This is a genomic window from Roseibium sp. LAB1 (genome assembly GCF_054658235.1).
Genome location: NZ_BAAGIB010000004.1, coordinates 1 through 57,671 on the forward strand (window position 1 = coordinate 1; position 57,671 = coordinate 57,671).

At 57.2% G+C, this 57,671-nt stretch carries 48 protein-coding genes (1 of these 48 running past the window's edge); 16 read left to right on the plus strand and 32 right to left on the minus strand.

Annotation, left to right across the window (positions count from 1 at the left end; all coding sequences use genetic code 11):
* Positions 1-4,613 (plus strand): beta strand repeat-containing protein (locus ACYQ54_RS21495; protein WP_460086126.1); only part of this gene is annotated, 4,613 nt, incomplete at its 5' end.
* Between the two features lie 112 nt (positions 4,614-4,725).
* Here ACYQ54_RS21495 and ACYQ54_RS21500 read toward each other — a convergent pair.
* The gene (locus tag ACYQ54_RS21500) at positions 4,726-6,045 is read right to left on the minus strand and encodes an HlyD family type I secretion periplasmic adaptor subunit (RefSeq protein ID WP_460086128.1); all 1,320 of its coding nucleotides are present in this window, start codon (positions 6,043-6,045) and stop codon (positions 4,726-4,728) included.
* A 256-nt stretch (positions 6,046-6,301) separates the two neighbouring features.
* Between ACYQ54_RS21500 and paaG the strand changes: the two genes are divergently transcribed.
* From paaG to paaK, 3 genes are read left to right on the plus strand one after another with little or no spacing between them, the layout of a single operon-like run.
* Positions 6,302-7,096 (plus strand): 2-(1,2-epoxy-1,2-dihydrophenyl)acetyl-CoA isomerase PaaG, encoded by a 795-nt coding sequence (gene paaG / locus ACYQ54_RS21505; protein WP_460086129.1) that lies wholly within the window; start codon positions 6,302-6,304, stop codon positions 7,094-7,096.
* Between the two features lie 14 nt (positions 7,097-7,110).
* Positions 7,111-7,536, plus strand: a complete 426-nt coding sequence (paaI, locus tag ACYQ54_RS21510; RefSeq protein WP_460086131.1) for a hydroxyphenylacetyl-CoA thioesterase PaaI — start codon at positions 7,111-7,113, stop codon at positions 7,534-7,536.
* A 38-nt stretch (positions 7,537-7,574) separates the two neighbouring features.
* Positions 7,575-8,885: a phenylacetate--CoA ligase PaaK gene (gene paaK / locus ACYQ54_RS21515; protein ID WP_460086132.1), complete on the plus strand. Its 1,311-nt coding sequence runs from the start codon at positions 7,575-7,577 to the stop codon at positions 8,883-8,885.
* A 203-nt stretch (positions 8,886-9,088) separates the two neighbouring features.
* On the opposite strand, the gene paaZ is transcribed toward paaK, so the two are convergent.
* The 8 genes from paaZ to ACYQ54_RS21555 all read right to left on the minus strand — a co-directional run bounded on the left by paaZ (position 9,089) and on the right by ACYQ54_RS21555 (position 16,440).
* Positions 9,089-11,137 carry a phenylacetic acid degradation bifunctional protein PaaZ gene (paaZ, locus tag ACYQ54_RS21520; protein WP_460086134.1) on the minus strand — a complete coding sequence of 683 codons (2,049 nt, stop codon included), beginning with the start codon at positions 11,135-11,137 and terminating at the stop codon, positions 9,089-9,091.
* 31 nt (positions 11,138-11,168) lie between these two features.
* On the minus strand, positions 11,169-12,242 hold the full coding sequence (gene paaE / locus ACYQ54_RS21525; protein ID WP_460086136.1) for a 1,2-phenylacetyl-CoA epoxidase subunit PaaE: 1,074 nt from the start codon (positions 12,240-12,242) through the stop codon (positions 11,169-11,171).
* A 133-nt stretch (positions 12,243-12,375) separates the two neighbouring features.
* Positions 12,376-12,888 (minus strand): 1,2-phenylacetyl-CoA epoxidase subunit PaaD, encoded by a 513-nt coding sequence (paaD, locus tag ACYQ54_RS21530; protein ID WP_460086137.1) that lies wholly within the window; start codon positions 12,886-12,888, stop codon positions 12,376-12,378.
* Between the two features lie 4 nt (positions 12,889-12,892).
* Positions 12,893-13,669, minus strand: a complete 777-nt coding sequence (gene paaC, locus ACYQ54_RS21535) for a 1,2-phenylacetyl-CoA epoxidase subunit PaaC (RefSeq protein WP_460086139.1) — start codon at positions 13,667-13,669, stop codon at positions 12,893-12,895.
* Complete coding sequence (paaB, locus tag ACYQ54_RS21540; protein WP_460086140.1) at positions 13,669-13,953, minus strand: 1,2-phenylacetyl-CoA epoxidase subunit PaaB; 285 nt, start codon at positions 13,951-13,953, stop codon at positions 13,669-13,671. Before paaB ends, paaC begins: the two co-directional genes overlap by 1 nt.
* 16 nt (positions 13,954-13,969) lie before the next feature.
* Positions 13,970-14,452, minus strand: a complete 483-nt coding sequence (locus ACYQ54_RS21545) for a DUF3291 domain-containing protein (RefSeq protein WP_460086142.1) — start codon at positions 14,450-14,452, stop codon at positions 13,970-13,972.
* Positions 14,453-14,457: 5 nt separating this feature from the next.
* Positions 14,458-15,450, minus strand: coding sequence for a 1,2-phenylacetyl-CoA epoxidase subunit PaaA (gene paaA / locus ACYQ54_RS21550; protein WP_460086143.1), 993 nt, complete (start codon positions 15,448-15,450; stop codon positions 14,458-14,460).
* Between the two features lie 129 nt (positions 15,451-15,579).
* Positions 15,580-16,440: a PaaX family transcriptional regulator gene (locus ACYQ54_RS21555; protein WP_460086145.1), complete on the minus strand. Its 861-nt coding sequence runs from the start codon at positions 16,438-16,440 to the stop codon at positions 15,580-15,582.
* Positions 16,441-16,613: 173 nt separating this feature from the next.
* On the opposite strand from ACYQ54_RS21555, the gene ACYQ54_RS21560 reads away from it, so the two are divergent.
* Positions 16,614-17,714: a zinc ABC transporter substrate-binding protein gene (locus ACYQ54_RS21560; protein ID WP_460086146.1), complete on the plus strand. Its 1,101-nt coding sequence runs from the start codon at positions 16,614-16,616 to the stop codon at positions 17,712-17,714.
* 74 nt (positions 17,715-17,788) lie between these two features.
* On the opposite strand, the gene ACYQ54_RS21565 is transcribed toward ACYQ54_RS21560, so the two are convergent.
* The gene (locus ACYQ54_RS21565) at positions 17,789-19,750 is read right to left on the minus strand and encodes a L,D-transpeptidase family protein (RefSeq protein ID WP_460086148.1); all 1,962 of its coding nucleotides are present in this window, start codon (positions 19,748-19,750) and stop codon (positions 17,789-17,791) included.
* 458 nt (positions 19,751-20,208) lie between these two features.
* Between ACYQ54_RS21565 and ACYQ54_RS21570 the strand changes: the two genes are divergently transcribed.
* Positions 20,209-20,685, plus strand: a complete 477-nt coding sequence (locus ACYQ54_RS21570; RefSeq protein WP_460086149.1) for a hypothetical protein — start codon at positions 20,209-20,211, stop codon at positions 20,683-20,685.
* A gap of 61 nt (positions 20,686-20,746) precedes the next feature.
* On the opposite strand, the gene ACYQ54_RS21575 is transcribed toward ACYQ54_RS21570, so the two are convergent.
* Positions 20,747-21,304, minus strand: coding sequence for a single-stranded DNA-binding protein (locus tag ACYQ54_RS21575; protein WP_460086151.1), 558 nt, complete (start codon positions 21,302-21,304; stop codon positions 20,747-20,749).
* A 584-nt stretch (positions 21,305-21,888) separates the two neighbouring features.
* Between ACYQ54_RS21575 and uvrA the strand changes: the two genes are divergently transcribed.
* The 4 genes from uvrA to trmFO all read left to right on the plus strand — a co-directional run bounded on the left by uvrA (position 21,889) and on the right by trmFO (position 27,922).
* A complete protein-coding gene (uvrA, locus tag ACYQ54_RS21580; protein WP_460086153.1) occupies positions 21,889-24,819 on the plus strand; it encodes an excinuclease ABC subunit UvrA in 2,931 nt (976 codons plus the stop codon).
* Between the two features lie 244 nt (positions 24,820-25,063).
* Positions 25,064-25,213 carry a DUF1127 domain-containing protein gene (locus ACYQ54_RS21585; RefSeq protein ID WP_460086154.1) on the plus strand — a complete coding sequence of 50 codons (150 nt, stop codon included), beginning with the start codon at positions 25,064-25,066 and terminating at the stop codon, positions 25,211-25,213.
* A gap of 848 nt (positions 25,214-26,061) precedes the next feature.
* A complete protein-coding gene (locus ACYQ54_RS21590; protein WP_006933293.1) occupies positions 26,062-26,211 on the plus strand; it encodes a DUF1127 domain-containing protein in 150 nt (49 codons plus the stop codon).
* Positions 26,212-26,503: 292 nt separating this feature from the next.
* The gene (gene trmFO / locus ACYQ54_RS21595) at positions 26,504-27,922 is read left to right on the plus strand and encodes a methylenetetrahydrofolate--tRNA-(uracil(54)-C(5))-methyltransferase (FADH(2)-oxidizing) TrmFO (protein ID WP_460086155.1); all 1,419 of its coding nucleotides are present in this window, start codon (positions 26,504-26,506) and stop codon (positions 27,920-27,922) included.
* A 120-nt stretch (positions 27,923-28,042) separates the two neighbouring features.
* Here trmFO and ACYQ54_RS21600 read toward each other — a convergent pair whose 3' ends face one another.
* The 5 genes from ACYQ54_RS21600 to yajC all read right to left on the minus strand — a co-directional run bounded on the left by ACYQ54_RS21600 (position 28,043) and on the right by yajC (position 32,293).
* Positions 28,043-28,894 carry a phytoene/squalene synthase family protein gene (locus ACYQ54_RS21600; RefSeq protein WP_460086157.1) on the minus strand — a complete coding sequence of 284 codons (852 nt, stop codon included), beginning with the start codon at positions 28,892-28,894 and terminating at the stop codon, positions 28,043-28,045.
* A 25-nt stretch (positions 28,895-28,919) separates the two neighbouring features.
* Positions 28,920-29,297, minus strand: coding sequence for an Mth938-like domain-containing protein (locus ACYQ54_RS21605; protein WP_460086158.1), 378 nt, complete (start codon positions 29,295-29,297; stop codon positions 28,920-28,922).
* A gap of 10 nt (positions 29,298-29,307) precedes the next feature.
* Positions 29,308-30,258, minus strand: a complete 951-nt coding sequence (gene secF / locus ACYQ54_RS21610) for a protein translocase subunit SecF (RefSeq protein WP_460086160.1) — start codon at positions 30,256-30,258, stop codon at positions 29,308-29,310.
* A gap of 16 nt (positions 30,259-30,274) precedes the next feature.
* A complete protein-coding gene (gene secD / locus ACYQ54_RS21615) occupies positions 30,275-31,885 on the minus strand; it encodes a protein translocase subunit SecD (protein ID WP_460086161.1) in 1,611 nt (536 codons plus the stop codon).
* Positions 31,886-31,957: 72 nt separating this feature from the next.
* Positions 31,958-32,293, minus strand: coding sequence for a preprotein translocase subunit YajC (yajC, locus tag ACYQ54_RS21620; protein WP_460086163.1), 336 nt, complete (start codon positions 32,291-32,293; stop codon positions 31,958-31,960).
* Positions 32,294-32,536: 243 nt separating this feature from the next.
* On the opposite strand from yajC, the gene ACYQ54_RS21625 reads away from it, so the two are divergent.
* Entirely contained in the window at positions 32,537-33,409 is an 873-nt protein-coding gene (locus ACYQ54_RS21625) for an ATP-binding protein (RefSeq protein ID WP_460086164.1), read from the plus strand.
* A 115-nt stretch (positions 33,410-33,524) separates the two neighbouring features.
* Here the strand turns inward: ACYQ54_RS21625 and ACYQ54_RS21630 are convergent, their stop codons facing one another.
* The 11 genes from ACYQ54_RS21630 to nagZ all read right to left on the minus strand — a co-directional run bounded on the left by ACYQ54_RS21630 (position 33,525) and on the right by nagZ (position 43,518).
* On the minus strand, positions 33,525-34,955 hold the full coding sequence (locus ACYQ54_RS21630) for a peptidoglycan DD-metalloendopeptidase family protein (RefSeq protein WP_460086166.1): 1,431 nt from the start codon (positions 34,953-34,955) through the stop codon (positions 33,525-33,527).
* A 227-nt stretch (positions 34,956-35,182) separates the two neighbouring features.
* The gene (locus tag ACYQ54_RS21635) at positions 35,183-35,875 is read right to left on the minus strand and encodes a protein-L-isoaspartate(D-aspartate) O-methyltransferase (protein WP_460086167.1); all 693 of its coding nucleotides are present in this window, start codon (positions 35,873-35,875) and stop codon (positions 35,183-35,185) included.
* Between the two features lie 19 nt (positions 35,876-35,894).
* Entirely contained in the window at positions 35,895-36,653 is a 759-nt protein-coding gene (gene surE / locus ACYQ54_RS21640; RefSeq protein ID WP_460086169.1) for a 5'/3'-nucleotidase SurE, read from the minus strand.
* A gap of 188 nt (positions 36,654-36,841) precedes the next feature.
* A complete protein-coding gene (serS, locus tag ACYQ54_RS21645) occupies positions 36,842-38,122 on the minus strand; it encodes a serine--tRNA ligase (RefSeq protein ID WP_460086170.1) in 1,281 nt (426 codons plus the stop codon).
* Between the two features lie 71 nt (positions 38,123-38,193).
* Positions 38,194-38,994 carry a twin-arginine translocase subunit TatC gene (gene tatC / locus ACYQ54_RS21650; protein WP_460086171.1) on the minus strand — a complete coding sequence of 267 codons (801 nt, stop codon included), beginning with the start codon at positions 38,992-38,994 and terminating at the stop codon, positions 38,194-38,196.
* The gene (gene tatB, locus ACYQ54_RS21655) at positions 38,991-39,419 is read right to left on the minus strand and encodes a Sec-independent protein translocase protein TatB (RefSeq protein ID WP_460086173.1); all 429 of its coding nucleotides are present in this window, start codon (positions 39,417-39,419) and stop codon (positions 38,991-38,993) included. The genes tatC and tatB overlap by 4 nt, the downstream gene beginning before the upstream one ends.
* 41 nt (positions 39,420-39,460) lie before the next feature.
* The gene (locus ACYQ54_RS21660) at positions 39,461-39,685 is read right to left on the minus strand and encodes a twin-arginine translocase TatA/TatE family subunit (protein ID WP_330561858.1); all 225 of its coding nucleotides are present in this window, start codon (positions 39,683-39,685) and stop codon (positions 39,461-39,463) included.
* Positions 39,686-39,811: 126 nt separating this feature from the next.
* Positions 39,812-40,951 carry an ABC transporter ATP-binding protein gene (locus ACYQ54_RS21665; protein WP_460086175.1) on the minus strand — a complete coding sequence of 380 codons (1,140 nt, stop codon included), beginning with the start codon at positions 40,949-40,951 and terminating at the stop codon, positions 39,812-39,814.
* Complete coding sequence (gene scpB, locus ACYQ54_RS21670; RefSeq protein WP_460086176.1) at positions 40,951-41,658, minus strand: SMC-Scp complex subunit ScpB; 708 nt, start codon at positions 41,656-41,658, stop codon at positions 40,951-40,953. The genes ACYQ54_RS21665 and scpB overlap by 1 nt, the downstream gene beginning before the upstream one ends.
* Positions 41,648-42,487, minus strand: coding sequence for a segregation and condensation protein A (locus tag ACYQ54_RS21675; protein ID WP_460086177.1), 840 nt, complete (start codon positions 42,485-42,487; stop codon positions 41,648-41,650). Before ACYQ54_RS21675 ends, scpB begins: the two co-directional genes overlap by 11 nt.
* Positions 42,488-42,498: 11 nt before the next feature.
* Positions 42,499-43,518: a beta-N-acetylhexosaminidase gene (gene nagZ / locus ACYQ54_RS21680; protein ID WP_460086179.1), complete on the minus strand. Its 1,020-nt coding sequence runs from the start codon at positions 43,516-43,518 to the stop codon at positions 42,499-42,501.
* A 117-nt stretch (positions 43,519-43,635) separates the two neighbouring features.
* Between nagZ and ACYQ54_RS21685 the strand changes: the two genes are divergently transcribed.
* Positions 43,636-44,649 (plus strand): alpha/beta hydrolase, encoded by a 1,014-nt coding sequence (locus ACYQ54_RS21685; protein ID WP_460086180.1) that lies wholly within the window; start codon positions 43,636-43,638, stop codon positions 44,647-44,649.
* 18 nt (positions 44,650-44,667) lie between these two features.
* On the opposite strand, the gene ACYQ54_RS21690 is transcribed toward ACYQ54_RS21685, so the two are convergent.
* Positions 44,668-45,591 carry a DMT family transporter gene (locus ACYQ54_RS21690; RefSeq protein WP_460086182.1) on the minus strand — a complete coding sequence of 308 codons (924 nt, stop codon included), beginning with the start codon at positions 45,589-45,591 and terminating at the stop codon, positions 44,668-44,670.
* A 132-nt stretch (positions 45,592-45,723) separates the two neighbouring features.
* Here ACYQ54_RS21690 and ACYQ54_RS21695 point away from each other — a divergent pair, with 132 nt between their 5' ends.
* Complete coding sequence (locus ACYQ54_RS21695; RefSeq protein WP_460086184.1) at positions 45,724-46,641, plus strand: LysR family transcriptional regulator; 918 nt, start codon at positions 45,724-45,726, stop codon at positions 46,639-46,641.
* A 61-nt stretch (positions 46,642-46,702) separates the two neighbouring features.
* Here the strand turns inward: ACYQ54_RS21695 and ACYQ54_RS21700 are convergent, their stop codons facing one another.
* The 3 genes from ACYQ54_RS21700 to ACYQ54_RS21710 all read right to left on the minus strand — a co-directional run bounded on the left by ACYQ54_RS21700 (position 46,703) and on the right by ACYQ54_RS21710 (position 52,382).
* Complete coding sequence (locus tag ACYQ54_RS21700; protein ID WP_460086186.1) at positions 46,703-49,225, minus strand: SPOR domain-containing protein; 2,523 nt, start codon at positions 49,223-49,225, stop codon at positions 46,703-46,705.
* A 70-nt stretch (positions 49,226-49,295) separates the two neighbouring features.
* Positions 49,296-51,065, minus strand: a complete 1,770-nt coding sequence (argS, locus tag ACYQ54_RS21705; protein WP_460086187.1) for an arginine--tRNA ligase — start codon at positions 51,063-51,065, stop codon at positions 49,296-49,298.
* Positions 51,066-51,164: 99 nt separating this feature from the next.
* Positions 51,165-52,382: a deoxyguanosinetriphosphate triphosphohydrolase gene (locus tag ACYQ54_RS21710; protein ID WP_460086189.1), complete on the minus strand. Its 1,218-nt coding sequence runs from the start codon at positions 52,380-52,382 to the stop codon at positions 51,165-51,167.
* A 154-nt stretch (positions 52,383-52,536) separates the two neighbouring features.
* On the opposite strand from ACYQ54_RS21710, the gene erpA reads away from it, so the two are divergent.
* Both erpA and xth read left to right on the plus strand, forming a co-directional pair.
* Positions 52,537-52,878: an iron-sulfur cluster insertion protein ErpA gene (gene erpA / locus ACYQ54_RS21715; protein ID WP_460086190.1), complete on the plus strand. Its 342-nt coding sequence runs from the start codon at positions 52,537-52,539 to the stop codon at positions 52,876-52,878.
* Positions 52,879-52,944: 66 nt separating this feature from the next.
* Positions 52,945-53,727, plus strand: coding sequence for an exodeoxyribonuclease III (gene xth / locus ACYQ54_RS21720; RefSeq protein WP_460086192.1), 783 nt, complete (start codon positions 52,945-52,947; stop codon positions 53,725-53,727).
* 675 nt (positions 53,728-54,402) lie between these two features.
* Here xth and ACYQ54_RS21725 read toward each other — a convergent pair.
* Positions 54,403-55,260: a tetratricopeptide repeat protein gene (locus tag ACYQ54_RS21725; RefSeq protein ID WP_460086193.1), complete on the minus strand. Its 858-nt coding sequence runs from the start codon at positions 55,258-55,260 to the stop codon at positions 54,403-54,405.
* 588 nt (positions 55,261-55,848) lie between these two features.
* Here ACYQ54_RS21725 and parE point away from each other — a divergent pair.
* On the plus strand, positions 55,849-57,671 hold the 5' portion of the coding sequence (gene parE, locus ACYQ54_RS21730) for a DNA topoisomerase IV subunit B (protein WP_460086195.1). The gene runs 223 nt beyond the window's last position; 1,823 of the gene's 2,046 nt are visible here — the first part of the coding sequence; its start codon is at positions 55,849-55,851; its stop codon lies off the right edge, out of view.

Below are 57,671 nucleotides of genomic sequence, written 5' to 3' on the forward strand. Positions count from 1 at the left end.
TCACCGAAGATGCCGCGGCAGGAACGCAGGTTGGCGTCACTGCCCTGGCCACCGACGCAGATGCCACCGATACGGTGTCCTATTCCGTCGACGACGCACGTTTCACCGTCGACGAGGACGGTGTGGTCCGGGTTGCAGACGGTGCCAGCTTCGATGCGGAGACCGAAGGCTCGATCGACATCACCGTGACAGCCACCTCCACCGATGGTTCGACCTCGGAAGAAACCTTTACGGTCTCCGTGTCCGATGTAAACGAAAGCGCTGTCTCGGCCGTCACGGACACAGACATAGCTGAAAACACGATCGCGGAAGATGCGACTGCCGGAACCCAGGTTGGCGTCACTGCTCTGGCAACGGATGCGGACGCGACAGACACAGTCTCTTATTCCGTCGATGACGCACGTTTCACCGTCGATGAGAACGGTGTGGTCCGGGTTGCAGACGGTGCCAGCTTCGATGCGGAGACCGAAGGCTCCATCGACATCACCGTCACGGCCACCTCCACCGATGGTTCGACCTCGGAAGAAACCTTTACGGTCTCCGTGTCCGATGTAAACGAAAGCGCTGTCTCGGCCGTCACGGACACTGACGCAGCTGAGAACACGATCGCGGAAGATGCGACTGCCGGAACCCAGGTCGGCGTCACTGCCCTGGCAACGGATGCTGATGCCACCGATACGGTGTCCTATTCCGTCGACGATGCACGCTTCACCGTCGACGAGGACGGTGTGGTCCGGGTTGCTGACGGTGCCAGCTTCGATGCGGAGACCGAAGGCTCCATCGACATCACCGTCACGGCCACCTCCACCGATGGCTCGACCTCGGAAGAGTCCTTCACGATCTCCGTGTCCGATGTAAACGAAAGCGCTGTCTCGGCCGTCACGGACACAGACACAGCTGAAAACACGACCGCGGAAGATGCGACTGCCGGAACCCAGGTCGGTGTCACAGCACTGGCAACGGATGCTGATGCCACCGATACGGTTTCCTATTCCGTCAATGATGCACGTTTCACCGTCGATGAGAACGGCGTGGTCCAGGTTGCCGACGGTGCCAGCTTCGATGCGGAGACCGAAGGTTCCATCGACATCACCGTCACGGCCACCTCCACCGATGGCTCGACATCAACGGAAACCTTTACCGTCTCGGTGTCTGATGTCGACGAATACGACGTTTCCAGCGTTTCTGATGTAGATGCCTCTGTAAACGCAATCTCCGAAGATGCCGCCGTTGGCACTCAAGTCGGCATCACCGCACTGGCCTCCGATGCCGATGTCTCCGACACGGTTGCCTACACCGTCAACGACAACCGTTTCACCGTGGATGAGAACGGTGTGGTGCGAGTCGCAGAAGGCGCTAGCTTTGATGCAGAGACAGAAGGTTCCATCGACATCGTCGTGACTGCAACGTCGACCGACGGCTCCACCTCCGAAGAAACCTTCACGATCTCCGTTTCCGATGCAAACGAAAGCGCTGTCTCGGCCGTGACCGACGTTGATACAACGGCTAATGGTTTTGCCGAAAACGCCACTGAAGGCAGCACAGTCGGCATCACTGTTCAGGCTTCAGACGCAGATGTGACCGACACGATTACCTATACGGTTTCCGACGACAGGTTCACCGTTGGCGAAGACGGCCTGGTCACGGTTGCAGCCGGTGCGAACTTCGACTACGAGAGCGAGCCAATAATCAACCTGACTGTAACCGCGACGTCTTCGGACGGATCCACATCTCAGGAAACCTTTGCCTTGTCGGTTGCCGATGTTGCAGAGGCCTATCAGCTTGCAGACGGTCAGACGACCTTCACCGATACTGGCGTTGCCGAAACATCCATCACCGGCAACGACAGTGCGGACACCATCACGGCCCATGACGACGGCAGCACCATCTACAGCGGCGCAGGCGACGACACCGTCTATGGTGGCGCTGGCAACGACACCATCCTCTTCGGTGAAGGCGACGATATTGTCTACGGCGGCGCAGGCGACGATTTCATCGATGATGAACGCGGAACCCAGCCGAACACCGGCGAGAATTACCTGGATGGGGGCGATGGTAACGACACCATATATGGCGGCGGCGGGAACGACACGCTGATCGGCGGTGAAGGCAACGATAGCCTGTCCGGCGAAAATGACGACGACACCCTTCAGGGCGGCTCAGGCAGCGACAAGCTTTACGGCGGCGCTGGAAACGACACGCTCGAAGGTGGAGCCGGCAACGACTATATCGACGGCGGCAGCGGCACGGATACCGTGATCTATTCCGGGAACCGGTCCGACTACACCGTTACCGAAAACGCGAATGGGTCCTATACGGTGGTCGACAACCGCGCCGGGTCACCGGACGGCACGGACACGGTCGTCGGAGTGGAAAACTTCCGCTTCACGGACGGCGACATTCTTGCAGGCGATCTTGTCGCGAAAGATATTTCCACGATTTCGGATACGGACAGTTCTTCCAATAGCATCGCTGAGAACGCAGGCGCTGGCAGCACTGTTGGCGTAACAGCCTTTGCCGATGATGCAAACACCTCTGACAGTGTGACCTATACTGTCGATGACAACCGCTTCACAGTTGACGAAAACGGTGTGGTCACCGTCGCGAGCGGTGCAAGTTTCAATTACGAAACCGAGACGGAAATCACGATCACCGTTACGGCTACCTCCAGCGACGGATCGACAGCGCAGGAATCCTTCACGCTGGATGTCATGGATGTGGCAGAAGACCTACAGCTCTCAGACGGCGGTGCCACTTTCACTGACACCGGTGTGTCTGAAACATCGATCAGCGGCGGGTCTGGCAACGACACGATCACGGCCCATAACGACGGTGGCAACCTTTATGGTGGCGCAGGTGATGACACTCTGATTGGTGGCTCAGGCAACGATACGTTGTCCGGTGGAGCGGGTTCCGACACGCTTCAGGGCGGCAATGGCGATGACACGCTGATTGCCGGCGACGGCGCTGCCCCTACTAACGGTGGAACCAATACGGTTGGCGCTACCTACTCTCTCATCCACCTGGGAACCATGGCGGATGTCGACACGGATGAGAACAACGGCGTCAGCGAGAATGCCTCCAGCCTGTTGGGATCTTATGGCGATGCAGGCACACCACTCTACACGCAGACGGTGAGAGCAACCGCAAACGACACTAATGGTGACGGCGTACTGGCGGACAACGATTTCAACGGTACGGCAGAGACCCTGACAATCGGCGGCACGAACCATGCCCTAGATTCCTTGCAGACCTTCGATGCTACAGTCACGTTCACGGACGGAACCACCGGAACCATCTCGGCGGTTGTCATTCAGCTCGACAATGGTGACGTCTATCTGGCACCGGAATACATGTCGAATGCGGATTCAGAGCTGCTTTCCAGCAAACCTATCGTTGGAATTTCGCTCGATACGCTCACCATCAACGACGCAAGCATGTACGCCAACAGGCTTGACACCGAGTACCAGGTGCCGGGCGATACGCTCGAAGGCGGTGCAGGCAACGATACACTGATTGGTGGTGACGGCGCGGATATGCTGGAAGGTGGCTCCGGCAACGATACCATCGACGGTGGCAAGGGCACGGATACCGCCATCTATTCAGGTAACTGGGAAGACTACAATATCGTCCAGAACGAGGATGGCAGCTACACGGTAACCGACCTTCGGTCCGGTTCACCTGACGGTGTCGACACGGTATCCAACGTAGAGAATTTCAGGTTTGCCGATGGAGATGTTCTGTCTGACAATCTGATCGACAAATCAGTCGGCGATGTAACCGATACCAACGCGTCCGCCAACACGATCCACGAACTGGATGGGGCCGGTACGCAGGTGGGGATCACTGCTTTCGCAGACGACCCCAACGGCGACGCGGTCACCTACACAATGAGTGACGATCGTTTCGAGATCGATGCCGACGGCAATGTCACGATTGCCGATCATGCGTTCTTCGACAGTCAGGTTGAAAACTCGATCGACCTGACGATCACCGCCACATCTGCGGATGGTTCACAGTCGAGCCAGTCCTTCGCGATTTCGGTGACGGGGGAATACGATGGAGAGTTCACTGGTGGGGAAGCCAGCGGAACATTCAGCGGCACCGACAAGTCATACAGTGTCGACGGCGTTGGCGGTGACGACAACATTACGACAGGTGACTACAACGACCGGATCGATGGCGGGATCTATGGCGGCAATGACAATCTCAACGGCGGTGGCGGCGACGATCTGATCTTTGGCCGTGCCGGTACCGACAACATCTTCGGCGGCACAGGCGATGATACGATCATCGGTGGAACCGGCAATGACAGCCTCAATGGCGGTGATGGATCCGACCTGTTCATGTATGGCCTTGGCGATGGCAGCGACACGATCAATGCGGGCATGGGCGCTGGCTGGACCGACGTCATAGACCTTGGTGGTGGACCGGGTGTTACCTCTGCCGGCGAATATGGCACAGACTGGACAGTAACGATCACCAACGGTTCGATTGAAACGACCGACTTTGAAGGCGGACAGCTGGACCTTTCCCAGGATGCCGACGGTTACATCGACTTTGCCGACGGCAGTCGCGTCAACTTCAATGATGTTGAGGAAATCCGCTGGTAGCTGATGTCACCGGACAGCGGTAACTGAAGAAAAGCCCCGCTGGAAACGGCGGGGCTTTTCGTTTGTCTCGCTAGATCTGACTGCTGGACTGGTCTGAGAGCGATCGACCGGATCAGCGCTCGCTGAGCGGGTCGCCAATGGCACGAGTAACCGGCTTGAGCATGTATTGCAGCACGGACTTGGACCCGGTAACGATCTTCGCATCAACGACCATGCCCGGAGAAATGGTTTCCGCACGCGATCCCTGACCAATGGTGTTGGTTTTCAATGGGATCATCGCCTTGAAATAATAGTTGCCGTATTCGTCGCGGAAGCTCGATGCCGAAATGACGGAAACTTCGCCCTTCAGGGTGCCCTCGATGTTGGGGTCGAATGTCGTAACTGCAATTTCCGCTTCATCGCCAACGTCCACATGACCGATGTCACGCGGGGACACGCGAACTTCCGCCACAAGATCGCTGTCGCTCGGCACCACTTCGGCAACAACGTCACCGGGTGCCAGAACGCTGCCGGGGCCTTTCAGATAAAGTGCCTTGATATGCCCGCTGACAGGTGCACGTACGAACAGACGGTCGTAGCGGTCTTTTTGTTTGTCGGCCTCGAAAGTCAGTTCGCTTCGTTCCTGTGCAACGCGGCTGCGTTCAACGGCCTGCTCTTCCTCTGCAACTGCGATCGACCGTTCCAGACTGGCGGTTGCTTCTGTCAACTGAGCCCTGACGCTGCCGCTCATTCCCTTCAACTCGCTCAGTTGGCTCTGTGCGTTTTGGAGTGACGACTTTGCCTCCAGGAACCGCCTCTTGGAGGTGTATCCCTGCTCAAAGAGATTTTCCTGGATCTTGTATTGTTCCTGCTGGATCTCGACCTGCATTTCCTGAAGCGTGATCCGCTCCAGAATACTGGCAAGTTCGGCCTGCTTTTCGCTGACCCTGGCTTTCAGAGCCTGCTGTTCCTTTTCCAACGCCGTGCGCTGTGCGTCGTAGGCGGCCTGCTGAGCTTCGCTGAAGCCTGCGTCGGCACCAAGCCTCAGACCATTCGCGCCGGTGCCAAGGTCCGGGTTTCCAAGCCGTTGCTCTTCTGTCGCCAGAAATTTCAGCCGGGTTTGAACTTTCTCGAGATCGCTTGATGTTGCTGCTTCCTGAAGCCGGACAATCGGCGTGCCCTCTTCGACAAGTTGGCCCTCCTGGACCAACACTTCCGCAACAATTCCGCCTTCAAGGTGTCCGACAGTCTGCACTTTTCCAGCAGGAACGATCTCACCCGTTGCATTGGCGACTTCACGTACCTGACCGATAGCGGCCCAGGTCAGAAATGCGGCAGCAGTCAGTGACAAAACCTGAAGAACACGCCGATAAGCTACCGGCGGCGGTCCTTCCTCAAGCTCCAGAGGAATGTCCAACGAAAAATTGTCAGCGGTGGATTTACGGATAAACATGTTGCCCTAGCGCTGGCTGAAACTGGGCTAACTATTGACGATTAAAGTAAATATCACCTGAATCGTCCTGACCATATTTTATGCGCTTTTTCGAAACAGAGTTGAATCTGCGCTGCGCTGCCACCTGCGGCTGGCGCAAAGAGCTTCATCGTACCGTAAATCTGGAATCTGCCTTTGACCAGATCGGTTCGCCGTGCATTAATGTCACAACATTACGGGTTTTCTTGCAAAAGATGTGATGCTTTGGGAGGGGCGCATGACCGATTCTGATACTGTGCTCGCTGAACTGCGGGACGGCTGCCTTTTTTTAACACTTAATCGACCGGATCGGCTCAATGCCTTCAACGAGGCAATGCATCACGCACTTCGGAAACATTTGACCACGGCAACCGAAGACACCGGCATTCGGGCGGTGCTGCTGACCGGTGCCGGCCGTGCCTTCTGCGCAGGGCAAGACCTGTCCGACAGGGACATGCGCGGCGGAGGCGAAGCTCCTGATCTCGGGGTAACGCTCGAAACGCTTTACAACCCCTTGGTTCGGCAAATCCGTGCTCTCAGGAAACCGGTTATCTGTGCCGTAAATGGCGTTGCCGCGGGCGCAGGAGCCAACATCGCCCTGGCATGCGACATCGTTCTTGCCGCTCAGTCGGCACGCTTCATCCAGGCTTTCTCCAAGATCGGTCTGGTTCCCGATTCAGGTGGCACATGGCTGCTGCCGCGACTGATCGGCGAGGCCAGGGCCAAGGCACTTGCGATGACAGGCGAACCACTGGGTGCTGAAACTGCCGCTGACTGGGGCCTGATCTGGAAGGCTGTTCCGGATGCTGAACTCATGACCGCTGCCAGCACACTTGCCACGCAGCTGGCAAGCGGTGCCACGACAGGCCTGGCGCTCACAAAAGAGCTTATCCAGGCCGCAGCAGACCAGTCGCTCGACCGTCAACTGGACGCAGAACGCGACAACCAGCGCAAGGCCGGACGCACAAGTGACTATCGAGAAGGTGTCACCGCGTTCCTGGAAAAACGCCCTGCCCGGTTTACCGGCGCTTGAAAGAGGCACTCTCAATGACACCGGATGAATTTGCGCGCGCATGTGCCGACCGCATGTGGTCTCAGGATACCGCGACACAGCACCTCGACATGAAACTTGAAGCCGTTCGTGCGGGCTATTCGACAATGGCGATGACGGTTACAAAAGCCATGACCAATGGCCATGGGATCTGTCACGGCGGATATATCTTTACACTTGCCGACAGCGCTTTTGCGTTTGCCTGCAACACCTACAATCAGGTTACAGTCGCCCAGCATTGTGACATCACGTTTCTGGCTCCAGCCCATCTCGGTGACCGGTTAACGGCTACGGCCAGCGAAAAATCGCGCACCGGCCGATCCGGCCTCTACGACGTGACGGTGGCCAATCAGAATGGCACTGTCATTGCCGAATTCCGCGGCAATTCCAGAACGACAAAAGGTACAATCTTGCCGGAATGACGGCGGGTGGCCTGGAGGGCCGCTCAAGGGAGGAAAATATGGAAAATCTGGCTCCGCGACCGGGAGATCTTGAGCCTATTGAAACGGCAAGCCGCGACGAATTATCGGCACTCCAGCTCCAAAGGCTGCAATGGTCCCTCACCCATTCCTATGAAAATGTTCCGCTTTTCAAACAACGCTTCGACGAAAACGGCGTGCATCCATCGGACCTGAAGACCCTCGCCGACCTGTCCAAGTTTCCGTTTACGACCAAAAGCGACCTCAGGGACAATTATCCGTTCGGCCTGTTCGCCGTCCCGCGCGACAAGATCGTGCGCGTGCACGCTTCCTCCGGCACGACCGGGAAACCGACAGTGGTCGGCTATACGGCCAACGACATCGATATGTGGGCCGGTCTCGTCGCTCGTTCCATTCGAGCATCAGGTGGTCGGCCGGGCGATATCATACATGTCGCCTACGGCTATGGGCTCTTTACCGGTGGGCTTGGCGCCCATTACGGCGCTGAAAAACTCGGCTGCACCGTGGTTCCGGTCTCGGGCGGCATGACAGAGCGCCAGGTGACGCTGATCCAGGATTTCAAACCGCGGATCATCATGGTGACGCCGTCCTACCTCCTGTCTATTCTCGACGAGTTCCGGAGGCAGGGCATTGACCCTCGCGAAACATCTCTCGCCACAGGTATCTTCGGTGCCGAGCCGTGGACGAATGCCATGCGCAAAGAGATAGAAGACGCGTTCGACATGCACGCCGTCGACATCTACGGCCTGTCTGAAGTTCTTGGGCCGGGGGTTGCCAACGAATGCGTGGAAACCAAGGACGGCCTGCATATCTGGGAGGATCATTTCTACCCGGAAATCATCGATCCAGTGAGCGGTGATGTTCTGCCGGACGGTGAAATCGGAGAACTGGTCTTCACCACGCTTACCAAGGAAGGCCTGCCAATGGTCCGCTACCGCACGCGGGACCTGACCCGGCTTTTGCCCGGCACAGCCAGGTCCATGCGGCGGATGGAAAAGATTACAGGCCGCTCCGACGACATGATCATCCTGCGCGGCGTCAACGTTTTCCCGACACAGATCGAGGAACAGATCCTGAAATGCGAAGGCCTTTCACCGCATTTCCAGATTGAACTCTCCCGGTCTGACCGGCTCGATGTCATGACGGTCCATGTTGAATCTCTGCCGAACGCGGCGTCCAACGACGCACGTCAGGCGTCGGCCAAGGAACTCTCGCATCACATCAAAAGTGTGGTCGGCGTCTCAGCAAAGATCGACGTCACCGAGCCCGGCATGGTGGAGCGATCTGCCGGCAAGGCCAAACGAGTGGTCGATAACAGGCCAAAAGTGTAACGATCGTCGCGCGCTGGAGTGCGGAATCCGAGACCCAAGACCCAAGGAACTTGTTGGTGTTTGGGTTTCCACCCAGGCGACGCTCCAAGGCCCCGACATGCGCTTCGCCGGTCAAGATGACAGCTGTCGGATTTGTGTGTCTGACCTCCAACGAAAAAGGCCACCGGATTCGGTGGCCTTTTTCGTTTGGATATGCATGGGCCTTACGCGGGCATCGGCCAATCCTTGGCAACGAGTGTCAGAACGTCGTACTGCGCGACCGCTTCATCGTTCTGATTGGTCACAAGACAATCCCATCGAACCTCGCCGTAGTCCGCTGATATGCGCGGGGATATTTCCTTTGCCGTCAGCTGAACCTTGAGCGCGTCACCTGCATTGACCGGCGTCATGAAACGCAGATTGTCGACCCCGTAGTTCGCCAGCACCGGACCTTCATCAGGATCAACGAACAGACCGGCGGCGAAGGAAACGATCAGGTAACCATGGGCCACCCGGCCTTCAAAGAACGGATTCCGTTTCGCTGCGGCTTCATCCATGTGAGCGTAGAAGGTGTCGCCGGTGAAGTTAGCGAAATGCTCGATGTCTTCAAGCGATACAACCCGTGACTTAGTATTGAGCTGGTCGCCGATCTTGAGCTGCGCCAGGGATTTGCGGAATGGATGCCGGCAGTCTTCCTGTCCCGAAGCACCGGAAATCCAGCGGCCTGTAACGGCTCCGAGCAAGGTTGGTGTGCCCTGCACGGCGGTGCGCTGCATGTAGTGTTTAACCGAGCGCAGGCCGCCAAGTTCTTCCCCGCCGCCTGCCCGGCCTGGTCCGCCATGGACAAGCATGGGCAAGGGAGACCCGTGACCGGTGGAGGATTTTGCACTCTGCCGGTTGCCGATCATGACGCGGCCATGGAAAGGCGCCATGCCGAGTACAGCCTCTTCGGCCACGGTTGGATCATTCGTGAAAAGTGACGCGACCAGAGATCCCTTGCCCTTGTGAGTGAGTTCAACAGCCTCTTCCAGTTCGTCATAGGGCATCAATGTTGCCACCGGTCCGAATGCTTCAACCGAATGAACGGCATCGGCGCTCAAGGGCGTGTCGCAATACAGCAGGACGGGTGCGGCGAACGCTCCGGTTTCCGGGTCTTTTCCTTCCAGACCGGGAACGATGTCCGCCTCCACCTTGAGATCTTCGATACGCGCTAGAACTTCTTCACGCTGACCGTCTGAAGCCAGCGGCCCCATCGACACGGCGTCTTCTCTCGGATTGCCGATCACAGTCTTACCAAGGCGCTGGCTGAGTGCGTCTGCAACTGCTGAAGACAGTTTGCGCGGCACGATGACTCGGCGGATCGCGGTGCATTTCTGCCCCGCCTTGACCGTCATCTCGCGAGCAACCTCCTTGATGAATAGATCGAATTCCGGATCTTCCGGACTGACGTCAGGCCCCAGAACCGCGGCATTGAGGCTGTCGGCTTCCATCGAGAAGCGTACGGAGTTTTTCACGATTGCCGGGTTTTGGCGCAGCATCTGACCGGTGGCCGCAGATCCTGTGAAAGTGACAACATCCTGCCCCGTAACGTGATCGATCAGATCACCCGCCGATCCACACAGGAGCTGAAGTGAACCTTCCGGAAGAATATCGGTGGCCAGGATGTGACGAACCATCAGCTCGGTCAGATAGGCGGTCTGACTGGCAGGTTTGACCAGGCAGGGCACGCCCGCGATCAAGGCGGGCGCGATCTTTTCCAGCATTCCCCAGCACGGAAAGTTGAAAGCGTTGATATGAACGGCAATGCCGCGCAAAGGCGTCAGCACATGCTGGCCGGAAAAGGTATTGTCCCGTGACAGCGGCTCGACCGCTCCCTCGACAAAGACCCGAGTGTTCGGCATTTCGCGCCGGGCCTTGGAGGAATAGGCGAACATGGTACCGATACCGCCTTCGATATCAATCCAGCTGTCCTTGCGCGTTGCACCGGTCGCAAAGCTTTCCTGGTAGAAAATTTCCTTCTGCTCGGCCAGTGCCTGAGCAAGGGTTTTCAGCATCAGGGCGCGCTCGTGATACGTCATCTTGCGCAGCGCCTTGCCGCCGGCTTCACGCCCCCAGGCCAGTGCCTCGGCAAGATCCAGACCAGAGGCATCAATGGTGGCGACCGGTGTACCGGTTGCCGCGTCCAGCAACGGTTTGCCTTCGGCCTTTCCGTGCCGCCAACTGCCGGCAAGGTAACTTTCCAAAACGCGGACCTTTTGCGGGTGAACGGTCATTTGAAAATCCAGTTCTTGAAACGGAGTGGTCTCAGGCGTCGTAGGTCACGACAAGACGCTTGCTCAGCGGACGCGACTGGCATGTCAGAACATATCCATCGCGGATTTCGTCGTCTTCCAGCGCATGGTTGGCTGCCATTTCAACCTCACCTTCCAGCACTTTGCCGCGGCATGTGGAGCAGACGCCGGCGCAACAGGAATAAGGCGCGTCGATATTATGGCGATGCGCAGCCTCAAGAATGGTCTCTCCGGGCTCCATGTGAATTTCGCGGGTGGTGCCATCGATCGTCAGGCGAAGATCTGCTTCCTTCGCCGAACCGTCGATGACTTCAGGACGCAACCTGGCCGGCAAGCGCCCGGGTTGATCGGACTTGAAGAGTTCCTGCCGGATTTTTTCCGGTTCAACGCCGCGCGCTTCCAGACTGCTGCGCACGGTTTCCATCATGCCGTGAGGCCCACACAGGAAAGCGACATCGATGTCTTGAGGATCAATCAGCGTATCGAACAGATCGCTCAATTTTTCCTCATCGACCCTGCCAGAGAACAGCTCGGTGTCCTGCGCGTCACTTTTCAGAATGTGGATCACCTGCAGGCGACCGAGATAGCGGTTCTTCAAGTCTTCCAGTTCCTCACGGAACATGATCGAAGAAATCTGGCGGTTGGCATAAACGAGGGTAAATTGAGATTTCGGCTCGCGAGCCAGGACTGTCTTCAGGATAGACAGGACCGGTGTGATCCCGGATCCACCGGCAAAACCAACGTAGAAGCGCGCAAGTCCCGGCTCGATCGGGGCATTGAAACTGCCGAGCGGCGGCATTGCCTCAACCATGTCTCCCGGTCGCATACTTTCATGCGCCCAGCAGGAAAAAGCACCGCCTTCCACCCGCTTGATCCCAACCTTCAGCGAACCGTCCTCGGTTCCTGCGCAAATCGAATAACAACGGCGCACCTCATGGCCATCGAATTCGCGTCGGAACGTAAGATATTGCCCCTGCTCAAAACGGAACAGGTCCTGTTCTTCGGCCTCTGGTTGCAAGGTCACGATGACGGAGTCTCTCGTATCCGGCGTCACCTCGGTCACTGTCAGGGCATGAAACCTCGACATGCATGTCCTCCCGAAACATGGTTTGGAGCCTCCCCCCTGCCGAAACCGGACCCGGGAATGCTCGAACGACCCAGGCCGGCAAAAGGAGACCGTTAAAGTCTTCTCTGGCGGCCAGGCTGAATGTTGTGCCGTCTCAGTGGCACTTGAAGTAATCGAACGGCTCCAGGCAGGACCGGCAGCGATAAGCTGCCTTGCATGGCGTGGAGCCAAACTGACTGATCTTTTCCGTGTTTTCCGATCCGCACCGTGGACAGGCGACCTGAAAACTTCCCTCGCCGGTCAGCCGAGCCAACCGACCGGCGGCCGAACCGTCCGATCGGGTTCCGTCAACCGGTGGTGCAATACCGTAAGCGCGCAGTTTCTCCCGGCCGTCTGCGGTAAGCCAATCGGTGGTCCATGGCGGGCTGAGTTGCTGCTCAAGCCGGACATTGGCAACACCGCAGGCATGCAGCTTGGTTTCAATATCCAGATTGATAACGGCAGTTGCAGGACAGCCGCTGTAAGTCGGTGTAACTGTTACAACAAGCGTATCATCTTGCCAGGCGACATCACGAATGACGCCTAGGTCCGTCAGGGACAGAACCGGAATTTCCGGGTCCGGGATCTCCGACAGCCATTGCCAGACCGTATCCGTGGATATCGGCATCGGATCACCACGTTGCGCCGGGATAGGCCCGTTGAAGGAATTGCATTTCCGCCAACAGATGCCCCAGATGTTCCGAATGGCGCCCCGTCAAACCGCCGATGTGGGCAAAATCGCTGTCCGGTATGATCAGCGTCCCTGCGTCCAGAACCTCTTGTACGGTTTCCAGCCATGCTGCTTTCATGGACGCGGGATCCGGCGCCAGGCCTGCTTCTGCCAATGCCGTGTCGACAGCATCGCTGACAAACATTTCACCCGTATAGGACCAGAGAGAATCCAGAGCCTGCTGCATACGTCGATGGCTCTCCTCAGTGCCATCACCCAGACGGATCACGAGATCTGCCGAACGGTCGAGGTGGTAGGCGACTTCCTTGCCCGCCTTGGAAGCGATTGCGGTGATCCGCTCGTCCCTGGAACTTTTCAAGGCCTCGAGAAAAGGAACCTGATAGGCGTCGATCAGAAACTGCCTCATCAGTGTCTGGCCGAAGTCTCCATTGGGCTGCTCGGCAAGCAGGATGTTGCGGAAGTCCCAGGCGTCGCGAAGATAAGCCAGCTCATTTTCGCCGCGTCCCTTGCCTTCAACTTCACCGGCAAGGCTCAACCACATACGAGCCTGGCCGATAAGATCGAGCGCGACATTAGCAAGCGCGATATCTTCTTCCAGTACGGGTGAATGCCCGCACCATTCGGAAACGCGATGCCCCAGAACCAAAGCGGTATCACCACGGCGCAGCAGCCATTCGAACAGAATATCGCTCGCGACAAGATCGTTTTTATCGGTCATTACATTTTTCCGACTTCATCGGGAATGTCGTAAAAACTCGGGTGCCGGTAGATCTTGTCCTTGGAAGGTTCGAACAAGGCGTCCTTCGCGCCAGGGTCGGAAGCGGATATCTGCGCCGACGGCACAACCCAGATGGACACGCCTTCCTTGCGCCGCGTATAGACGTCGCGCGCATTCTTGATCGCCATTTCCGCGTCGGGCGCATGCAGAGAACCCACATGACGATGGTTCAGACCGTGCTGACCGCGAATAAAGACCTCCCAGAGGGGCCATTCCTTTTTCATGATTTCCTCCGAAATGTCAGGCTGCGGAACTTGAACAACGTGCCGAACGCCACAGATTGGCGTCCTTCACATACTCCCAGCCGAAGGCGAGATCCGTTGATCCGTGCGTGTTCAGGTAATCAAGCTTCTGCCAGGCTTCTTCGAGCGTAGGCACATGGCCAACAGCGACAGGCCACATGACAAAATGCATCTTCTCCATGATTTCGAACCATTCGGTCCGGCGGTCGTAGATGCGTTTGTGAACCGTCTTGAACACAAAACTTTCCAGAGACCCGACGTCAGTCCAGACCGAAAGGTTCGGGATCACCATCGGATCGCATTCGCGCGTCATGGAAACCGCGTTGCCGGCCTCATCCTTCAAGCGCCAGACAAAGCCGCTGCTGCGTTCCGCCGCCGCGTTGACGCGGTTCAGATTGTTGACGAAATCGGCAATCCGAGGATCGTTGATATCGTACCGCAACCGAGCCACATTCAATTCAGCCAGATGAACTTCGCTCATGGCTCCTACTCTGCCGCGGTTCGGGCCGCGGCCCGTTTGTCGGCATGCGCCATCAGCGCATCACGCACCCAGGCGCCGTCTTCCCAGGCATTCACCCGGGCTTCCATGCGCTCCCGATTGCAGGGGCCATTGCCTTTCAGAACTTCGAAGAACTCGCTCCAGTCCGGCTCGGAAAAATCATAGCCGCCCTTTTCCCCGTTCCATCTGAGGTTCTCATCAGGAACAGTCAGGCCGAGATATTCAGCCTGGGGCACCGTCTGATCGACGAACTTCTGACGGAGTTCGTCATTGGTGTTGATTTTAATTTTCCAGGCCATCGACTGGGCGGAATGGACAGAATCCTTGTCTGAGGGACCAAACATCATCAGCGACGGATACCAGAACCTGTCCAGGGCATCCTGCGCCATCCGGCGCTGTGCCGGCGACCCCTTGGCCATCTTCATCATGATGTCGTAGCCTTGGCGCTGGTGAAAGCTTTCTTCCTTGCAGATGCGGACCATGGCCCGCGAGTACGGCCCGAAAGACGTCCGCTGCAGCGGCACCTGGTTCATGATCGCCGCACCGTCCACCAACCAGCCGACCGCGCCGATATCGGCCCAGGTCAGGGTCGGATAATTGAAGATAGAAGAGTATTTCATCTTGCCGGCGTGCAGCAGCTCGATCAGCTCATCCCGGCTGACACCGAGCGTTTCAGCCGCGCAATAGAGATAAAGACCATGGCCGGCTTCGTCCTGAACCTTGGCCAGCAGAATTGCCTTGCGCTCCAGCGTCGGGGCGCGGGTAATCCAGTTGCCTTCCGGCAGCTGACCGACAATTTCGGAATGAGCGTGCTGACCTATCTGACGGATCAGGGTCTTGCGATAACCTTCCGGCATCCAGTCCGTGGGCTCGATCTTCTCGCCACGGTCAATACGTTCCTGAAAGGCTCGTTCCTCGTCCGTCATTTCAGCGAGAGAACGGACTTTGGTCGAGTCGGTTTTTACCATCTGGGCATACATGACGCCTCCTTTCGCCATGTTGAATTTCGAAAAGGATACCTCACAATACATCACAGAAAAAGTGTGAAATTAAATATTGTTGTGATGCTTTGACGCCCATCACTCCAATTGGTAAAACTCCTTTTTAATTCATTTAGTTACGACAAGTGTCCGGATACGCTCCCGCACTGCGTCCGGCGCGTCAGCCAACGGTCCGTCCTGATTCTGCAGGTTTTGACCGATATAACCGTCGGCGGATGGGGACAGGCTGCCGTAGAGCGCTGCAAACAGGGATCGAGCTTCGTAACCGGACCAGTCTGCTGGCAAAACGGATCGCGGCAGGCGCGGATCCCGCAAACGGATGCCACGATAGGCGTGAACCACTGCAAGGCGGAACAACAGCGCGGCCTGGGGCGGAGGACCATCGGCGACGATGTCCTGCATGGGTCTGAAGCGCGATACAAATCCCTCGTAATCGCGAGCAAGTGCACCAAGCCCGAAGGCTGAATTGACGATTTTTTCCAGATCATCTGCTTCCGGACGCAAAGCCGAAGCGCGGAAGGCGGTGCCAAGAACCGGACGCCCCGGCCGGTCGGCACCAATGTAAACATTCCCTTCCAGTGATGCGAAACCAAACCGCATCAAAATGGCCTGGTCTGCGGCTTCGGTGCAATGCGTCAACAGCCAACCACAGTCGGTGTCTTCGGGGCCATAAAACAGATCCGCGGCCAGATGATATTCCTCGCGAGCTTCCGGCGTCAGAGCATAGAAACTGCGTCGGCCTTCCCGCTCACCCGTCAATTGCCCTTTCGAGACAAGTCGGGAAACCGCTGTCCTGACGAGTGACTCATTGACACCAAAACCGGCACACAGGCTGATCAGGTCTCCCATCCAAAGTACGCCGCCGCGAGGTTCGACAATGTCGCCATAGATGGTCACGATCAGTTGCGCGGCCTTGGGCGGAAAGGGTTGCAGGAAACTGTCCGCCAGTATCTCGGTGCTAGTCTGCATGAAGCTTTTGATCCGTCAGCATTTTTCCAAAGCTTACCCGTACGGTCTCCGCAAACCAAGATGTTCACGCACGCTCTCGTCAACAATCCGGCACATGCGGACTTGAAAAGGGAAATTTTGAACGTTATAAAGTTACACGTTATAGAATTACATTACCTCAAAGGCCAACGCCGATGTCCCTCCCCTACTTCGCTACTCAGAGCACAACCTGCCGGCCGCTCAAGCAGATCGTTCCGGCTGCAGCTGCCGCGCTTCTCACCCTGACTGCGGCTGCACAAGCTGAAGCGCCTACCGTCGTCACTTCGATCAAACCGATTCATTCCATCGCGTCTGCCGTGATGGAAGGTGTCGGAACGCCCCATGTCCTGATCGATGGTGCTTCCTCACCTCATGGATATGCGCTGAAACCCTCACAAGCGTTCTTGCTTCAAGGAGCCGACGTGGTGTTCTGGGTCGGACCGGAATTGGCCCCTTCCCTGACAAAACCGATCGAAACCATGGCAAAAAACGCCGAAGCGATCGAGTTGATCAAAGCTCCTGGAATACACCAGCTAGACATCCGGGAAGGTGCCAGCTTCGAGGCACATGATCATGGTCATGAGGATGGTGACGGGGAAGACGAGCATGCTCACGCAGAAGATGAGCACGGCCACGCAGACAGCGCTGACGAAGCCCACGATCATGCCGGTCACGACCATGCGGGTCACGAAGATCACAGCCATGGCGAAGAAGCACATCACGGCCATCATGAGGCCCTTGATCCACATATCTGGTTGAACCCGGAAAATGGTGTCGAGATCGCCCGGATCATGGCTGAAACCCTGGCGGAGCGTGATCCTGACAATGCCGAGATCTACCGGCAGAATGCAGTGTCCTTTGCCAAACGGATCGGAAACCTCGACCAGGAGATTTCCACTGAACTCGCTCCTCTCCAGGATCGCAGGTTCATCGTATTCCACGATGCCTACCACCACTTCGAACATCATTATGAAATTGAAGCCAGCGGTTCGGTCACCGTTTCACCGGAAGCTTTGGCCAGCGCGGACAGGATCAAGGCCATTCAGGGCAAGATCAGGGAACTCAATGTCAGTTGCGTGTTTCAGGAGCCGCAATTTGATTCCAAACTGGTTTCCGTTGTTCTGGAAGGCAGCAACGCAAGGTCAGCAACACTCGATCCGCTTGGAACGAACCTAGAAAACGGGCCGGACCTTTATCCGCAGCTTCTCAAGGGCCTTTCGATCTCTCTGAAGGACTGTCTCGGCGACGCTTCCTGAGGCAAATCAGACCCCCCAACAAAAAACCGCCGGAGGTTTCCCCCGGCGGTTTTGTTTTCAGCTTCGGATCTTTATCAGGACGTGCGTACTTTTTCGCGCTCGGCTTCGGTTTTCTCGATAGCCTTCAGCAGGTGCATGTCCCTGTCGTAAACGTCGGTATAGAACGCAACAGAACCGTCCAACTCGGGCCACGCGGTGAAGTAGGAAACATAGACAGGGATATCACCCGTCACCTGTTCCTGTTCGTTCTGGCCGCCCGAAATGCGTGAACTTACATAGTCCTTTGACTTCCCAAGAACGGCCGCCGCCATTGCCTTCGGATCCTGAAGGCGGATACAGCCGTGGCTATATGCCCGCATGTCCTTCTTGAAGAGGCTCTTTGACGGCGTGTCGTGCATGTAGATGTGATGCTTGTTGGGGAAGAGGATCTTCACCTCGCCGAGTGCATTGGAACTGCCCGGATACTGGCGTACGTTCACGGACTGCTGTTTTGATGCAACCGCGTACCAGTCGACTGCAGAGGAGGACACCTGCCGACCGCCCGGCGTCGTCACTTCGTATCCGGCCCGGTCGAGATAACTCGGATCACTGGCCAGTTTCGGCAGCATTTCATTGACGATGATCGAATACGGCACGCCCCAATAGGGATTGTATTCAACGATCTCGATCTTGTCGTAGAAGAAGTTGGTCTGATTGGACTTCTTGCCAACAACGACACGCATGCTCAACGGTTCTTCGCCCGGTGCGGTGTAGGTTGCGGTGAAAGCGGCCTGATTGATGAAGACCTTTCGCTCGCCAAGTTCTTCGGGAAGCCAGCGGCTTCTTTCCATGGCCAGTTCGACCTTGGCGATTTTTGCTGCGTTGGTTTCTCCCACCATGGCACTGATGGTGTTCTTGCCGACGACGCCGTCCGGCGTCAGCTTGGCTTCCTTCTGGAAAGCCTTCACCAGCTCAACCAGCTCCGGCGTATAAAGTTCTGATCCGTCGTAGGCAGTCAGCGTTTCGGAATGCGCTGCCTTTAGGTCCGCCGAGCCGTTCTTGTTAATTGCGGCCACAATATTCTTCATTTCCGGGCTGGATTTGCCAGCCTTCAGGAAGGTGCCCGGTGCGATGACGATCTGGTCGGCATCTTCGTCTTCAGCCCTCAGGCGGGCAAGTTCTTCCGTCAGCTTGCGGAAATGATCACTCTGCGGCTGAACCTTGGCCATTTCCGCGTCGACGTTTGCCGCGCCCTTGAAAGTTTCAAGAGCTCCCACGAGATCGACTTCGTGCCGAGGCAAGTCGTGATACTGCGAGATCCGGTTCGGATCGACACGGCCGCGCCTGGAATCCAGAGCATAGGTGAGCACAGCAGCGCTCATCTCCATCTCGAACCTCATCAGCGCTGCATCGCGAGCCTCGCCTTCCAGACCGTCGGTAGCAGGCACGGCCACGACATAGTCATCCGGGTTCAGTGCATATTTGGCGGTGTCTTCGAGGCTGCGACGCACTTGCGCCGCCTTCTCGGTGGGTTTGCCGTCTTCCACCCAAATGAAATCAGGATGCTCACGGTAAAAGGAAATGATGGCCGAGCCCACTTCCGGAAGGACCGTCAACGACATGTCCTTCAACGCAGGCCGCGCTTCATCAAACGCGGTCAAGACAACCGGGGCCTGCGGTGTGGTATCGCTTTCGACAGCCGAGGCTTCAGTTGCCTCAACCGCCTGGACGTCAGGCTTAACTTCAGCGGATTTGATCTCGGACAGTTCAGCCAGAGACACCTTTTTCCAGCTATCAGCGGTATAGTTGAGGTAGCGCGGTGCAGACACCTTTGCGGTGACAACCTTTTTGCGCAGATCCTGCTGCCGCTCGCGCTCCTGTTGGCGGCGATGCGCTTCCGGATTGAACAGGCGCTGGAACAGGCCCTGCGCAGACGCCGTTTCGACGGCGGCAAGATTGAAACCGGAGAAAATCACCGTTGCCATGAGGCCGGCCCTGAGGGACGTACCCAGGAGAGAGCGTGTCCGTTTTTTCCTGGTACGTTTGCCCAGTGCCATTACATTCGCTCGCATTGTTTAAACCCGCTTATTTTAAGTCTGTTCGAACCCGACGCCTTGCCCAAGTCATTCAGGTTTTATCAAGTCCCTGCCAGGATCGAAGGTGGTCCGGCATATGCGCAATCGGTGTCATAGTGCCGTGCTCAATATTGCCATCACAATTTCCGTGCGACCGGACCCCGACCCGATTCCCGGAAACTGCGCTAGTAAACCGTCTGATACTATAACAGGGTTCATCAGATGGTTAAGGGGCGCCTTCGTGCACAGGTTTTGAATTCGGGTGACTGTGACGATAATGCCTCGTTCCTGTCTTCGAGGCATGCCCCTCCCGCCGATCAAAATTCAACGGTCCTGCGCTTAAGGGGAAAGCAACGGGACGTGACGGTCATCACTCCAAACCCATTCGTTGCGTCCTATGAACGGCTTCACGAATGCGTGAGTCATAACCGGAGAGCCAAATGCCGTTTCAATTCAATGTCGGTGACCATTCCTCACCGATCTGGAAGTACACCAGTTTCAATTCATCCCAATATTCAAAACTGAAATGGGCCAGGAACAAGCTGTTCAAGATGGTCAAGAACAATCCGGGCTGTAATGCCTATTTCCGCACGCTGCCCAGGGGACGCAGCCTGACAGACATGATCAACGACAGCACGATCTGGGTGAACTATGGCCCGACGATTTCGCCTTTGCATGGGGAAATTCACGCTCCCACCGGTGAAATCGCAGTTGGTGACAGAGCCTTCAACATGGGCAGATGGATGGTTCTTGCGACCATCATCCACGAATTCGCCCACCACAATGGTGCACCGATTACCGATGGCGACACGCGCGCTGAAGAGGCCGTTTATCACTGCGGGCTCGGCAACGCGAAGGAATATTATGACGGTGTTGACGACCCGAGCACGCCCTACGATCCGAACGTAGGTGGCTAAAAATTACCAGAAGACGAGCGGCCCCACCAAATGGGACCGCGCATGAGATGAGAAAAGCGGATCAGAACGGGATTTCGTCGTCCATGGGGCCGCTGCCACCACCGGACGGGCCACCGTAGCCGCCACCGCCGCTGCTGGAGCCACCACCGTAGCCGCCGCCGAAATTCCCGCCGGAACCGGACCCGCCGCCACCGCCGAAGCCGCCACCACCGCCTTGTGGTTCGTTGCCATAGTCAGGAAGACCACCGGAGGCGCCGCCGCCCTCGCCGCGGCCATCCAGCATCGTCAGGTTAGAATTGAAGCCCTGCAGCACAATCTCGGTAGAGTAACGGTCCTGACCGGACTGATCCTGCCATTTGCGCGTCTGAAGCTGCCCTTCGAGATAAACCTTGGATCCTTTGCGCAGATACTGCTCGGCAACTTTGCAAAGACCATCATTGAAGATCACCACCCGGTGCCATTCCGTCTTTTCCCGACGCTCGCCGGTGTTACGGTCGCGCCAGGATTCCGACGTCGCAATCCTGAGATTGGCGATCGGGCGGCCATCCTGCGTGCGGCGGATTTCCGGGTCTGCCCCCAGATTGCCGACCAAAATTACTTTGTTGACGCTGCCCGCCATACTGAACTCCTGTTTGTTTTTCGCAGACCCAACCGCGGATAACCATGTGCTTCTCCGGCACGTTCCGGCAATCAGCCCGCGCTGCAAGCTTTGCTGCTAGAAACCAGAACCCTAACGGCACGCCAACAGCTTCGCCGCTATTTTTGCCCGGCTTCACCCATTTTCCACAAGGCAGCATGCAAACCACACCCCGATTTGGCCGCCTATAACTCATACAAGGCCTTACAACACCATCACGAATTGCACGACATCACAATTCACCCCACTTTTGTTCCGATCAAACTCTGGCTTTCTGTCAGGACAAAGCCGCAGGGTTTACCGAACTTTCGTGCCCAAACAGCCGCCTCCTTCCTGACGAGACATTTGTTTGTGTACTTGTTTTGTTCTTATCATTTCTGTAAAAGCGATTCAATCTGGCATCATTTCCAAAACGGCTTTGAGCACGATATCGGACATGCCTCACTGGAAGCTCCGCCCGAAACTGCTATATCGGGGCAAACAGACATCACTCGCAATGGAACATCTTTGCGCATGCGCGGGCGTATCACTGCTTTAGGCGCTGCATGCGGTCAGGAAGAACGACGATGAAGACAGCCAAGGGTTCGCAGTCGGAAGAAGCCTGGAAGGCAGACCCCACCAGGGTCATCAGCATCCGGGGCGCTCGGGAGCATAACCTGAAGGGCGTCGATCTGGATCTGCCCCGCGACAAGCTCATTGTAATGACAGGCCTGTCAGGGTCCGGAAAATCGTCTCTGGCCTTCGATACCATCTATGCGGAAGGTCAGCGCCGGTACGTGGAGAGCCTGTCGGCCTATGCACGCCAATTCCTGGAAATGATGCAGAAACCGGACGTCGACCAGATCGACGGCCTGTCGCCGGCAATTTCCATCGAACAGAAGACCACCTCGCGCAACCCACGTTCAACGGTGGGAACGGTTACGGAAATTTACGACTACATGCGCCTTTTGTTCGCGCGTGTCGGCGTGCCTTTTTCTCCGGCAACCGGCCTGCCGATCGAAAGTCAGACCGTCAGCCAGATGGTCGACCGGATTCTGGAACTGGAGGAAGGTGCCCGTCTTTATCTGCTTGCGCCGATGGTTCGCGGGCGCAAGGGTGAGTACCGCAAGGAACTTGCCGAGCTGATGAAGAAAGGCTTCCAGCGCGTCAAGATCGACGGCACGTTCCATGAAATTTCCGAAGCCCCTGCCCTCGACAAGAAGTTCAAGCATGATATCGATGTCGTCGTGGACCGTATTGTCGTGCGCGATGACATCTCCGGACGACTTGCCGATTCACTGGAAACCGCTCTGAAGCTGGCTGACGGTATCGCGATCGCCGAGTTCGCAGACAAGACTGACGAGAACGGCAATCCGGAGCGCCTGATCTTTTCCGAGAAATTCGCCTGCCCAGTGTCCGGTTTCACGATTTCTGAAATCGAACCGCGGCTATTCTCGTTCAACAATCCCTTTGGTGCCTGTCCCACCTGTGATGGCCTAGGAACGACGCTTGCGTTCGAGGAAGACCTGGTGGTGCCGGACCACTCGCTATCCCTGCGTGAAGGAGCGGTGCTGCCCTGGGCCAAGACGGGGTCGACGTCACCTTATTATGCCCAGACGCTGGAAGCTCTTTGCAGTCACTTCAAAGTATCAATGGCAACGCCCTGGAAGGACCTTCCTTCAGAGGTTCGGGATGCGATCCTGCATGGAACCGGCAATGCAAAGATCGAATTTGTCTATGATGACGGCGTGCGCAGCTATCGGACTGAAAAAACCTTCGAAGGTGTAATCGGCAACATTGAACGGCGCTGGCGCGAGACGGAATCCACCTGGGTTCGCGAGGAACTGGCGCGGTTCCAGTCTGACCATGCCTGCCCGGCCTGCAGCGGTTTCCGCCTGAAACCCGAAGCGCTTGCCGTAAAGATTGCCGGCAAGCATATCGGTCAGATCACCGAACATTCGATCCGCGATGCCAGCAACTGGTTTGAAAACCTCCCGGCGCAGCTGAACGACAAGCAAACCGAAATCGCCGGCCGTATTCTGAAGGAAATCCGGGAAAGGTTGAAGTTCCTGAATGACGTCGGGCTGGAGTATCTGACCCTGTCCCGGTCTTCCGGCACCCTCTCTGGCGGGGAGAGCCAACGCATCCGTCTCGCCTCGCAGATCGGCTCGGGTCTGACAGGTGTTCTCTATGTGCTGGACGAGCCGTCTATCGGGCTTCATCAGCGCGACAATGCCCGCCTTCTTGAAACGCTGAAACACCTGCGCGATCTCGGCAATACGGTCATTGTTGTGGAACACGACGAGGATGCCGTGTTGACGGCAGATTATGTTGTCGATGTCGGACCAGGCGCAGGCATTCATGGCGGACAGATCGTCGCCAAAGGCACTCCGTCCGAGATCATGGCCAATCCCAATTCTCTGACCGGCCAGTATCTGTCCGGCGCCATGATGGTTTCGCGCAACGACGGGCGCAGGAAAATCAACAAGAAGCGAAAGATCTCCGTTCGTGGCGCCCGCGGCAACAATCTAAAGGACATTGATGTCGACGTGCCGCTCAGCACCTTCACCTGTGTTACCGGGGTTTCTGGCGGCGGCAAATCTACGTTCCTGATCGATACGCTCTACAAGGCGGCCGCCAGACGTCTCAACGGCGCAAGGGACAACCCGGCCCCGCATGACCGGATCGAGGGTCTGGAAGTTCTCGACAAGGTCATCGACATTGACCAGTCGCCGATTGGCCGTACTCCCAGATCCAACCCTGCGACCTATACCGGAGCTTTTACCCCGATCCGCGAGTGGTTCGCCGGCATGCCGGAAGCAAAGGCCAGAGGCTATCAGCCCGGCCGGTTCTCTTTCAACGTCAAGGGCGGGCGCTGTGAGGCCTGTCAGGGTGACGGTGTCATCAAGATCGAGATGCACTTCTTGCCGGATGTTTATGTCACCTGTGACGTCTGCAAGGGCAAACGCTACAATCGCGAAACGCTCGAGGTCGAATTCAAGGGCAAGTCGATTGCGGACGTGCTCGATATGACCGTGGACGAAGCCGCAGTGTTCTTTTCGGCCGTTCCCGCTGTTCGCGACAAGATGGAGACCCTGGCACGAGTCGGTCTCGGCTATATCAAGGTCGGCCAGCAGGCGACCACGCTTTCGGGCGGTGAAGCGCAGCGCGTGAAGCTTGCCAAGGAACTGTCGAAACGCTCAACGGGACGCACGCTCTACATTCTGGACGAGCCGACCACGGGTCTGCACTTTCATGATGTCGCCAAACTTCTGGAAGTGCTGCACGAGCTGGTTGACCAGGGCAACACGGTGCTTGTGATCGAACACAATCTGGAAGTCATCAAGACGGCCGACTGGATCATCGACCTTGGACCGGAAGGCGGTGACGGCGGAGGGACTGTGGTTGCCACCGGACGCCCGGAAGACGTTGCCGAAATTTCGGAAAGCTACACGGGTCAATTCCTGCAGGAACTGCTGCAACGGCGGCCACAAAGAGCCCATGACGCCGCAGAATAAGTCTTAACCAGTCTCTGGTTACGCAACGATAAGCCTGTGTGCGGCGCACACAGGCTTTTTTCATATGTTTTTCCACACGTTCCACGAATCGGACGGTTTCTTACGGCGCAAGCTTTGCTGCATTGCATCAAACGCATGTCAGGCATGCAGAGATGGCACTTCTTTTATTTCGTGTGGTGAAATATATCATTGGACAACAACGGCGCGGAACGCTCACGCGTTTCGATAATCAAGGAATAAGAAGATGTTTGACAATGTGCGCCAAAAGTACAGCAACTGGGTAAGCTACCGCCGTGCGGTTGACGAATTGTCCCGCCTTTCGGCTCGTGAGCTTGCCGACCTCGGCATCTGCCGCAGCGACATCAAGTTTGTCGCCCGCCGCCAGATTGGCTGAATGAAATAAAGAGATCGCGTCCCTAGGCATCCTCCTCCCAGCCGACGGGCGTGTGACACGCAGGGCATCCTCCTCCCAGCCCTGTCACGTCGAAACGTCGCCCGCCAGCACCTCCTCCCGCTGGCGGGCGTTCGTTTTTCTGGCGTCCTGATTTTCTTCCATGCCTGACTAGACAGGCGGCTCATTTCAAAAAATTCAGCCTCTCCATCCCCAGGTGCAAACCCGGAGTGCTTTCGGCTGCTTGCAGGTCGACAAAGAGACATTGCCGCATCAGCCTGTCCCGATTGCCAAAGGAACGTGGTCGGTTTCCAGACGACCAAGCGAAGCAAGTGAGCACATAATCGCGCCGGCACAGGCAATGAGTTCTTGAACAGGCATGTTTCCCTCGATTGGGGTCGCATTCAGCAGAATTGGTGTCCTGGCTTTTCCAAGAGCCAGCCTTACCGATAGCGCCGGTAAACCGCCAACGACTATCGACCAAGCCGACATTGTTTTCCGTCCCTAGCGTCCGTCCGTTCTTCAGTGCAAGTCACTCATGCGTATCAGATCGGCACCAATTTCCCGCCTCATCAAATGACACACCGGTCGCTTAAACGGCATTATTCGGAGCACGTCGCTTTTTCGCACTTGCGAACAGCTAAAACATGACAGCTATGCGACATGTGAGGGTAATTACGCCGTTTCAACCCTATTAAGGCTTTTTTAATCTGCGTTTTTTGCATATCTGCTTCGCGATTTCCCCTCTACCTCGCACTGCACAAAACACCTATTTTCCAGCCTGTAAGAGATGAACGGGCCAGACGCCGATCCGCGGTGCCATGGCCATGAGATAGCGAAAGGCCTAAACCATGATCGATACTGTTGTTCGCAAATTCAATAACTGGAAACGCTTCCGTCAGACCTATGACGAGCTGTCCAACCTGTCCAACCGCGAACTGGACGACCTGGGCATTGCCCGCTCCGACATCGCCCGCTACGCGCGTATGTCTGCGAAATAAAAAGCTTCGCGGTCAAAAGGTATCCTCCTCCCAACCTGATGACCGCACCTTCCGCGCTCAATGCGTGGAACTCCAAAAGCGCCTGCCGGTACCTCCTCCCACCGGCGGGCGTTTTTTCGTTTCAGTCGTGAATTACCCGCTGTCTGTCTTCGGGACAGTCGCGCACAAGGATATGGTGGACATTGCGAATGCCGGACTTTGCCTGTAATCAGGGCGGCACAGCAATTGTCCGAGCAGGCCTTGCCGCAAGACGGCAACAAGAGGCGGCCGGATCAGGTCCCAGGGACACAAAATGACCCCCATCCATATCATTGGCGGCGGCCTTGCCGGTTCAGAGGCTGCCTGGCAGATTGCACAGGCCGGTTTGCCGGTCGTTCTTCACGAAATGCGCCCAGTCCGCAAAACAGACGCCCATCAGACCGATGGCCTCGCAGAGCTGGTGTGCTCAAATTCCTTCCGGTCGGACGATTCAGAACAAAACGCAGTCGGCCTTATTCATCATGAACTGCGCCAGCTCGACTCACTCATCATGTCCTGTGCCGATGCTCACCAGGTGCCCGCTGGCAGTGCTCTCGCTGTGGATCGCGACGGTTTTTCGGACGCGGTGACAGCAGCGCTTCAAGATCATCCGAATGTTACGATCTCGCGCGAGGAAGTCGCCGGACTGCCGCCCGAAGACTGGGACAGGGTGATCATCGCGACGGGTCCGCTGACATCACCAGCACTTTCCGCGGCGATCCTTGAAAAAAGTGGTGAAGATGCTCTTGCTTTCTTTGACGCCATTGCGCCGATCATCCATTTCGAAAGTGTCGATCTTTCCAAGGCCTGGTTCCAGTCGCGCTACGACAAGGTAGGACCAGGCGGCACCGGCAAGGACTATCTCAACTGTCCGATGGACAAGGCACAATACGAAGCTTTTATCGATGCGCTGCTTGAAGGCGAAACAGCCGATTTCAAGGAATGGGAAGAAAACACACCCTATTTCGATGGCTGCCTGCCAATAGAAGTCATGGCTGCCCGCGGACGGGAAACACTTCGGCATGGCCCGATGAAGCCGATGGGATTGACCAACGCGCATAATCCCGGCGTGAAGGCCTATGCGGTGGTGCAGCTTCGCCAGGACAATGCTCTGGGCACGCTCTACAACATGGTCGGGTTTCAGACGAAGCTCAAATATGGTGCGCAGGCAGACATCTTCCGCATGATTCCCGGTCTGGAAAATGCACAATTTGCCCGTCTTGGCGGTCTTCACCGCAACACTTTCCTGAACTCTCCGAAGGTTCTGGACGAAACATTGCGGCTGAAAGCCGATCCGCGCCTGCGTTTTGCTGGTCAGATCACCGGATGCGAGGGCTATGTGGAATCGGCAAGCGTCGGCTGCCTTGCCGGCCTTTTCGCTGTCCTCGAAGCCCGCGGACAGGAAATTGTTCCGCCACCGGCCACCACCGCCATGGGCGCGCTGCTCGGTCATATCACCGGAGGACACATCACCCGGGACGAAGGCGCCGGCAAGCCCGGGTCTTTCCAGCCGATGAATGTCAACTTCGGACTGTTTCCTGAAGTGGATGCGCCCAACAAGGATGAGAACGGCAAGCGGTTGAAAGGCAAGGACAAGTCTCGGGCGAAGAAGCTGGCCATGACCAACCGCGCCAAGGTGGATTTTACCGACTGGCAAACACAGTTAGGCCTCGTAAAACAGGCAGCCGAGTAGAAAACACTGATCTGCGTCCAGGCGGCGCAGGATCGGGTCGAATGCAATCATTGTGAACACAGGCGCTTTTTCTGCCGAGAAAGCGCCTGATTGCATTTCTGGCATGGAGCTTTCAGCGGTTCAGATGGCTTTCAGAACGTTACCGGAGGCGCGCCAAAGTATCCACTGCCGCCTGAGCTGCGACAGTTCGGCGACCTGCTTCAACGGATCCAGACTGTCCTGTTCCAGTTTCTTCAGGAATGGCTCCACAAGAACCAGCGGCAGAAAGGCTGACTGGCAAGCTTCAGGTACATCCTTGGCTACCTGACGGACCCGGCCGAGGTGATGTCGGACATGGCCGCGCATCTCGGCCAGCACCGCTCGTAGCTCCGGCGTCGTCTCACCACGGAAAACACTTTCTATCTCGAGATTGTGACGGTCACAGACGTCTTTCGGCAGATACATCTGATGCCGGGACGCATGCCAGGGAAGCGCGCGCATCAATCCTGTCAGCGCATAAGCGACACCTGCGTGCCCGGCAGCCGTCGCCGTGCCTGGGTCCTTGCCCTCATTCAGAACCAGGCAAGCAAGCTGTATCAGGCCGGAAACTGTCTCACCTGCGTATCCTTCCAGATCATTGAGACTTGGCATCTGGTCGTTGTAGAGATCGAACACGCGTGCTTCCGTCATCGCCACAAGGCTCTGCTTGGGCAATTGATAACGCTCGACGGTCTGAAGCAAGGCATTGGCGACCGGATTGGACGTAACGGCTCCATGTTCCGTGCCTTCGAGAAGGTCGCGCCACCATTGCAGCCGCACTTCTCCAGGAAGCGGTTCTGACACCAGTTCGCGAATGCGGGCGATCTCGGCACTATAGGCATAGAGCGCCATCAGGCCATCGCGATGTGGTTCAGGAGCAAGCAATGCTGTGAGATAGCGGTCCTTGTCGAATTGACGAACCACATCGGCAGCATGATCAAATTCGGTTGTCATAGAGCCCGATAGCCTTTGAGGAGCGTCAATCGACGGCAATCAGTGCAGCAGCAACAGCCCGGTCTTCTGACAAAAGCACATTGAAGGTTCGCAGTGCAGCGCCTGTCGACATCGGGTCGGACAAAATGCCCGCCTCCCGAAACAGCGATTTCAGGTCCGCAGGCAAGGGCCGAAGCTCTTTGCCGGTCCCGACCAGAAGCACTTCGATATCCGCCTGTTCCTCCAGAACCTTTTGAAAGGCCTCGGGCGAAAACGCAGACGGATCATTCACGTCCCAGCCGTAAATTCCGCTTGGAACACATAGCAGAGATCCGCGATGAGACATACCGGCAAACCGGAAGCCGCCGTTGCCATAGGCTTCGAGCGGCGCCCGGCCGGGAAAATGCGCATCGCGGATTTCCATCGTACCGTCCTTAAGCCGACGCTTTCGCCTTTGTATCCTTCTCGCCATCGTCGTCCTTCGGAGACATCGCCTCCGCACGAAGATTGAAAAGGATCAGGAAAGGAGCCGCCAGGAAGATCGACGAATAGGTGCCGATCACGATACCGAAGATCATTGCCAACGTGAACGACTGGATGACTTCACCGCCGAAAATGTAGAGCGCGAAGAGCGCCAGCAACGTCGTAACGGACGTCATCGTCGTACGGGACAGGGTCTCGTTGATCGACATGTCGAGCACTTCGGTCAATGGCCGTTTCTTGTATTTGCGCAGGTTCTCGCGAATACGGTCATAAACAACCACGGTATCGTTGAGCGAATAACCGATGATGGTCAGCACGGCCGCGATACTGGACAACGAAAAATCAAGCTGCAGCAGCACGAACAAACCAATGGTGATGACCACGTCGTTTGCCGTTGTCAGAATTGCACCGACCGCAAACTGCCACTCGAATCGGAACCAGATGTAGAACAGAATGGCCAGCAGCGAAGCGGCAACCGCGATTGCACCGGCTTGAGCAAGCTCACCCGAAACACGCGGGCCCACAACCTCGACACGGCGGAAATCCACTTCCTGTCCTTCGAAGATGGTCCGCACCTTGCCAACGACGGCCTGCTGCGCAAGTTCACCACCCGGCTGTTCTTCGATACGGATCAGGATATCGTCCGATCCGCCGAATTCCTGCACCTGGACATCGCCCAGGTTCAGCGAAGACAGATCGGAGCGGATCGAGGCGACATCGGCAGGACCATCGGTCTTGATTTCGATGATCGTACCGCCCTTGAAGTCGATACCGTAATTCAGTCCCACAGTGAAGAACGCGGTGAGCGAGGCAATCACAAGCAAGACGGACAGCGGAAAGCTGACTTTCCGCAGCCACATGAATCTGATTTTGGTGTTGTCCGGAACAATTCTCAGCAACATTTGTCAGTCTCCCGGATCAAATCGGCAATTTCGACGGACGGCGGCGGCGGAGCCAAATGGCAACCAGCAGCCGGCTGAACGTGAAAGCCGAGAACACTGTGGTGAAGATACCGATGGCCAGTGTCACGGCGAAACCCTTGACCGGACCTGAGCCAAGCTGGAACAGGATCACTGCTGCGATCAGGGTCGTGATGTTGGCGTCCAGGATCGTGCCGAGAGCACGACTGTAGCCCGCATCCACAGCCGAAATAACTGACCGCCCTGCCCTGGCCTCTTCGCGGATGCGCTCGAAGATCAGCACGTTTGCATCCACCGCCATACCGATCGTGAGCACGATACCTGCGATACCGGGCAAGGTCAGTGTTGCCTGTAGCAATGTCAACGCCCCGAAGATCAGGAAGATGTTCGCCATCAAAGCAACATCGGCGATGATGCCGAAACGGCCATAGGCGAGGATCATGAAGGCGATCACCAGGCCACCGCCGATGATAGAAGCCAGCTTGCCGGATTCGATGGAGTCTGCGCCGAGGCCAGGACCGATGGAACGTTCCTCGATGACCGTCAGCTTGGCCGGCAACGCACCTGCGCGCAGCAGCACGGCGAGATCGTTGGCGCCGTCCACCGTGAAACTGCCGGAGATCTGACCTGAACCACCGGTAATCGGTTCACGGATAACCGGGGCGGAAATGACTTCCTCGTCGAGCACGATCGCAAACGGACGGTTGACGTTCTGCTGAGTGATCTGGGCGAATTTGCGTGCGCCGGACTGGTTGAAGCGGAAGTTCACGACCGGTTCGTTGTTGCGCTGATCGAAGCTGACCTGTGCATCGACGAGGTCTTCCCCCGACAGAAGCGGCGCTTCTTCGAGAAGGTAGGGAATGGGCGGATCGTCCACAGACATCATGACAACCGTGCCTGCGGGCGGACGGTTTTGAAGCGCCTGTTCGCCGGACATGGACGTGTCGACCATGTGGAAAGTGAGCTGCGCGGTCTGTCCAACAAGGTCCTTCAGGCGTTCAGGGTCGTCTTCACCAGGTGCCTCGACGAGGATCCGGTCAGCACCCTGACGCTGAATGCTGGGTTCGGTGGTTCCGATTTCGTCAACACGCCGCCGGATCACCTCGATGGACTGCTGGACGATATTCGTCATGCGGTCCTCAAGACCCTGTTCGGAATAGGAAAAACGGATCAGACCGTCTTCCGTGGCAGTCATGTCGAACTCATTGACCGCCTGACCGCCAAACACGCTGGAGACCAACGGATTGACCAGCGGCTGAAGCCGCTCCTGCGCGTCCGCCAGCCGGGTCAGATCGCGAATGCGGACCTGCGCCGCGTCTCCCTGAACTCCAAGCCCGGTGTACCCGATGCGAGGATCTTCGCGCAACGTCGTCCGGATATCGCCAACAAGCGTTTTCATACGCTTCTGGATGTAGTCCTGCTTGTCGATTTCATAGAGCAGATAAGCACCGCCCTGAAGGTCGAGACCGAGAACCATCTGGCTCTTCGGCAGGAAATCCGGCCAGCTTTCAAGTTGTTTTTGGGAGAAGAAATTCGGCAGCGTGGTCAGGATGCCAGCGGCAACCACAAGCACGATCAGCGCGATTTTCCAGCGTGCGAAATAGAGCATGGTCAAGCCTTAAATGCAGCCAGGCCGATCAGTAACCGGCCCGGCGGTATCATCGAAGCGGCGGGGATCGCGTTACGCGTTGTCCTTGGCCGGCTCGGTTTTGGAACGCACTTCCTGCACCATGGAGCGGACAAGGCGAACCTTGACGCCCTCGGACAGTTCAACCTGCACTTCGCCGTCGTCCACGACCTTGGAAACCTTGCCGATCAGGCCACCGGTGGTCACAACGGTGTCACCACGACGAAGGTTGGCAACCATGTCCTGATGCTTTTTCATGCGCTGGCGCTGCGGCCGGATGATCAGGAAATACATGATTGCGAAGATTGCCACGAAGGGCAGGATCTGAATCAAGAAACCGGAAGCACCTGCCGGACCGGCTGCCTGCGCGTAGGCTGGGGTGATAAACATTCACTTCTCCTAAGTGGCGTTTTTGATGACCACCGACCCTTCTGTCGGGCCTTCGGCAAAAACGCTCTCATTCTGGTGGCGCGGACTATAACTGCGGCGCGCCTCATTTCAAGCTTTGCAAACAGTTTCCAGCGTACCGGTACGGGAATAACAGACGTTTTCGTGTTTCCCGCACCGTGTTAATCCTGCCACCACTTAATTCAGGGCCTGACATGGGCCTTTTTGACAGGGCTTGCAAGAAGAATGAACGCTCAAAACGACCTCGCCGCATTAAACGCAAAACTCGATTCTCTGATCGACCTGATCGCACGTGCGGTGCCGGCCCAACCCCGCAAACCCGATTTTTCAACCGCTGACGCCTTTGTCTGGTCACCGGATCCGGGAGAACTGGTTCCGGTGCAAAAAGTCAACCGCGTCGATATCACGCTGCTGTGTGCGGTTTCCCACGTTCGCGATCTTCTGCTCGACAACACCCGCCGATTTGCCAAGGGCCTTCCTGCCAACAATGCGTTGCTGTGGGGCGCCAGAGGCATGGGCAAGTCGTCACTGGTCAAGGCAGCGCACGCGGCAATCGCAGCTGAAAACGCATCTGCCGGCCTGAAACTTATTGAAATTCATCGGGAAGATATCGAGTCCCTGCCGAAACTCATGAACCTGATCCGCGACGCCTCGTGCCGGTTTATCGTCTTCTGCGACGATCTGAGCTTCGACAATGACGACACCTCCTATAAATCGCTCAAGGCCGTGCTTGAGGGAGGGATCGAAGGCCGTCCGGACAATGTGATCTTCTATGCCACATCGAACCGGCGACATCTCCTGCCCAGGGACATGATCGAGAACGAACGTTCCACGGCGATCAACCCGGCAGAGGCCGTTGAAGAAAAGGTTTCCCTGTCAGACCGCTTCGGCCTCTGGCTCGGTTTTCACAAGTGCAGTCAGGACGATTACCTCGATATGGTGCGCGGCTATGCCGCACACTTTGACCTGAAGATCGAAGCCGATGAATTGCGGGCGAAAGCTCTGGAGTGGGCAACCACCAGAGGTAGCCGGTCTGGCCGTGTCGCTTACCAGTTCATCCAGGATCTAGCCGGCAGGCTTGGCAAGACGATCTCCTGAACGACAAAGCCCGGCACAAAGGCCGGGCTGATTGAATTGCAGTCTCGCTTTTATGCCACGTCTCCCCTCCAGCCGACAAATTTATTCTGCCGCCTGGACGTAAGGTTGCCCGCGGTCAGCGACGTGGCAGGTACTTCAGAGGATCAACCGGCTTGTTGCCCTGACGCAGTTCGAAATGAAGCTGCGGCTGGTTGACCGAACCTGTTGCGCCGGCAAGCGCAACAACATCGCCGCGGCGGATCGTGTCACCGCGTTTGACCTTCAGCTCGCTGTTATGCGCGTAGGCAGAGACCCAACCATCGTTGTGCCGCACCAGGATCAGATTACCGTAGCCTTTCAGCTCATTGCCTGAATAGATCACAGAACCGTCGTCGGCAGCATGTACCGGCGTTCCTTCAGGGACAGCCAGGTTGACACCTTCATTCTTTCCGCCGCCCGGCTTGGCACCAAAGTCGGAGATGATCCGGCCACGAACGGGCCACCGGAACTTGGCATCGGCGCTCTCGTCATCCTGGACATTTGCGACGGTGGTCGGCGTCTTGATCGGTTCTGTCGGCCGGGCTTCCTGGGTTAGGGCCGGCTGCGGCAGTTTGGTTTTCTCAACCGTTCCCGACGGCGCAGCAGCGACAGCCTGAGAGCTGGACGCAGGTGCTGCCGGCTGACGGCGCGGCGTAGGCACACTGGAAGACGATGAACCGGACGAAATGGAGGCCGTCGTCAAAGTCTGGTCAGAGCCGCCCGGTTTACGCCTGGGCAATGTACTGACACGAATGACGTCGACCTTGCCCTGACTTATGTCGGCGAAGGTCGGCTGCTGACCGTTTTTCTGGTCCGGCCGCGGCATGGTTCCGACAGTCGTTGGAACCGAGCCGGTGACGACGCTTTCGTTTCCACCAACCTTCGGCAGTTTCACCCGGCCGTTTTCGCCTTCGGTCGTGCTCGTTGAACCGTTACGTTCAGCGTAAACGTAGGTTGGAATAATGACGCTCTGACCTGGCTGTACCTTTGCCGGATCATCAATACCATTGACTGCGACGATTGCCTGGATCGGAACGCCGTAGCGGCGCGCCATGGAATTGAGACTGTCACCATGGCGAAGCTGCACCCTCGTTCCGCCGGCAGATGTCCATCCTTTCCAGCTCTTTGCGCCACCCGACGCCGCAACCGCTTCCGGTGCGGGCTGTGTGGCGACAGGAGCCGTGCGAACCGGAGCTGCACGCTGCGCTGTCGTCACAGGTGACGGCAACGGTGCGGACTGGACCGCAGGCGCCCTACTTGAAATGGAACCGGTTGTCACCGGCTGAGACGATCCCTGCGGAAGGCCTGCGGCAGTACCCCCTGGCCCGTTCACGATATCCTGGTAGGTCGGCTGTTTTTGGCCGCCATTGAGAATATCCCGCTGATTCTGGGTATTGCCCGTGTAATAGGGAGGTTCACCAAATCGCTCAACCGCGCTGGAACATCCTGCGAGAGCAACTGCAACCAGCGACACTGTCGCCACCTTGCCCATGAGATCCCTGCGGAGGGTACGCTTCCGCTTCATCATCGCCTTAACTCTAACCGCTGACTATGGCTGTTATGGTTAAGAGTAGACGGCAGTAAGGTTTATAAAGGCTAAAGACCGTCGGATCTTTCTCCGAAAAACAACGATATCTCAGTATTGAAGTGAGCCAGGAAGCCAGCAATCGCGCCAATTATAGTAAATTTGAACAGGTAAATGGTCGTGGTGCATCAATGCACGCGTGACACGAAGAATCGGTGAGAATCCCCTGATTACAGCTTCTTTGCGATTCCCGGCTGCAACATGACAGTCCGCACCATCATCAGCGTCTCCGCAGTCACGACACTCTCGGTCTTCTGGTACTTGATCAGTGTTTGTGGCTGATTGGCTTTGCCAACCGGCGCGACAAGAATACCGCCTGGTTTCAATTGCTGCAGCCAGATGTCGGGAACTTCTTCCACTGCAGCGTTGACGACAATCCTGTCAAAGGGGCCCTTCTGGCGCTCCTCACTGAAACCATCGCCCTGGCGTGCTTTCACATTTTTCAGCTTGAGAGCCTCGAACCGGCGGGTTGCCAGGTCGGTCAGGGTGGCGAATCTGTCCACCGTTTCGACATGATCCGCGAGATGAGCTATGACAGCGGCCTGATAGCCGGAGCCTGTTCCGATTTCCAGAACGCTTTGACCGGAAGAAATGGCAAGAGCCTGAACCGTGAAGGCGACAACGGACGGTGCGGAAACGATCTGACCGCATTCGATCGGCAACATCGCATCCTCGTAAGCGAGACTGTGATGGCGTGCGGACAGAAACAGGCGCCTGGGAACACGTTCAATTGCCGCCAGGACGTCCCTCGCCCCGACACCCCGTCTTCGCAATGCCAGAACCAATGCCGCGCGGGCTTCCGCCTCATCCGGCAAAGCGGACGCCATCGTCCTGTTTTCCTTGCCGGGCAAATGACCGGCCATGAACCGTCCCCCTCAGGGTTTACCCCAAAGCCCCCGCCAAATGTGTCACCAGATCGTGGGCTGTCAGATCTATGCGTAGCGGCGAAACGGAAACATATCCATCGGCAATTGCCTGCATATCGGAATTATCAAGCACAGATTTGCCGCGATCCTGAAATCGCAGCCAGTAATAGGGGTACCCTCGACCGTCCTTGCGTTCGTCAATGGACAGCCCGCTTTGCTCATGATGACCCTGAACGGTAACCTTGACCCCCTTCACTTCCTCTGCGGAGCAGGCGGGAAAGTTGACGTTGAGCAGCGTATATTGCGGTAGATCGAAATCGATCAGCTTGCGAAACAGTTCAGGCGCGTGCACTTCGGCCGTGGAGTAATCCGGTTCTGCACGGACATCCCAATTGTAGGCCTGAGACACGGCGATGGACCGGATGCCGAGAATGGCTGCTTCCATCGCGCCGGCAACGGTGCCGGAATAGGTCACGTCCTCGGCAAGGTTCTGCCCGCGGTTTATGCCCGACAGCACAAGGTCCGGCAATCCGGGCAGCACCTTGCGGACCCCCATGATCACACAGTCGGTCGGAGTGCCCTTCAGGGCATAGTGACGGTCATCCAGCTTTCTCAGTCGCAACGGATCGCTCAGGGTCAGGGAATGGGCGACACCGCTCTGGTCGGTTTCCGGGGCAATAACCCAGACATCGTCGGAAAGCGTCCTGGCAATGTTTTCCAGAACCGTCAGCCCGGGAGACTGAATGCCGTCGTCATTTGTGATGAGGATACGCATCTAGGTTTAGCTCCGTTTTCCATGTGCCCTTCCGCAGTCGAAACCAAAGAACACCTCAAATGAAGAAGGACGGCAATCCTGCCTGGTTGCCGTCCATAACAATCGATTTTCCGGCAAAATACCGCGACGGCGTGCATGGACACGGTCTAACTGTTGCCGGTTAAATCATCCGATCCGGCTGGCGCGTTTCAGCCAATCTTTTCCAGTCCGCCCATGTAGGGACGCAGAACGTCAGGAACGGTGATCGTGCCGTCGCCATTCTGGTAATTCTCCAGAACCGCAATCAGGGCACGGCCGACAGCGATACCGGATCCGTTGAGAGTATGCACGTGTGCCGGTTGCTTGGAGCCTGCCGGGCGGAACCTGGCATTCATCCGTCGCGCCTGGAAGTCACCACAGACGGAACAGGACGAAATCTCGCGATAAGTATCCTGTCCCGGCAACCAGACCTCGATATCGTAGGTCTTGCGCGCGCCGAAGCCCATGTCACCGCTGCACAGTGTCATGACCCGGTAGTGCAGGCCGAGCTTCTGGAGAACCTTTTCCGCGCAGCCCAGCATGCGTTCCAGTTCGTCGAGCGAATCTTCCGGTTTGGTCACGGAGACCAGTTCGCACTTCTGGAACTGATGCTGGCGCAACATTCCGCGCGTGTCGCGGCCGGCGGAGCCCGCTTCGGAGCGGAAACAATAGGTCAACGCGGTCACGCGCAGAGGCAGTTGGTCCTCGCCGAGAATTTCTCCCGCGACAAGATTGGTCAGCGGAATTTCTGCGGTCGGGATCAGATAATGATCCGTGGTCGTCTTGAAGAGATCTTCCTCGAATTTCGGAAGCTGACCGGTTCCGTAGAGCGGATCGCTATGAACCAGCAGCGGCGGCGAAACTTCGGTGTAGCCGTTTTCCTGGGTATGCAGGTCGATCATGAACTGGCCGAGCGCGCGTTCCAGGCGGGCAATCTGTCCCTTGAGGACCACGAAACGCGATCCGGAGAGCTTGGCAGCGGCCGCAAAGTCCATGCCTCCGAGCTCTTCACCCAGTTCATAATGCTCTTTCGGCGGCTCATTGAATGTGAATACCGGCTTTTCACCGTGCGTTTTAAAAAGCACGTTGTCGGCTTCATCCGCCCCCACCGGCACGTCGTCGTGCGGCAGGTTGGGAATGACGGCCATGGCAGCTTCGAGATCGGCAACAAGCTTACGCTCTTCTTCCTCACCCGACTGAATGAACGCCTTGATCTGCGCGACTTCGTCAATCAGCTCCTGTGCGCGGGCGTCATCGCCCGAGCCTTTGGCCTTGCCGATTTCCTTGGATGCAGCGTTCCGCCGTTCCTGGGCTTCCTGAAGCTTGGTGATATGGGAGCGGCGGGAATCGTCCAGCGCGATCAGTTTGGCTGCGGAAGCTTCAAAGCCCCGTTTTGCCAATGCCTGGTCAAAGGCGTCTGCGTTATCCCGTATCCATCTAATATCAAACATCTTCACTTCCCGAACGACGGTCGTTTCAATTCATTCCGTCGGTCAATCCGGGAAGCGTGGCGGCCAGGTGGTCAGGCCGCCGCGTCTTCGGCTTCGCGTTGAGCCTCCCTTTCGGCACGCTGGCGCTCCACCAGTTTGACGGACAGAATGGAGACTTCGTAGAGAAGCAGCGTTGGCAGCGCAAGACCGATCTGCGAGATCGGGTCGGGGGGTGTCAAAATTGCAGCAGCAGCAAAAGCACCGACGATGGCGTATTTGCGTTTGTGCCGAAGCGTCTCAGCACTGACCAGGCCAGCCCTGCCGAGCAGGGTCAGCACCACCGGAAGCTGGAAAACCAGGCCGAAGGCAAAGATCAGGATCATGATCAGGCCGAGGTATTCACTCACCTTGGCCAAATGCTGAATGGCCACCTTGCCGGTGCTCGCCGCCTGTTCCTGGGACAGGAAGAACCCCATCGCCATGGGCATGACAAGAAAATAGACGAGACAGGCACCGATCAGGAAGAGAACCGGCGTTGCGACGAGGAACGGCAGGAACGCACCGCGCTCATGCTTATAGAGGCCAGGAGCCACGAACATGTATATCTGACTGGCCACAACAGGAAACGCCAGGAAAAGTGCGCCGAACAGCGCCAGTTTCAGCTGGGTAAAGAACCATTCCTGCGGTGCGGTGAAGATCATTTCCACCGGATGACCGTCACCAGCGGCCCGAAGGTAGGGCACGGTCAGGATGTTGTAGATATCCGTTGCGAAATAGAAGCAGATCACGAACATCACGAGGATTGCACCGATCGACCACATCAGCCGCTGGCGCAATTCGATCAGGTGTTCGATCAGTGGCGCCTTGGAGGCGTCGATTTCGTCCTGGCTCATGCCTTTACATCTTCCGTCACCGGCGCGGTTTCTGGCTTGACCTCAGGTGCAGCCGGGGCTGCTTCGGTCGTGGAGGCCTTGTCCGCTTTTGCGCTGTCTGCCGGCGGCGACGCCGGATCGCTGGCAGCCACTTTGGGCTTGTCGGCTTTTTTGGTCGTGTCTTCTTCGATGGATTTTTTCAGATCGCCAAGCGGATTGAAGTTCGCCGCCGATTCGACCTGTTTCTTCATGTCCGCGATATCGGCCTGTTGTTCGGCCTCACGCAGCGCGTCGTTGAAGGTCGACTGGAACTCACGCGAAAGCTTTCGCATTTTCCCAATCGTCTGGCCAAGTGTGCGCAGCATGCGCGGCAAATCCTTTGGCCCCACGACGATGATCGCCACACAGGCGATCACCAATAGTTCGGTCCACCCGATATCGAACATGAGATGTTTCGTCCCTTAAGGAGACGCGATGCAGATTAAGATCAGCTCGCTTTTGTCTGATCTTCAGCGTTTACGGACGAGGCCGTTTCGCTGTTCTTGTGGTCGATGGTCTTCGGAGCGTCGGCTACGTCGTCTTCGGCCATGCCTTTCTTGAAGCTCTTGATTCCCTTCGCAACATCTCCCATGAGATCGGAAATCTTGCCACGTCCGAACAGCAGAACAACGACCACTGCGATGATCAAGATCTGCCAAATACTAATGCCCATACGCCAAACTCCTGATAATCGGCTTTAAAAGCCATGAGGCCCTTCTTACAAAAACGGCCCACTCCCTGCAACATGCCAGTCTATTTGATTTTGATCACTTAGACGGAATGATAAGTTGCCCTCCCATTAGACTTGGGAAGGTACACGCGGAAAAACAAGCACGTCTTTCGGATCAGTCGTGACGGCAACGTCCATTCCGCGCTCCCAGGGACTGCCCGCACGAACCCTTGCCTGAAGGGGATGATTGAGCCCGTCTATTGCAATAGACAACAAATCGACCTCACCGACGAATCGTTTCGACCGAATTCTTCCGGGAACACCGCACAATCCAGCATTATTAAGAATAATCCCTTGCGGGCGGACGCAAACGTCCACCTTCTGCCCCTCGGACAGGCCATCCGACGTCAACACACCCACCGGCGTTTCGACCCCCTCCGAGGTGACGACGCCTTCAAGCTGGTTCAATTCGGAAAAGAACCGCGCTGCAAAAAGGTCGACAGGCGACTTGTAGAGATCCGCTGCAGTTCCATGCTGTACCAGGCGCCCCTGTCGCATCAGAGCAATCTTGTCGCCCATGCGCATGGCCTCTTCCGGATCGTGGGTCACAATGATGCATGTGGCCCGCGTTTCGCGAATAACCGCGAGCGTCTCATCGCGGACATTGTCACGAAGCCTCTTGTCGAGACCCGAAAAGGGTTCATCCATCAACAGGATGCCTGGCCGCGGCACCAGCGCGCGGGCAAGCGCTACACGTTGTTGCTCGCCGCCGGAAAGCGCGTGGGGATAGTCTGCAGCATAGTCAGCCAAGCCGACCCGGCCAAGAGCGCTAAGCGCGGCCGCCTGTGCCTCGCGCTTCGGCATGTTTGTCAGACCGAACATCACATTTGCCAGGATGCTCATGTGCGGAAACAGTGCGTAGTCCTGGAACATGAGGCCGACGCCGCGTTTTTCGGGCGGCTGGAAAAGCACATCGTCGGCAATTTCCCGGCCATTGATCAGCACCCTGCCCTTGCTCTGGCGTTCGACGCCTGCAGCAATGCGCATCAAGGTGGTCTTGCCACAGCCCGAGTGTCCGAGCAGGCAAAGAATCTCGCCCGGCGCGATGGACAGGCTGAGGTTTTGTACCGACGTTACGCCATCGTAATCGTGAGAGACATTCTCAAAGACGAGACCTGCGGCGATGGTTGCGCCGGCCGTTCCGGGTGCACCCCAGCTCAGCGGGTGGCCATTGCCATTGGTGGAAGTCGACTTCTTTCGATCGGGCATCAGGATCCGGCGGTCTCGTCCGCTTCATCATCGTCAAACAGAGACCCGTCTTCTAGTGGATCCTCGTCTTCCGTCAATGAGGTATCGTCATTGGGGGTCGGTACGAGGAAGGAGGCCGGCACGGCACTATCCAGGAGCCCTGCTCCTTTCAATTCTTCCAGACCCGGCAGATCCCTGACATTTTCCAGCCCGAAGTGAATCAGGAACTGGTCAGTCGTTCCGTAAGTGACGGGACGGCCCGGGGTTCTGCGACGTCCACGCATTCGTATCCAGGTGGTTTCAAGCAGGACATCGAGCGTTCCCTTGGAGGTGGAAACACCTCTGATCTCTTCTATTTCGGCGCGGGTGACCGGCTGGTGATAGGCAACGATCGCCAAAGTTTCGAGTGCTGCGCGCGACAATTTGCGCTGCTCCTCGACGTTCCGGTGCATCAGGTAAGCCAGATCCTCCGCCGTGCGGAAACACCATTTCCCGGCAACCCTCACCAGGTTGACGCCCCTTGGCGCGTAGGTTTTCTGCAGTTCCTCAAGAATGCTGAGCACATCCGTACCGTCCGGAAGACGCAATGTCAGCTCTTCAAGCGAGAGCGGCTCTGAGGACGCAAAAAGCAGCGCTTCGACCATACGAAGGCCTGAAGGATCCAGAGCATGCGAAGGCGCGGCTTCCTCCGTACTTTCCATCTGCAATAGATCGAAATCAGAGACCATGATCCGGCTCCTTCGTGATGGCGCGGATGTAGACCGGCGAGAAAGGCTCGCCCTGACGGATCTCGACCTGACCTTCTCGTACCATTTCCAGGCTGGCGCTGAAGGTGCTGGCGACGATCGTCGCCCAATCCTTGTTGTCGTAGAGATAGTCTCGGAGATAGGCGTTCAGCGGCGCCCATTCACTGACCCGGCCAACGAGTTTGGTCAAAAGTTCGCGTGCTTCCTGCAAAGACCACACCGTTCTGCGCAGAACACGGACCGAGGTCACAGATTGACGTTGGCGTTGCGTGGCATATGCGGACAACAAGTCGTAGATGGAGGCGTCCCAGATACTCTTGTGCTGGACAGACATGGTTTCCGGATCGCCGCGGTGAAACACGTCCCTGCCCTGCCTGTTGCGAGTCAGGAGTTTTTCCGAAACCTCGCGCATTGCCTCAAGTCGCCGAAGGCGGAAAGCAAGTGCTGCGGCAAGTTCCTCGCCGGTCGGTTCATCCTCGTTCTTCTGTTCGGGCAACAACAGCTTGGATTTCAAGAAAGCAAGCCATGCAGCCATCACCAGATAGTCCGCGGCCAGTTCCAGTCGCATCCTGCGGGCTTCGGCGACGAACTCCAGATATTGCTCAACCAGTTCGAGAATGGAAATACGCGCGAGATCGACCTTCTGCGTCCGTGCAAGACCCAACAGGAGATCGAGGGGGCCTTCGAAGCCTTCCACGTCGACCACAAGCTGCGGATCGGAGCTGGCCCGTTCTTCCGGAGTACTGACGGAACTGAGAAGATCGTAGGAGCCGTCTTCCTGGCTTTTCGTGCTGTTTTCCAATTCCGCCATTACCGCTCCGGTCACACGCCCTGCCAGCCGGTCAAGGTCTGAAATTCTTCAGTGGCTGCCAGCCTGTCAAATTCCGGATCTGGAACCTGGAGGCCGCTTAACGCCTTGTCACATCGCCGTCTGGCTTCTCCCGCAAGTTCGGGAACGACCTTAGCAACAGCGATCATCTCTTCCATATCACCATTGCAGTGCAAAACGATGTCGCATCCCGCCTCGATAATCTTGCCGGACCGATCTTCGAAACTGCCGCCGAGCGCCTTCATGGAGATATCATCGCTCATCAGGCAACCGTCGAACCCGATTTCTCCCCGTATGATCTCCTGAATGATCTTCCTGCTTTGCGTCCCCGCCGTATCAGGATCGATCCCTTCGTATACAATATGGGCTGTCATCCCCAATGACACGTGCGAAAGAGCCTTGAACGGCCGGAAATCCACGCTTTCCAAAGAAGAAAGTGCCGCTTCGACACGTGGAAGCTCCAGGTGACTGTCTACACGCGCCCTGCCATGCCCGGGAATATGCTTGATCACGGGCAAAACGCCGCCCGCCATCGCGCCATTCGCCATCGTCTCACCAAGCAATGCCACCACATCGGCGTCCTGCGACAATGCCCTGTCCCCGATGGCGTCGACAGTGTCCGGAAACCTGACATCAAGACATGGCACGCAATCGACCGTGATGCCGACCTGATAAAGATCGTCGGCAATCAGGCGTCCGGCCAGCCAGGCAGCCCTTTGGCCGGAGGTAGCATCGCGGTTATAAAGATCACCATAAGTTTTCGGAGCCGGATATCTGGGCCAATGAGGAGGCTTCAACCGCTGCACCCGGCCTCCCTCCTGATCCACCAGAACAGGCGCATCCGCACGGCCTACCGCTTCGCGGAAAGCCTCTGTCAGGTTCCGGACCTGCTCCGGCGTTTCGATGTTCCGCGCAAACAGGATCAGACCCCAGGGGTCTTCGGTCCGGAAAAAGTCGATTTCGGATCTTGTCAGGGTCGGTCCGGCGCACCCGGATACAAAGGCTTTGGTCATAGATCCGGCTTAGCCGCAGTGCCGGTACCCGTCAAGAAATGCAAGCACCGCCCCTTGCACCCTTGTCACGATCTTGCAATCTAGACGGCCATCGTCCCTGATCTGATTGGAGCCTCCATGCGCGCGCGTCTCGACATTCCGGCCGGCACCCTGCACCGTTTTTCCCATAGATCTGAAATCCTTGGACGAAACCGGCTGGGCGACACGGCAACGCGCGAAATCATCGTCTATACACCGCATGGGCACGACGGCAGCGGTCTTCCGCTTCTGGTGGATATCGTCGGCTTTACGGCCGGAGGCCCTGCACATGTCAACTGGAAGAACTTTGGTGAAAACGTGCCGGAACGGCTCGATCGGCTTATCCACGACGGCGACATGCCGCCGGTTGCTGTCGCGTTTCCAGATTGTTTTACCCGTCTGGGGGGCAACCAGTATATCGACAGTGACGCCATGGGGCCCTGGGCAACCTGGTTGACCACCGAAATGCTGGAAGACATCGAAAACCGCTTCAAATGTGGCGGCGCCGGCAAACGCGGCATCTTCGGAAAGTCGTCCGGCGGTTACGGTGCGATCATCCACGCGATGAAACATTCCGACGTCTGGTCCGCTGCCGCCTGCCACTCAGGGGACATGGCCTTCGAGCTATGCTACCTGCCGGAAATGCCAAGCGCATTAAGAGCCATTGCCAAGGCCGGTTCAATCGAAGCCTTTGTCAGGGATTTCGAAAAGGGTCCGAAATATCCGGGCAATTCACTGCATGACCTGATGACCTTCGCCATGGCAGCAACCTACGACCCCGATCCAGATCCGGAAGTCTTTTGCGGCATCCGGCTTCCGGTCGATCCGGAAACCTGTGAACTGATCGAGGAACGCTGGAATACCTGGCTGAAATGGGACCCGGTTCATATCGTCGGCGACCATCTCGATGCGCTGAAATCGCTTAAAGGCCTTTGGATCGAATGCGGTGATGTCGATCAGTACAACCTGGTCTATGGCGCCCGCCGTCTGCACAGGAAACTGACCGACGCGGGTGTAGATCATGTCTATCAGGAGTTCAGCGACAATCACTCGTCGGTGGATTACCGGCTCGATGAGAGCCTGCCGTTTCTGGCAGAAAAACTCAGCAATTGACGGACCCCACCAGGCCTTTCATGAGGCCTGGCGTATCTTGCGAAACGGATTGGGCAGGGTCAGAACCGCGCCTCCGGCAACGATCAGCACAGCTCCAAGAACCGCAATGCGTGTCGGCACTTCGCCCCAGACCGCAAAGCCAAACGCCGCAGACATGAGCACCGAGCCGTAATAAACAGGTGCCAGTGTCGCAGCTCCTGCTCGCCTGTATGCTGAAATATTCAAGGACTGGCCGACAATCGCCAATGGTCCCATCCAGGCAAAGACGAGCAGATTCTGCCAGGCAACCCCTTCCCTGATGATCAGCCAGAGCACAGGCCCGCTCAGCAGCACCGCTGCGAAAACATTGACATAAGCGAGGATGGTAATGGTGTCCTCACGCTGCGCGATATAGCGCATGATCAACGCTTCACAGGCCATGAAGAGTGCGCCCATGAGTGCTGCAACGATACCGGCAATTGCCGGTTCGGCGTATCCCGCACCGCTTTCCGCGGACCGGACCACGAGATACGCACCGAAAGCGCACAATATACCAGCGACCCAATGACGGCCGGTGATCACCTCCTTCAGGATCAAGCCGGCCAACACGATGGCAATTATGCCTTTTGTCAGACCGATCGCCGTCGCATCCGCCAACGGCAACACGCTGGCAGCATAGATCGAGCTGGCAAGTCCGCCCACGCCGCAAAACGACCGCATGAGATGTAGTTTCCACAGCGGGCTCAGACACGTGAAAACCGGCACACGCCTGACCGCCGCAACGCTCACGATCGTTGCGGCTCCCCCAAGGAAGCGCAGCCAAACCAGAACAGCGACCGGAAGCAAACCTCCGGACAATTTACCGGCAGCAAATATCGGCGTGAAAGCCACCATGCCCGCCAGTGCGAGTACCAGTGCAAGCAGCGTGTTGTCCGGGCGGTGATAGACAGAATTCTGCGACATGTGTCAGGTCCAATTAAATCCGTTGAAGTCTTATCACCGGGCAAACATTCTGATCAGTCCTGAAAATCCAATAACGGGTATGCAGAAACGCATTGCGTTGCCCTTCTTGCTGCATATTGGTATAACCTCCCCATGAACTGGGATGACCTGAAACTGGTCGATGCCGCAGCACGATTTCGCTCGCTCTCCGGGGCGGCGAAGGCGTTGGACATCAGCCAACCGCAACTGAGCCGCCGGCTGAAGAGCTTCGAGGACCGGATAGGTGCCAGGCTTTTTGACCGGACGCCGACAGGTCTGAAACCAACAGATGCCGGTCTGCGCCTGATCCCGCTTGCGGACGACATGCGCAAGAAGGCCGAGGCAGCGGCGCGGATCCTTCCCGACCTCTGCGGTTCAACTCTGAAGGTCGTTCGGGTTGCCGTGGACGAAGTGCGCGCACGAGTTCTAACCGACCGCTTCGAGCTGCTGACCGGTTTGCTCGACGGTGTAGAACTGGAGCTGATATCGAGCCACCAACCTGTCAATCACCAATCACGCAGTATTGAGCTTCAGATCCGCAACTGCCTACCGGAAACGGACACGTTGATTGCCCGGAAAATCGGCGAACTTGCATATGCTGTCTACGGTTCAGCCAACTATGTCGCTAACCATCCGGCCGCCAGAACACCAGACCGCTACAGGCTTTGCACATGGCTGGGGTTTGCGCCTGACGACCTCTGGTATCCGTCCCAGATGCGCTGGCTGGAGTCCCGGTTGTCTGAAATGCCGAAACTGCGCTCAAACACGATGACCACGCTCATGAACATGACCGCATCCGACGCAGGTTTGTGCCTCTTGCCTGTCTTCATGGGGGACAGCAATCGTGATTTGGTCAGACTGACAGAGCCACTCGCGGAACTGACAAACGTTGAACATATCATCGTCCATCGAGATCTGCGCCGGGAGCCCGCTGTCCGACAGGCCATGGATGCCATTGCCGTGGTCTTCCGACATATGGGACCTCAGTTGCGCGGTGTCACACTTGATGAGCCTGTTGCCGCAGCACAATAAAACGGCCGGGAAATCCCGGCCGTCTCTGTAACATCTTAGAAGATCAGGACCAGGCCTGTGGTCAGGGCTGTCTGCGTACGAAGCAATCGCCGCCGGCAGCCTGAAGACTTTCACACAGACCAATGGCTTCATCACGTGTGCCAGTCGGGATACGTGCCCGGTAGAACACACCTCTGTCTTCGACGGTTGCGGCAACGATCACCGCATTCCGGTTGCCCAGAATAGCCGGGAAGCGTCGCTGCAAACCGGAATATGCGTCGCTCGCGGCAGCTTCCGAACGCTGAGAAGTTACCTGAACGATATAAGTGCCCGACGGAATGCTGCCGCCAGAGGTGCTGGCAACAGGTGCCGGAGTTGCAGGAGCCGTCGCAGCAGGAGCCGTAGCTGGCTGGGTCAGGTTAAGCGGGCGATCGGTCTGAGGAGCTTGCGCCGGGGCTGTCGTAGCCGACGGTGCACTCGCGACCTGGACCGGAGCGTCTGGTTTCTTGCGCGGCACAACCGACAGCACCGGCGCTGCAGGCTCGCTTGCGGTCGGTTCCGGAGCGACATCCGCACCGGTTACAATTGCAGGCGTATCGGGCACTGCCGCTTCTGGTGCAGTTCCAGCCGAATCCTCGGGGGCGACATCGGCGCCGGTGACGACTGGAGACGTTGAAACCACGCGCGACTCGTCATTGTCGGATGCAGTATCAGGCTGGGTCGGTGTTGCCGGTTGCGGCTGCGCAGGCGTTGCGGTGGCAGGTTCCTGCCCCTCCGGAATGATGGTGCCATCCGGTCGCACAACAACAGTTCTTACGCGTTTCGGCGTACCCGGCACTAGATCAGCGTCGCCATTGGTACCTGCCGGTGCAGGCGGCAATTCTGCAAGCTGCGGGGATTCCGTCGGTATCAATTTATCGGGACCGGCAACACCGGTGCCATCGACACGATCGTAAATAAGCTTGCCGGCCTGATCGTCAGCAGAAGCCTGGCTCTGCTCCGGATAAACCTTGAGCGGTTCCTGCAGACCGCTAATGATCGGTGGCGGCCCACTGGGAACCGGAACGGCGTCACTGTCGATCAAGAAAAACCCGGCGCCACCCAGAACGGCAACACCAAGCACTCCTGCGGCAACGAACAGACCTTTCCGGGACTTTTCACCGGAATGGGGAACCGCATTTCGTTCTGCCGCTGAATGGGGCGGCAGGACGCCGGCGCCAGTCAGGCTCGGATCACTTTCCTGCATCGCCCGCGCGACAGCATCCAGGTCATAACCTTCCGGCGGTGGTGGCGTTTCGTCGTCTTCCGATTGTGGAACCGAGGCTGCAGCGGCCGGCCAGGCCATGTCGTCCAAATCCGGCTCGGCTGCAGATGCTTCCTGTGCCGGCGGTTCAACGGACCCTCCGACAGGCTTTCGCGCTGTTGGGGCCGGGAAATCGAGATCAGCAAACAGTGCATCAATGCCTGCCGGATCTCCCGTCTGTTCCTGCGCAGCATCCACATCGTGCGACGCCGGCTCGGATTGAGCCGGGTTCAGTGCCGCGAAAAAATCGTTTTCATCAATCTGCGGGCGCTGCCCAGTCACCGGCTGCTGATAGCGGGGAGCCTGGACCGGCTGCTCCTCCCGGACGACAGGAGCAGCGGGTTCTTCGTGTTGTACACCACCGAGCCGGTAATCGTCTGCAGACCGCGCAGGAGCTGAAGGCGCTGACGAGCCTGACAGCGTGGCACCAAAGGCTGGAGACACGGTCGGTGCGAACGGCTTCTGGGGAGACTTTCTGAAGCTTTCAGAACCCGAAAAGTCGGATTTTTCTCGGGCGTAGAGCGGCGCTGCGGGCTCGGCTGGCGCGGCATCTTGTGTTTCCGCAGCAAAGCTCCCGGCCGGCTCAGCAACCGGTTGGGTCTCGTCGACGGACTGGCGCAAGGCACCAATCAGTTCGTCTTCCAGCTCGGCCGTGAGGTTCTGCTCCAGATCCATCGCGACAGAGGGAGCGAGATACGATCTGTCATTGGCAGCATCCGGTTGGGCCTGCACCGCCGGTGCCTGAGGTGTGCGGAACTGCACGACATGATCGATCGGGGATGGTGCGGCACTTGCGGCCGGAGCGACTGGCTGAACCGGTTCGCTCACGGGTTCCGACTGCGGCTCACTCGGCCACAACGAAGACACGTGAGACGATGATGCCTTCGGAGACTTTTGCGCCGGTTCTTCAAGGTCAAAGGAATGCTCGAAGCTCGTTGACGGATTTGCCGTGTAGAAGTCATTCGTAGCAACTTCAGACGTTGCACGAGGCTCTTCAGCAATATCATCGCGAGCGTTCGATCCGGATGAAGTCGTCACCGGGCGAATGTTCGCAAATGACGGTTCGATGCGCGACGGCGCCGGGGTGGATTCTGCAGGCGCGTCGCTTGCAACATCGTCCAGCCCCGCAAAATAATCTGTACTACCAACGCGGCCGCTGTTCACATTTGCCCCCGATTGCTTGTTCTTGTGGACAATCCGCGCCAATTCAACCAGCGGATCCTCCGCGGCCGGCCGTTCACCGCCCACCTCGTTCTGCGAGGCGCGCAAATCTGATCGCTTTGTTTCGTAGTCTTGTGACATGAGCTTTACGAAAACCGGTCCACTTCAAGTCGCTGGCGATCCATTAAATCGTTTCCAGCGGCCATTAAAACTAGCGCATTTCTTCAGGAGCATTCACGCCGAGAATCGTTAGACCTGAAGCGAGCACCAAAGATACTGCACGAACCAAAGCAAGACGCGCTAGGGTTAATTTCAAGTTACCGGCCTGAATAAAACGTAAATGAGGCAATTCGTAGCCTTTATTCCAATGGCCATGCAAAGAACTAGCGAGTTCATGCAGATAAAACGCAATTCTGTGCGGCTCATGTGTTTCTGCGGCTGCTTCGACCACTTTCGGCCATTCTGCCATCTTGGCGAACAGCTCCTGCTCGCCAACGTCGTCCAGCAGGGAGAAATCAGCTCCGGACAGATCATCAACCGTGAACCCGGCTTCCTTGAGTTCATCAGCCGCCTGTCTGAGCACCGAGCAGCACCGCGCGTGACCGTACTGAACATAGAAGACCGGATTGTCTTTCGACTGTTCGGTGACTTTCTTGAAGTCGAAATCCAGCGGCGCATCGTTCTTGCGGAACAGCATCATGAAGCGAACCGGGTCGGGTCCAACTTCGTCGACAACGTCGCGCAGTGTGATGAAATCACCGGACCGTTTCGACATCTTCACCGGTTCGCCATCACGCATAAGCTTAACGAGCTGGCAGAACCGGACCACGACTTCCGTCTTGCCGTCTGAAATTGCCTTGCCAACAGCCTGAAGACGTTTGGCATATCCGCCGTGATCCGCACCAAGCACGTAGATCGTTTCGGAAAATCCGCGTTCGAACTTGTCCTGAAAATAGGCAACGTCGGCAGCGAAATAGGTGTAAGACCCATCGGACTTCTTCAAGGCCCGGTCGGTATCGTCCCCAAAATCGCTTGCGCGAAACAGCGTCTGTTCACGATCTTCCCAATCGTCCGGAACCTGCCCCTTTGGTGGTGGCAGCGTACCCTCGTAGATCAGTCCCTTGTTCCGGAGGGTCTCGAGCATGTGGTCGATCTTGGACCCATTGCCAGCTCCGCGATCGTGCAGCGTTCGTTCGGAATAAAACACTTCATGCTCGACCCCCAGCGCGGCCAGATCCTGGCGGATCAGTTCCAGCATTGCGGCGATCGCGCGCTCCTTGACCATCGGTAGCCATTCACTCTCATCCTTATCGATGAGTGATGAACCGAACTCGGCCTTCAGTTGCTCGCCAACGGGCTTGAGATAGTCACCCGGATAGAGGCCGGCCGGAATGTCGCCGATGTCTGCGCCCAATGCCTCGCGGTAGCGCAGAAAGGCACTGCGGGCCAGCGTATCGATCTGCGACCCGGCATCGTTGATGTAGTACTCCTTGACCACCTCGTTGCCAGCAAACGCCAGGACGTTGGCAAGAGCATCACCCACGACGGCACCCCGGATATGGCCGACATGCATCGGACCGGTCGGGTTGGCGGAAACGTATTCGACGTTGACCTTCGGCGCAGGTGAACGTTCCTGTGCCCCGAACCGGACACCTTCGGCGAGAACGCTGGCCAGAACCCTGTGCCACACACCCTGGGCAACCCGCAGATTAATAAAGCCGGGGCCGGCAATCGTCGTTTCGGTGATCTCCGGGTCGGCATTGAGCTGGGCTACAAGCTGCTCGGCCAGATCACGCGGCTTCACACCGAGCGGTTTTGCCAGAACCATTGCAGCGTTGGTGGCAAGATCACCATGTGCCGGATCGCGCGGCGCTTCGACCACGACTCGCGAAAAATCTGGCGACTCTCCATTTGCATCTTTTAAATCAAGGCTTTGAAGAGCGTCTTTGACGCGTAGCGTGAAGTCCGCGAAGATATTCATAGAACACCGGTCAGGTTTTGGTTTTCAAACACAAAGCCCCCGCGCGCTGCGAAGGCCAAAGCCTTCGGCGCCACAGGGCTTTGAAAGTCGATCAAGCGCCTACCCCAAATCAGGAGTGTCGTCAAACAGTCTACGGTGCTCCTCGATCGCATAGCGGTCGGTCATACCGGCGATATAGTCACAAACCAGCCGTGCGATTTCCGTTTCACTCAATTTGCCAAGGCCGCTGTTCCAGGGTTTTGGCATCAGATCCGGTTCGGCCAGGAACCTGCTGAACAGATCCCGAACCACCCTTGCCACCAGTTTGCGAACCGCCAGAACATCGGCGTGCCGGTAGACCCGCGCAAACAGAAAACGCTTCACTTCCTTTTCCGCGGCAGCCATTTGGTCGGAGAAGCCGACAAGGCAACGTCCGGCCATCCGAATCTCCTGCACATTTTGCGGTGCGACCTCATTCAGGTTGCGCACCGCCTCGCGAATGACGTCTTCCACCATGCGTGTAATCGACCGCCTGACAATCTCATGAATGCGGCGGCTTTCCTCCAGGCCCGGATACTTGCCGTCCACTTCGGCTAGAATGTCGGCCAGAAAAGGCACGTCGCGCATGTCTTCGATCGCAAAAAGCCCTGCCCTCAATCCGTCATCGAGGTCATGTGCGTCATAGGCGATATCGTCTGCGATGGCAGCTGCCTGCGCTTCGGCGCCCGGCCAGGTATACAACAGAAGATCCTGCTTGCCGGCATAGTCACGGATCGCAAACGGCAATTGGCCGCCCTTGAATTTGCCAAGGGGGGCACCGTTTGCATCGATCAGCGGCCCATTGTGTTTGACCAGCCCCTCCAGCGTTTCCCACGCAAGGTTCAGACCATCGAACTCCGCATATCGTTGTTCCAGGTGCGTCACGACCCTGAGCGATTGTGCGTTGTGATCGAAACCGCCGAAGGGTGCCATGCATTCATGCATGACATCTTCACCTTCATGGCCGAACGGCGTATGGCCAAGGTCGTGAGACAAGGCCAGACATTCGGCCAGATCCTCATCAAGCCGAAGGGCGCGAGCCAGAGAGCGCGCGATTTGCGACACCTCGATGGTATGGGTCAATCGCGTGCGGAAATGATCGCCTTCGTGATAGACAAAAACCTGTGTCTTGTGCTTGAGCCTGCGAAAGGCGGACGAATGAATTATTCTGTCACGATCTCGCTGGAAAGGTGTGCGCGTCGGGCTGTCAGGCTCGGGGAAGAGCCTGCCCCGGCTTTCCTGAGGGTTTTCCGCATAGATTGCGCGGGTTTGCCCCCCAAATCCGATATCCGCTTTCATCTGTTTCCAGCCATCCTTCACAGACCCCGTCCGTGTTTGCCGTTTCTTCGGCCGCTGGCAGCACATTGACGCGAGCGGCCGCAAAACATACTTATCTGAACAAATCAGGTTTAACGTTCCCGCACATGGCCGGAACTGAGCGAGTCGGTGAAACATGACCGAAACACTTGAAATTGGCGTAACAGTCAGCGACCGCGCTGCCAAGCGCATTGCTGCGATTTTGTCGAAGGAACCGGACGGCAGCATGCTGCGCGTCAGCGTTGAAGGTGGCGGCTGTTCCGGACTGCAATATAAATATGACGTGGTCGACACCCGTGAAGACGACGATCTGGTAATCGAAAAAGCCGGAGCGATGGTTCTGATCGATTCCATTTCCCTGCAATACATGAGTGGATCGGAAATCGATTTCGTGGACGATCTGATCGGCCAGTCCTTTCAGATCAACAATCCAAATGCGGTGGCCGGCTGCGGCTGCGGCACCAGTTTCACGATCTGATCAAGGTGGTTCATCCCTTTTGGCCGGTTGCCCCGGCAGTTTCAAAAAGTTGAGGCAACCGCGCTCATGAAAATTGCGACCTGGAACATCAACGGCGTCAAAGCCCGTATCGACACCGTCCTTGAGTGGCTCAAGGAAGCGTCTCCAGACGTTGCCTGCCTGCAGGAGATCAAGTCCGTCGACGAGAACTTCCCGCGTCAACCGTTTGAAGATCTTGGCTACAAAGTGGAAACCCACGGACAAAAGGGCTTCAACGGGGTCGCGTTTCTCTCGAAAACCACTCTGACTGATATTCAGCGCGGGCTGCCCGGCAACGACGCAGACGAACAAGCACGTTATATTGAAGCCAGTCTTTCGACAGACGCCGGTCCTGTTCGAATCGGCTGCCTCTATCTTCCGAACGGCAATCCGCTTGGAACAGAAAAGTTTCCATACAAGCTCGAGTGGATGGATCGCCTGATAGCTCACACCCAAAAGCGTCTCGCTGAAGAAACGCCGTTCCTGCTGCTGGGTGACTACAACGTCATTCCGGACCCGGTTGACGCCAAGAACCCGCAGAACTGGCTGGACGACGCTCTCTTTCAACCGGAGAGCCGCCAGCGCTTTCGGACCCTGATGAATCTCGGTTTGACTGAAGCGGTCCGTTCCTGCACGGAAGCCCCGGAAACATTCACGTTCTGGGACTATCAGGCAGGCGCCTGGCAGAAAAACAACGGCATTCGCATCGATCACATACTGATGTCTCCGCAGGCGACGGACAGGTTCTCCGGCTGCGGTATCGACAAGCATGTGCGTGCTTGGGAAAAGCCGTCGGATCATGTGCCGGTCTGGGTGAAACTAGCCGCCTGACGCTGTTCTTAGCTTTCAGCCAACAATCACTGCCGGTCCCGCTGCCCTCGTCATTCTTGATTGGTCCGGAAACCGGACTTGCAGTCAGCTGACGTCGTGGTAAGCTTTTGCCTGTCATGGGATAACGAATGGCCGACCAACGTCCACGACGGCAACATGTGGACAGCCCCTTCCGGCAACCAGTTCGACTGCTGGCCGCAGCAAGTCTTTGACTTTCGCAGCCTGTCTGTTTTTCGGATTGGTCTTCGGTCAGGCCCCTGGATCTGGTTCCGCCGCAAACGCTCAAGACGTTTCATGCACCTGCAGGTACAAGGGTGAAAAATTTGGTGTTGGTGAATCTGTCTGCCTGAAAAGTCCGACTGGACTGAAAATGGCGACCTGCGAAATGGTGCTCAACAACACATCCTGGCAGATCAGCAACGCACCTTGCCCGCTTAGTCAAAACCTGAGCCCCTACAGCGGCATCTCCGGCCATGAAGTATCAGGCTCTCCCAACCAGCCGGTTTGGGCGAAGGCTACTCTTTAAATTCAACGAGACTAGTTTCGATTTGGGCAGCGTTCAGGCGCTGGAAACAGGCGAAGAGCGCTAAACAGAGGCACGTTCGCAGACGCCGGCCATCCGGAAATTTGTGCTGTCAATTCCGCACAGGTGCCCCGGATGTAACCAACTTGCGATTATTGTGCTGGCAATTGCTGTGCGGTGAGCATGTCCGGGCGGTTCTGCTTCAGCCAGCCGTCAGCCATGGACCGGGCCATCTGCCTGACAGGCTCTGGCGAAACCGCAAAATATTGCTCATGCATGGAGTGGATCCAGTTGGCATCCGCTCCTTTGGCCTGTTCACGGGCAACGGTCATCCACATCAGGCCACGGGCTTTTTTCTTGTCCGAGGTACCGAGCGCATAAAGCGTTTCGCCGAGCCGGGCCTGAGCCCCGACATGCCCCTTTAGAGCAGCCAGATTGTACCAGCGCACGGCCATGCGGCTGTTGTTTTCCTGGTACATGCGCCCAAGTTCGTACTGTGCGTCAGCGTCGCCGAAATAGGAAGCTGCGTGCGTGAAGATCTGCCGAGCGCGAGACTCGTTCTTGGGAACCGCGCCGTCGATACCGTTCAGGTAATAGGATCCGAGCGCCACGAATGCACTTGAGACAAAGGGAGCATCCGGTGCGTCCGGACGATCTTCACCGTGCTCACGAACAATCTGGCTGTAGTACTGGAAGGCCTTGAGGTCGTCTTCCTTGACGCCGTCACCGGAGGCATACATCTCCCCCAGCTTCCAGGCGGCCATGGGCTGACCGTTTTCCGCCGCATACTGCAGCGAACCGAGAGCTGCTGCCTTGTCGCCGGAATAATACTGTCGCGCACCGGCACGCAGTGCTTCTGTCGGAGAAAGATCCGTAGGGCCGATCGCCCTTGCAGGCGCCGGTTGACCGTCAAAGGCGGCCACTGGCCCGGACAGGCCGATCAAGATCAACGCGCCAAGCACGGTTCCGGCTTTTCCAATGCGTTGAAGCTTTGTGCTGTTCTTTCGCATCCCAGTCACACTATTACCCGTCGGCAACGAAACAGATCCCCGACGGACGTTCTTGTTTTTGTCCGCGCAAAGCGCATTTGCTGTCTCTTCGATCCTGGAGCACGCGCTACCGGGATCCACTGTTTCGGAGTGGCCTAAAATGGCCGATCATTTCGTCCTAAGTTGGGCCGTACGGCGCCGAAATAAGACCATTTCCTGACACTTTTTGTCCGGACTGTGCCCTGCGCAGGAAGGAGATCCCGGTAGGACTGCCCCAGACATTAGCGTAACGGGTGACGGGCAAACATGGCCGAACAGGGGCAACCGAGGCAAACCGGGACCCTGTAGATGACTCTGTCAGTAACTGTTGCGGAATTGGCACATATTGTGACCACCCCTCTCCCATTCAAGACCCTTATTTGAACACGGGTGGGTTGATGATGTGTTGCCAGAACGGATTTTTGGGGGTGCAGGCTGTTGAAAACGGGGGCTTTTGGCCAATTGCCTTTGCCGTTCTATCTTTGTCCTTCAAACTGAGACATGATTCGGTGTAGGTAACGGCGCTGAGTTTCTAGAAACTGTGACCCAAGACCCATCAGGCGATACGGAATGAGCGCAAAAGACGATCTGTTTGCAGGCAACGCGGCGGTCTCTGCCCCAATGACACACGACGAGCCCGCCCCAGCTCCGCAAAAGCCACGTCCCGTTGCGCCAGTCGCGGTCAGCGACGACTACTCGGCGGCCGACATCGAGGTTCTTGAAGGTCTTGAACCGGTTCGGCGGCGCCCGGGCATGTATATTGGCGGCACGGACGAAAAAGCGCTTCATCACCTCTTTGCAGAGGTGATCGACAACTCGATGGACGAAGCAGTTGCCGGTCACGCAACCTGGATCGACGTTTCGCTTTCCGCAGATGGCTATCTGACGATTACCGACAATGGCCGCGGCATCCCGGTCGACCCTCATCCGAAATTCAAGGACAAGTCCGCTCTCGAAGTGATCATGACGACGCTGCATGCGGGCGGAAAGTTCGACAGCAAGGTCTATGAGACCTCCGGGGGCCTGCATGGCGTCGGCATCTCGGTGGTCAACGCACTGTCCGAGGAACTCATTGTAGAGGTTGCCCGCAGCCGCAAGCTCTATCGCCAGATTTTCCGCCGAGGCCATGCCCAGGGACCGCTCGAACTGGTCGGCGACACGCAGAACCGACGCGGCACCCAGGTCAGTTTCAAGCCGGACGATCAGATTTTCGGCAAAGGTGCGAAGTTCATTCCCGCACGTCTTCTGAAGATGGCACGATCGAAGGCCTATCTTTTCGGCGGTGTCGAGATCCGTTGGCACTGCGCACCTGAATTGCTGCCGGAAAAGGACGAAACTCCGGCGGAAGCCGTATTTCACTTCCCCGGCGGCCTTCGCGACTTCCTGAACGAGCGGCTGACCAAGGAACGCCGCGTCGTCGACGATGTTTTCTTCGGTCGTACCGACAATGCCGGCAAACACGGTTCCGTGGAATGGGCCGTGAGCTGGTTCGCCGGCGACGGCTTCGTCAACTCCTACTGCAACACCGTGCCGACACCGGAAGGCGGAACCCACGAAGCGGGTTTCCGCTATGCGCTGCTGCGGGGACTAAAGGCATACGGCGAACTGACAAACAACAAGAAGGCCTCCATCATAACCGGCGACGATGTCATGACATCCGCCGGTGGCATGCTGTCGGTCTTCATCAGGGAGCCGGAGTTTGTTGGCCAGACCAAGGACAAACTGGCGACCAACGAAGCCACCCGCATTACCGAAACAGCGGTCCGCGATGCGTTCGACCATTGGCTGACAGCATCTCCCAACCAGGCAAACAAGCTTTTGGAATGGGTTATAGATCGCGCGGATGAACGCCTGCGCCGACGGCAGGAAAAGGACGTTGCACGCAAGACCGCCGTCCGCAAGCTGCGCCTGCCGGGCAAGCTCGCCGACTGTTCCGCAAACCAGTCTGACGGCACGGAACTGTTCATCGTGGAGGGTGACTCGGCCGGCGGCTCTGCCAAGCAGGCCCGCAACCGGTCCAACCAGGCAGTCCTGCCCTTGCGAGGCAAGATCCTGAACGTTGCCAATGCCGGGCGCGACAAGCTTGTCGCCAACCAGCAGCTGGCCGATCTTATTCAGGCCCTGGGTTGCGGCACCCGCTCCCAGTACCGCGAAAGCGATCTGCGCTACGAAAAGATCGTCATCATGACGGATGCCGATGTCGACGGTGCCCACATCGCATCACTCTTGATTACTTTCTTTTACAGGGAAATGCCTGAGTTGATCCGTGGTGGTCATCTGTTTCTGGCCGTGCCTCCCCTTTATCGTCTCAGCCAGGGAGGCAAGACGCTTTACGCCCGTGACGATGCCCACAAGGACGAGCTGATGGAGACTGTCTTCAAGGGCAAATCCAA

Bases quoted from the DNA above. Each gene is read 5' to 3' on its own strand.
- ACYQ54_RS21605 (WP_460086158.1), bottom strand. From the start codon at position 29,297: ATGGAAATCCGCGATGCGCATTTTCCCGGCCGGGCGCCGCTCGAAGCC.
- paaG (WP_460086129.1), top strand. From the start codon at position 6,302: ATGACCGATTCTGATACTGTGCTCGCTGAACTGCGGGACGGCTGCCTT.
- surE (WP_460086169.1), bottom strand. From the start codon at position 36,653: ATGCGTATCCTCATCACAAATGACGACGGCATTCAGTCTCCCGGGCTG.
- serS (WP_460086170.1), bottom strand. From the start codon at position 38,122: ATGTTTGATATTAGATGGATACGGGATAACGCAGACGCCTTTGACCAG.
- secD (WP_460086161.1), bottom strand. From the start codon at position 31,885: ATGCTCTATTTCGCACGCTGGAAAATCGCGCTGATCGTGCTTGTGGTT.
- paaZ (WP_460086134.1), bottom strand. From the start codon at position 11,137: ATGACCGTTCACCCGCAAAAGGTCCGCGTTTTGGAAAGTTACCTTGCC.
- ACYQ54_RS21710 (WP_460086189.1), bottom strand. From the start codon at position 52,382: ATGAAAGCGGATATCGGATTTGGGGGGCAAACCCGCGCAATCTATGCG.
- scpB (WP_460086176.1), bottom strand. From the start codon at position 41,658: ATGGTCTCTGATTTCGATCTATTGCAGATGGAAAGTACGGAGGAAGCC.
- ACYQ54_RS21660 (WP_330561858.1), bottom strand. From the start codon at position 39,685: ATGGGCATTAGTATTTGGCAGATCTTGATCATCGCAGTGGTCGTTGTT.
- ACYQ54_RS21700 (WP_460086186.1), bottom strand. From the start codon at position 49,225: ATGTCACAAGACTACGAAACAAAGCGATCAGATTTGCGCGCCTCGCAG.
- paaE (WP_460086136.1), bottom strand. From the start codon at position 12,242: ATGTCGAGGTTTCATGCCCTGACAGTGACCGAGGTGACGCCGGATACG.
- ACYQ54_RS21560 (WP_460086146.1), top strand. From the start codon at position 16,614: ATGTCCCTCCCCTACTTCGCTACTCAGAGCACAACCTGCCGGCCGCTC.
- yajC (WP_460086163.1), bottom strand. From the start codon at position 32,293: ATGTTTATCACCCCAGCCTACGCGCAGGCAGCCGGTCCGGCAGGTGCT.
- argS (WP_460086187.1), bottom strand. From the start codon at position 51,065: ATGAATATCTTCGCGGACTTCACGCTACGCGTCAAAGACGCTCTTCAA.
- tatB (WP_460086173.1), bottom strand. From the start codon at position 39,419: ATGTTCGATATCGGGTGGACCGAACTATTGGTGATCGCCTGTGTGGCG.
- ACYQ54_RS21630 (WP_460086166.1), bottom strand. From the start codon at position 34,955: ATGATGAAGCGGAAGCGTACCCTCCGCAGGGATCTCATGGGCAAGGTG.
- ACYQ54_RS21600 (WP_460086157.1), bottom strand. From the start codon at position 28,894: ATGACAACCGAATTTGATCATGCTGCCGATGTGGTTCGTCAATTCGAC.
- ACYQ54_RS21685 (WP_460086180.1), top strand. From the start codon at position 43,636: ATGCGCGCGCGTCTCGACATTCCGGCCGGCACCCTGCACCGTTTTTCC.
- ACYQ54_RS21675 (WP_460086177.1), bottom strand. From the start codon at position 42,487: ATGGCGGAATTGGAAAACAGCACGAAAAGCCAGGAAGACGGCTCCTAC.
- ACYQ54_RS21625 (WP_460086164.1), top strand. From the start codon at position 32,537: ATGAACGCTCAAAACGACCTCGCCGCATTAAACGCAAAACTCGATTCT.
- ACYQ54_RS21570 (WP_460086149.1), top strand. From the start codon at position 20,209: ATGCCGTTTCAATTCAATGTCGGTGACCATTCCTCACCGATCTGGAAG.
- ACYQ54_RS21695 (WP_460086184.1), top strand. From the start codon at position 45,724: ATGAACTGGGATGACCTGAAACTGGTCGATGCCGCAGCACGATTTCGC.
- paaA (WP_460086143.1), bottom strand. From the start codon at position 15,450: ATGTATGCCCAGATGGTAAAAACCGACTCGACCAAAGTCCGTTCTCTC.
- ACYQ54_RS21585 (WP_460086154.1), top strand. From the start codon at position 25,064: ATGTTTGACAATGTGCGCCAAAAGTACAGCAACTGGGTAAGCTACCGC.
- ACYQ54_RS21555 (WP_460086145.1), bottom strand. From the start codon at position 16,440: ATGCAGACTAGCACCGAGATACTGGCGGACAGTTTCCTGCAACCCTTT.
- ACYQ54_RS21665 (WP_460086175.1), bottom strand. From the start codon at position 40,951: ATGCCCGATCGAAAGAAGTCGACTTCCACCAATGGCAATGGCCACCCG.
- ACYQ54_RS21690 (WP_460086182.1), bottom strand. From the start codon at position 45,591: ATGTCGCAGAATTCTGTCTATCACCGCCCGGACAACACGCTGCTTGCA.
- erpA (WP_460086190.1), top strand. From the start codon at position 52,537: ATGACCGAAACACTTGAAATTGGCGTAACAGTCAGCGACCGCGCTGCC.
- paaI (WP_460086131.1), top strand. From the start codon at position 7,111: ATGACACCGGATGAATTTGCGCGCGCATGTGCCGACCGCATGTGGTCT.
- ACYQ54_RS21545 (WP_460086142.1), bottom strand. From the start codon at position 14,452: ATGAGCGAAGTTCATCTGGCTGAATTGAATGTGGCTCGGTTGCGGTAC.
- ACYQ54_RS21590 (WP_006933293.1), top strand. From the start codon at position 26,062: ATGATCGATACTGTTGTTCGCAAATTCAATAACTGGAAACGCTTCCGT.
- paaK (WP_460086132.1), top strand. From the start codon at position 7,575: ATGGAAAATCTGGCTCCGCGACCGGGAGATCTTGAGCCTATTGAAACG.
- paaB (WP_460086140.1), bottom strand. From the start codon at position 13,953: ATGAAAAAGGAATGGCCCCTCTGGGAGGTCTTTATTCGCGGTCAGCAC.
- xth (WP_460086192.1), top strand. From the start codon at position 52,945: ATGAAAATTGCGACCTGGAACATCAACGGCGTCAAAGCCCGTATCGAC.
- ACYQ54_RS21635 (WP_460086167.1), bottom strand. From the start codon at position 35,875: ATGGCCGGTCATTTGCCCGGCAAGGAAAACAGGACGATGGCGTCCGCT.
- ACYQ54_RS21565 (WP_460086148.1), bottom strand. From the start codon at position 19,750: ATGGCACTGGGCAAACGTACCAGGAAAAAACGGACACGCTCTCTCCTG.
- tatC (WP_460086171.1), bottom strand. From the start codon at position 38,994: ATGAGCCAGGACGAAATCGACGCCTCCAAGGCGCCACTGATCGAACAC.
- ACYQ54_RS21500 (WP_460086128.1), bottom strand. From the start codon at position 6,045: ATGTTTATCCGTAAATCCACCGCTGACAATTTTTCGTTGGACATTCCT.
- trmFO (WP_460086155.1), top strand. From the start codon at position 26,504: ATGACCCCCATCCATATCATTGGCGGCGGCCTTGCCGGTTCAGAGGCT.
- uvrA (WP_460086153.1), top strand. From the start codon at position 21,889: ATGAAGACAGCCAAGGGTTCGCAGTCGGAAGAAGCCTGGAAGGCAGAC.
- nagZ (WP_460086179.1), bottom strand. From the start codon at position 43,518: ATGACCAAAGCCTTTGTATCCGGGTGCGCCGGACCGACCCTGACAAGA.
- paaD (WP_460086137.1), bottom strand. From the start codon at position 12,888: ATGCCGATATCCACGGATACGGTCTGGCAATGGCTGTCGGAGATCCCG.
- ACYQ54_RS21725 (WP_460086193.1), bottom strand. From the start codon at position 55,260: ATGCGAAAGAACAGCACAAAGCTTCAACGCATTGGAAAAGCCGGAACC.
- ACYQ54_RS21575 (WP_460086151.1), bottom strand. From the start codon at position 21,304: ATGGCGGGCAGCGTCAACAAAGTAATTTTGGTCGGCAATCTGGGGGCA.
- paaC (WP_460086139.1), bottom strand. From the start codon at position 13,669: ATGACCGATAAAAACGATCTTGTCGCGAGCGATATTCTGTTCGAATGG.
- secF (WP_460086160.1), bottom strand. From the start codon at position 30,258: ATGTTGCTGAGAATTGTTCCGGACAACACCAAAATCAGATTCATGTGG.